Source organism: Pseudomonas sp. P4_D7, assembly GCF_056401755.1.
Genome location: NZ_JBFUIR010000021.1, coordinates 1 through 57,671 on the forward strand (window position 1 = coordinate 1; position 57,671 = coordinate 57,671).

Sequence of the window (57,671 nt, forward strand, 5' to 3'; positions counted from 1 at the left end):
CTCCTACTTTGGTTTGTGCGTTACGAGGCGATCAATTGGCGCAGGACGTAATGCAGGATCCCGCCCGACTTGAAGTACTCCACCTCATTCAACGTATCGATCCGGCACAACACCTCGATCTTCTCCTGGCGCCCGTCCTCACGGGTGATCAGCAGCGGCAGATTCATCCGCGGTGTCAGCTCGACGCCGGTCAGACCCTGGATTTCAAAGGTTTCCTTGCCGGTGAGATTGAGGCTCTTGCGGTTCTGATCAAGCTTGAACTGCAGCGGCAACACGCCCATGCCCACCAGATTGGAACGGTGAATTCGCTCGAAGCTTTCCGCGATCACCGCTTTGACCCCCAGCAGATTGGTGCCTTTGGCCGCCCAGTCACGGCTAGAGCCGGTGCCGTATTCCTGTCCGGCAACCACCACCAGCGGCGTTCCCGAAGCCTGATACTTCATCGCCGCGTCGTAGATCGCCAGTTTTTCGCCGGTCGGAATGTAGATCGTGTTGCCACCTTCTTCACCGCCGAGCATTTCGTTGCGAATACGGATGTTGGCGAAGGTGCCGCGCATCATCACTTCATGATTGCCGCGACGTGAGCCGTAGGAGTTGAAGTCCCGTGGCTCCACGCCTTTTTCGCGCAAATAACGCCCGGCCGGGCTGTCGGCCTTGATGTTGCCGGCGGGGGAGATATGGTCGGTGGTCACCGAATCACCCAGCAGGGCCAGCACCCGTGCACCTTTGACATCCTTGATTTCAGGCAACGGGCCGGAAATGTCGTCGAAAAATGGCGGATGCTGGATGTAAGTCGAATCGTCCTGCCACACATACGTCGCCGCTTGCGGCACTTCGATGGCTTGCCACTGTTCATCACCGGCGAACACTTCGGCGTATTCCTTGTGGAACATTGCCGTACTGACCTGATTGACCGCGTCGGCGATCTCTTTACTGGTCGGCCAGATATCGCGCAGGTACACCGGATTGCCTTGCTGATCTTCGCCCAGCGGTTCGCTGCTGATGTCGCTGCGCACGCTGCCGGCCAGGGCATAGGCGACCACCAGCGGCGGTGAGGCCAGCCAGTTGGTTTTCACCAATGGATGCACGCGGCCTTCGAAGTTGCGGTTGCCGGAGAGCACGGAGGCGACGGTGAGGTCAGCTTTCTGGATGGCTTTCTCGATCGGCTCCGGCAGTGGCCCGGAGTTGCCGATGCAAGTGGTGCAGCCATAGCCGACCAGGGAAAAGCCGAGCTGATCGAGGTATTGCGTCAACCCCGCAGCCTTGTAGTAGTCGGTGACCACTTTCGAACCCGGTGCCAGCGAACTCTTCACCCAAGGTTTGCGGGTCAGACCTTTTTCCACCGCTTTTTTCGCCAGCAGGCCGGCGGCCATCATCACGCTCGGGTTCGAGGTGTTGGTGCAAGACGTGATCGCGGCGATGACCACGGCGCCGTTTTTCAGGCGATAAGTGTGGCCTTCATATTCATATTCGGTTTCGCCGACCAGATCGGCATTGCCCACCGCGACACCGCCACCGCCTTCACTTTCCAGACGTCCTTCTTCTTTACTGGTGGGTTTGAATTGCAGATCCATGAAGTCGCTGAACGCTTGTGCGACATTCGGCAGCGAAACGCGATCCTGCGGGCGTTTTGGCCCTGCGAGGCTTGCTTCGACGCTGCCCATGTCCAACGCCAGGCTGTCGGTGAACACCGGCTCTTGACCGGGCAGACGCCACAGGCCTTGAGCCTTGGTGTACGCCTCGACCAGTTTCACCACTTCCGGTGGCCGCCCGGACAGGCGCAGGTATTCCAGCGTTACGTCGTCAACGGGGAAGAAACCGCACGTCGCGCCATATTCCGGGGCCATGTTGGCGATGGTCGCGCGGTCGGCCAGCGGCAGGTCGGCGAGGCCGTCACCGTAGAACTCGACGAACTTGCCGACCACACCTTTCTTGCGCAGCATTTGCGTGACGGTCAGCACCAGGTCGGTGGCCGTGATGCCTTCCTTGAGCTTGCCGGTCAGTTTGAAACCGATCACTTCCGGAATCAGCATCGACACCGGTTGCCCGAGCATCGCCGCTTCGGCTTCGATCCCGCCGACGCCCCAGCCGAGTACGCCGAGACCATTGATCATGGTGGTGTGCGAGTCGGTGCCGACCAACGTGTCGGGGAACGCGTAGGTGCGGCCGTCCTCATCCTTGGTCCACACGGTGCGGCCGAGGTATTCGAGGTTGACCTGGTGACAGATACCGGTACCCGGCGGCACCACGCTGAAATTGTCGAAAGCGCTCTGGCCCCAACGCAGGAAGGCGTAACGTTCGCCATTGCGCTGCATTTCGATGTCAACGTTCTGCTCGAACGCGCTGGCGGTGGCGAACTTGTCGACCATCACCGAGTGGTCGATCACCAGATCCACCGGCGACAACGGATTGATTCGCTGCGGATCGCCACCGGCCTTGGCCATCGCCGCACGCATGGCGGCAAGGTCGACCACGGCGGGCACGCCGGTAAAGTCCTGCATCAACACCCGGGCAGGGCGGTATTGAATCTCGCGGTCGGAGCGGCGCTCCTTGAGCCAGGCGGCAATCGCCTTGAGGTCGGCGCCGGTGACCGTTTTTTCATCTTCCCAGCGCAGCAGGTTTTCCAGCAGGACTTTCAGCGACATGGGCAGCTTGTCGAGGTCGCCCAGGCTTTTGGCGGCATCCGGCAAACTGAAATAGTGGTAGGTCTTGTCATCGATTTGCAGGGTTTTGAGCGTTTTCAGACTATCGAGGGACGGCATTACGATCACTCCTTTGAATCCGCACGGCTACGGATTGAGGGGACGAATAGAGCTTTAAACCTAGCCCTGTTTTAGGTAGCTGGCTAATAACTGGACTCTATGAGCGGAACCAAGGTTCCGACATCGGCTATCATGCGCCGGTTTTCGTGACAGGCTTTGCTGCAACGCAAGGCCTGAGCATCGCGCGGCGGCCGAATGATCGCCCGCTGCCCAGGAGTAAGAATGAACACCCTATTCATGCATTGCCGGCCAGGCTTCGAAGGCGAAGTCTGTTCGGAGATTTCCGACCTCGCCGCGCAACTCAACGTGGCCGGCTACGCCAAGGCCAAAGCGGCTACCGCCTGCGCCGAGTTTGTCTGCACCGAAGAAGACGGCGCCGAGCGCCTGATGCGCGGTCAGCGTTTCGCTGAATTGATCTTCCCGCGCCAGTGGGCGCGCGGGGTTTTCATCGATTTGCCGGAAACCGACCGCATCAGCGTGATCCTCGCGCACATGGCCGGATTCCCGGTGTGCGGCAGCCTGTGGCTGGAAGTCGTCGACACCAACGACGGCAAGGAACTGTCGAATTTCTGCAAGAAATTCGAAGGCCCGCTGCGCAAGGCCCTGACCGGCGCCGGCAAACTGGTGGATGACGCCAGCAAACCGCGTCTGCTGCTGACCTTCAAGAGCGGTCGTGAAGTGTTTCTCGGCATGGCCGATGCCGGCAATTCGGCGATGTGGCCGATGGGCATTCCGCGGCTGAAGTTCYCGCGTGAAGCACCGAGCCGTTCGACGCTGAAGCTGGAAGAGGCATGGCACCACTTTATCCCGCGTGATCAGTGGGAGGATCGTCTGCACAGCGACATGACCGGCGTTGACCTCGGCGCCGCGCCGGGCGGCTGGACCTGGCAACTGGTCAATCGCGGCATGCTGGTGACCGCGATCGACAACGGCCCGATGGCTGAAAGTCTGATGGATACCGGACTGGTTCAGCATTTGATGGCAGACGGTTTCACCTTCAAGCCCAAGCAACCGGTGGACTGGATGGTCTGCGACATCGTCGAGAAGCCGGCGCGCAATGCCGCGATGCTGGAAGAGTGGATCGGCGAGGGGCATTGCCGCGAGGCGGTGGTCAATCTGAAACTGCCGATGAAGCAGCGTTACGCCGAGGTGAAGCGTTTGCTCGAACGCATTGCCGATGGTTTCAAGGCACGCGGGATCAAGGTCGATATCGGCTGCAAACAGCTGTATCACGACCGCGAAGAAGTGACCTGCCATTTGCGCCGTCACGACACCAAGAAAGCCAAATCCCGCTGACACAACACATAACCCCTGTAGGAGTGAGCCTGCTCGCGAAAGCGCTGCGTCATTCAGCATTGATGTTGGCTGACACTACGCCATCGCGAGCAGGCTCACTCCTACAGGGGTGTGGCGTAACGCCACAGATGACCGAATACCCGGCAATGCGCGACAATGCCGGCCAGTTTCAGGAGTTAATCATGAGTGAAATGATCGATACCCCGGTCGACGGCACCCTCGACGCCACCGGTCTCAATTGCCCGGAGCCGGTGATGATGCTGCACCAGCACATTCGTGATCTGGTGCCCGGCGGCCTGCTCAAAGTGATCGCCACCGATCCCTCGACCAAGCGCGATATTCCCAAGTTCTGCGTGTTTCTCGACCATGAACTGGTGAGCCAGCACGAAGAGGCCGGTACTTATCTGTACTGGATCCGCAAAAAGTCCTGATCAAAGGCAAAAAAAAGACCTGCATCTGCAGGTCTTTTTTTATGGGCGATCAACCCGCCGAGCGACTGATCCGAATACGCTTGCGCGCACTGCGCGTCAGGCGAATCGACAGCATCAACGCCGCACAGCTCAAGCCCACGATCAAACCCTGCCACAAACCACTCGGGCCGCGTGGCTCGCCGAGCCAGTCGGTCAGACCAAGGGCGTAACCCACCGGCAAACCAATGCCCCAGTAGGCGAACAGGGTCAGGATCATGGTCACGCGCGTGTCCTGATAGCCACGCAGCGCGCCGGCGGCGGTGACCTGGATCGCGTCGGAAAACTGGAACAGCGCCGAATACACAATCAGCATCGCCGCGATGTGAATCACCGTCGGGTCAGCGGTGTAGATTGCCGCAATCGGCTCGCGCAGCAACAGCATCATGCTCGCCGACAGGCAGGCGTACGCCAGCGCGGTGCCCATGCCGACACCGGCAGCAAACCGCGCCTCGCGTGGTTCTTCGCGGCCCAGCGCCTGACCGACACGCACGGTAACGGCCATGCCCAGCGAATACGGAATCATGAACACCAACGAACTGACGTTCAGCGCAATCTGGTGCCCGGCCACTACAGTGGCGCCGAGGCTGCCGATCAGCAGGGCGATCACGGCAAAAATGCTCGACTCGGCAAACACGGCGATACCGATTGGCAGACCAATCGCCAGCAGACGCTTGATCACTGTCCATTGTGGCCAGTCGAAACGGCTGAAGATTTCGCTCGAACGATAGGCCGGTGCCCAGCGCTCATAACCGGCCAGCCCCAGCGCCATCACCCACATCACGATGGCCGTGGCCCAACCGCAACCGACGCCGCCCATCGCCGGCACACCGAAATGGCCATAGATGAAGATGTAGTTCAGCGGAATGTTCAGCGCCAGACCGCACAGGCCCAGCACCATGGCAGGACGCGTACGGCCGATGCCGTCACTGGTGCAGCGCAGTACGTGATAGAAAGCCACCGCCGGCAGACCACTGGCGATGCCGTGCAGGTATTGCATGCACGGGCCGATCAACTCGGGATCGACCTTCATCAGGTGCAGCACCGGCTCGGCGGCCACCAGCATGGCGGTGGCGATCAGTCCGACCACCAGCGCCAGCCACAACGCCTGACGGACGATAGGGCCGATTTCGCTGTGGGTACCGGCGCCGAAGCGCTGAGCGACTTTCGGCGTGGTCGCCAGCAGGGTGCCGGTCATCAGCAGGAACACCGGCACCCAGATCGAGTTGCCCAGCGCCACCGCTGCCAGATCCTTTGGCCCGACGCGGCCAGCCATCACCGCGTCGACGAAGCCCATGGCCGTAGTCGCCAGTTGCGCGATGATGATCGGCAATGCCAGGGCGAGCAGGTTCTTGAACTCCAGGCGAATCCGCGCGGGGCGAGTGAGGGAGACGGCGACAGGTTGATCAGTTACAGAATTCACGGGAAAAACGTCCACAGCTGTTGATGCGCAAGGCGCCGCATTCTACGCCGCTGACGCCTTGGTCAGGAAAAATCCTCTGTTGCGGATTTGTAAGCGCAAAGCCCGCTGGCCCGGCGACCGATCTGCACCTAAACTGCCGATCCGCCTAAGGAGCCCGCCATGCTGATTGTTGCCGACGAAAATATCCCGCTGCTCGATGCCTTTTTTGCCGGTTTCGGCGAGATCCGCCGGGTGCCGGGCCGTTCCATCGACTGTGCGACGGTCGCGCAGGCCGACGTGTTACTCGTGCGCTCGGTGACCAACGTCAACCGCACGTTGCTTGAGGGCAGCAAGGTGCGCTTTGTCGGTACCTGCACGATCGGCACTGATCATCTGGATCTCGACTACTTCAATGAGGCCGGTATCACCTGGTCGAGTGCGCCCGGCTGCAATGCCCGTGGTGTGGTCGATTATGTGCTGGGCAGTCTGATGACCCTCGCCGAAATCGAAGGTGTCGATCTCACTCAGCGGACTTATGGTGTCGTCGGCGCCGGTGAGGTGGGAGGGCGCCTGATCAAGGTGCTGAAAGAGTTGGGCTGGAATGTCAAAGTCTGCGATCCGCCGCGTCAGGCTGCCGAGGGCGGCGATTACGTGAGCCTTGAGCAAATCATTGAGCAGTGTGACGTAATCAGTCTGCACACACCGCTGACACGCAGCGGCGTTGGTGCGACTTGGCATCTGTTCGATCAGCAGCGTCTGCAGCAGCTCAAGCCAGGTGCATGGCTGATCAACGCGGCGCGTGGTCCGGTGGTGGATAACGCCGCGCTGCGCGAAGTGCTGCTGGAGCGTGAAGACCTGCAAGCCGTTCTCGATGTCTGGGAGGCCGAGCCTGAGGTTGATGTTGCATTGGCCGAGCTTTGCGTACTCGCCACTCCGCACATTGCCGGTTACAGCCTTGATGGCAAACAGCGCGGAACGGCGCAGATCTATCAGGCTTACTGCCAATTCATCGGCCAGCCAGCAAGCATTCAACTCAGTGAGCTGCTACCGGCGCCGTGGTTGTCGCAAGTGACCTTGCATGGCGACAGCGAGCCGGCCTGGGCGCTGGCGATGTTGTGCCGAGGCGTGTACGACCCGCGCCGTGATGATGCGGATTTTCGCCGCAGCCTCGTAGGTAATGTCGGCGAGCAGCGGGCGGCGTTCGACGTGCTACGCAAGCAGTATCCGGTGCGGCGCGAGATTGAAGGGCTGAAGGTGCGGATTGAAGGGGATTCGCCGGTGTTGGCGAAGATAGTCGCGGCGCTGGGGGCGGTGACGGTCTAGAAACCGAGTCGGCCGTTTCGCAAGCAGGCTCGCTCCCACATGGATCTCGCACTCACTGACGATCTCCTGTGGGAGCGAGCCTGCTCGCGAAGGTCGCGCCAAAAGTCCCCGGATCTGCAGGCAGAAAAAACCCGGCCAAAGGGGCCGGGTCAGGAAGACGGTGGCTATATCACTTTTGTTTGGCAGGCTTGACCAATCGCTTGTCCAGTTCGCGGCACGCGTCCTGGATCATGTCTTCGGTGATCGGTACTTCACGCCCATCCTTATCGATAATCGAGCAACCCAGAGGTTGGCCGGGCTTGGTGCGGATCACTTCAATCTTGTCATCGCTGCTGTGTTGCAAGGACATGGCCTGTCTCCTCATCAGGTTGTTTACCCAGATTAAAACCGCCACGTGACCAGGCTGTGACAGCGCCTTTCGATCCGTCATGAGCGGCCATTCCAGTCCAACAGAAATGACCGTTCGTCTCAACCTTGACGTTAGACCGATAGCAACTATGGCCTAGTCTTTGGGGGCATATTTAACCTGACTCATTGTGATTTACAGAGTTCCACCCCAAAGAAGGTTTACGCTAGCCCTTTCATCAACACGGATGTACACCTGAATGACCCCGAAGCTTTCTTCACGACACCGTCGCGCGCTGCGTCTGACCAGTCGATTTCTGGCCCCTTACCGCTGGCAGGTCATCGCTGCGCTGCTGGCGTTGATCGTTACGGCCGCCGTCACTTTGTCGATGGGGCAGGGGATCAAACTGTTGGTCGACCGGGGCTTCATGACTCAGTCGCCGCACCAGCTCAACCAGAGCATCGGCATCTTCATGTTGATGGTGCTGGGTCTGGCGGTGGGCACGTTTGCCCGGTTCTACTGGGTGTCGTGGATCGGCGAGCGCTGCGTGGCCGACATCCGCCGCGAGGTGTTCAACCATCTGGTCTATCTGCACCCCGGGTTCTACGAGAACAACCGCAGTTCCGAGATCCAGTCGCGGCTGACGGCCGACACGACGCTGTTGCAATCGGTGATCGGCTCGTCGTTGTCGATGTTCCTGCGCAACCTGTTGATGGTTATCGGTGGCGTCATCCTGCTGTTCGTGACCAATGCGAAACTCACCAGCATTGTGGTGATTGCCTTGCCGTTCGTGGTTGCACCGATCCTGATTTTCGGCCGGCGCGTGCGCAATCTGTCGCGGCTGAGCCAGGACCGGGTCGCCGATATCGGCAGCTATGTGTCGGAAACCCTCGGCCAGATCAAAACCGTGCAGGCCTACAACCACCAGGTCCAGGATGAGCGGCGTTTCGCGACGACGGTCGAGGACGCGTTTGACACCGCGCGAAAACGCATCTTTCAGCGTTCGTGGATGATCACCATGGTAATCGTGCTGGTGCTCGGCGCCGTGGCGGTGATGTTGTGGGTCGGAGGCATGGACGTGATCGCCGGGCGCATCACCGGGGGTGAACTGGCGGCGTTTGTCTTTTACAGCCTGATCGTCGGCAGTGCGATTGGCACGTTGAGTGAGGTGATCGGCGAACTGCAGCGCGCGGCGGGGGCCGCCGAACGTATCGCTGAACTGCTGGGTTCGGAAAACATCATCCAGCCGCCCGTCAGCGGGTTGATGACCTTGCCGGAGCGCGTGCGGGGTGAATTGCAATTGCAGGACGTGCGTTTTTCCTACCCTTCGCGTCCGGAAAGCTACGCCGTCAACGGTTTGAATCTGACCATTCGCGCTGGCGAGACACTGGCGCTGGTGGGGCCGTCCGGCGCTGGCAAGTCCACCGTGTACGACTTGCTGTTGCGTTTTTATGATCCGCTGGAAGGGCAGATCCTGATTGATGGCGTGCCGTTGACCAGCCTCGATCCGCTGGACCTGCGCCGTCACTTCGCTCTGGTATCACAATCGCCGGCGCTGTTTTTCGGCAGTGTTGAAGAGAATATTCGTTACGGCAATCCCGGGGCGACGCTGGAGCAGGTCAAGGACGCGGCAAAAATTGCTCACGCCCACGACTTTATCGAGAAAATGCCCAACGGTTACCAGACCCATCTCGGCGATGGTGGCCTCGGCCTGTCCGGCGGCCAACGTCAGCGCTTGGCGATCGCCCGGGCGTTGCTGGTCGACGCACCGATCCTGCTGCTGGACGAAGCCACCAGCGCCCTTGATGCGCAGAGCGAACACCTGATTCAGGAAGCCCTGCCGAGCCTGATGCAAAACCGCACCACGCTGGTGATCGCGCATCGACTGGCCACGGTGAAAAACGCTGACCGGATTGCGGTAATGGATCAGGGCAAGCTTGTGGCCATTGGCACCCATCAGGAACTGATTGCCAGCAATCCACTGTATGCGCGGTTGGCGGCTTTGCAGTTCAATGATGGCAAGAGTGCTTCAACGAATCCTGTCACCGATCCTGCCATTCACTAAATAGCCGCTCAGGTTGTGCCCATAAAAAATGCCCGTATCTCGCGATACGGGCATTTTTCTTTAGTCGGCGTCAGTCGGGTGATCACTGATCGTCGAAGTAGCGCTCATGCCAGTCCACCAGCGGCTGCGGCGAGTTGAGCTTCTGGCCGTAGATCACCGAGTACGACAACACGTTCTGCACATACTGACGGGTTTCGTCGAACGGAATGCTTTCCACCCACACGTCGAAGCTCAGGTGATCGGCGCCGCGCAGCCATTGGCGTACGCGACCAGGACCTGCGTTGTAGGCGGCGGAGGCGAGGACGCGGTTGCCGTTGAACTGGCTGTGCACCTGGCTCAGATACGCGGCGCCGAGCTGGATGTTCTTGTCCGGGTCCAGCACTTGCTGCGGCGAGGCCAGCGGAATGCTGAATTTGCGCGCGGTTTCCTTGGCGGTGCCGGGCATCAATTGCATCAGGCCACTGGCGCCGACGCCGGAGCGGGCGTCGTCCATGAAAGCGCTTTCCTGGCGGGTGATGGCAAACACCCAGCTTGAATGCAGGCCACGTACCTTGGCTTCACGCACGAGCGTTTCGCGGTGGGCCATCGGGAAGCGGATATCCAGATCGTCCCAGTACTGCGCCTGACTGATGGTGCGGATCGCCGGGAAATACCATTTCAAGTCGTAAGCGAGTTTCGCCTGGGCAACCATTTCATCGCGATTGAAATGGCGGCTGACGTGATACCACTCGCGACGACCGTCGACGATTTGCCCACGGGCATGGAATTCCAGCGCGCGGCGTACACCCGGCGTGTTGCGCACCTTGTTGATCAGCGCCTGGCTGAGGACCAATGGCTTGTTGTTCAGCGAGTACGGCGATTGCGAGCGGTCGGCGGCGAGGAAACCGTAGAAGTCACGTTCGCGCGCAAGGTTTTTGTACAGCGTCTGCGCTTCCGGGTTTTGCGGCTGGGCCAGTTCCAGGCTGCGTGCCTGCCAGTAGCGCCAGCGGTTGGTGGTGGCCAGATCCTGCGGCAGACGGCGGGTCAACTGGTAGGCGTCGTCCCAACGGGCCAGACGCAGGAGAAGGCGCAAGCGCCATTCCGAGACGGTGTTGTCGCGCAGCTCCGGGTCGTATTTGGTCATCACGTCCAGCGCGCGGCTGTCGAAACGACGGGCAAGGGTCAGGCCTATTTCCCGGGCAATCGCGACTTTTTCATCGCGGGAGAAATGCATGCTGCTGGCGTAACCGTCGAGCAACGCCATGGCCTTGTCCGGATCCTGACGGGCCAGTCGGCGCAAGCCGAGGCTGACCACATCGGACATCGGTTCATCGGCCGGGGTGAAGCGCGAAGGCTGATTGAGCAACTCCGGTTTTTGCGCCACATCCACCAGCAAACGACCGCGCGGGGCGAGGGTGGTCAGGCCGTTGACCAGACTGTTGGCCAGTGGATAGTTGCGTGCCTGAGCGGCAAGTTTGGTGCGCTCCCAGCGTTTCTGTTCAGTGAGCTGGCCATCGGCTGCCCAGATGCCGAACAGCGCGTCACACGCCGCAGGTTGCGATTTACCGGTCAGCCAAAGCTTGTCGGCGTTGGCGTAACCTTCGGCCTTATGGTTGCTGCTGATCTGGTACTGCGCATTCAGGCAGTCCAGTTCAGTGAAGTTGAGTTTCGGGTCGTAATACTTGACGAAGGTCGCCCAGTCGCCACGGTCGGCGAGCCAGCGCAACCAGCGCAGTTTCATCCAGTTGGCCTGGGGCAGGTCACCGTGTTCGGCGAGGAACTTCTCGATTTCCGCGTTGCTCGCGGTTTTCAGCCGCGCGGTCAGTTCGTCGTAGGCCAGATACGGTTCCAGCGGGTAATCGGCCAGCGCCTGGCTGTAACGGAAATACGGGCCGGTATCACCCTTGGCCAGGGCGCGCTTGGCTTCATCGTAATACTGGCGTTGGGTGGACAGGTCCACCGCCTGGGCGGATTGAGCGGCAGCGGCGGTAAGTAGCAAACAGGACAAGACACTGAAAAGGCGACTGCGCATGAGACATCCGGGCAGAGAAATCATGACAAGTGCCGACCTCGGTCAGCACTGAATTGTCTGTAGCTTAGCCTTTTGCCAGCAAGCGGCGAAAGCTTTGCCGGCCTCGCAGCACAAGTTCGCAACAAATGTTGTGCAGAGTGCTTCGACAGACAAATTGCCGGCCTGTTGAAGCCCTAACTCAGGTAGAATGCGCGCCCGGTTTTTGGAGAAGCTCATGACCCTGCTCAAATTCAGCGATGTGTCCCTTGCGTTCGGCGCTATGCCGTTGTTGGACAAGGTGTCCTGGCAGATCGCCCGTGGTGAGCGGGTGTGCATCATCGGCCGCAACGGCACTGGCAAGTCCAGCATGATGAAACTGGTCAAGGGCGACCAGAAGCCCGATGAAGGCTCGGTATGGCGTGCCCCCGGTCTGAAAATCGGCGAATTGCCGCAAGAATTGCCGGTGGCCGACGATCGGACGGTGTTCGACGTGGTCGCTGAAGGCCTTGATGGCGTGGGCGCGTTGCTCGCCGAATACCATCACCTTGCGCAGAACTGCGTTACTGAAGATGACCTGAACAAGCTGATGCACGTTCAGCAAGACCTCGAAGCCCGTGATGGCTGGCGCTTGCAGACTCTGGTCGAAAGCACTTTGAGCCGTCTGCAACTGCCGGCCGACAAGACCCTCGCCCAGTTGTCCGGAGGCTGGCGTCGTCGCGTGCTGCTGGCGCAGGCGCTGGTGTCCGAGCCCGATCTGCTGCTGCTCGACGAACCGACCAACCACCTGGACATCGGTGCGATTGCCTGGCTCGAAGAAGCCCTGAAAGATTTCCAGGGCGCCGTGCTGTTCATCACGCACGACCGTTCCTTCCTGCAAAACCTTGCCACGCGCATCCTCGAACTGGATCGCGGCGGCCTGATCGACTGGAACGGCGACTACGCCAGTTTCCTTGTGCACAAAGAAGCCGCGCTGGCCGCCGAAGAGACCGCCAACGCGCTGTTCGACAAGAAACTGGCCCAGGAAGAAGTCTGGATCCGCCAGGGTATCAAGGCGCGCCGCACCCGTAACGAAGGCCGCGTCCGCGCCCTGAAAGCGTTGCGCGTGGAGCGTAGCGAGCGTCGTGAGCGCACCGGCAAGGCCAACATTCAGCTGGACACTGCCGACAAGTCCGGCAAGCAGGTGATGGTCCTCGAGAACGTGAGTTTCGCTCACCCGGGCGGCCCGTTCCTGATCAAGGATTTCTCGATGGTGCTGACGCGCGGCGACCGTATCGGTCTGCTTGGCGCCAACGGCACTGGCAAGACCACGTTGCTGAAACTGATGCTCAGCGGTCTGCAACCGACCAGCGGCAAAGTGGAAGAGGGCACGCGGATCGACGTGGCGTACTTCGACCAGTTGCGTCATCAACTGGATCTGGAAAAGACCGTGATCGACAACGTCGCCGAAGGTCGCGACTTTATCGATATCGATGGTCAGAGCCGTCATGTGCTGAGCTACCTCGGCGACTTCCTGTTCAGCCCGCAGCGTGCCCGCACGCCGGTCAAGGCGCTGTCGGGTGGTGAGCGTGCGCGTCTGTTGCTGGCCAAACTGTTCAGCAAACCGGCTAACCTGCTGGTACTCGACGAACCGACCAACGACCTCGACGTGGAAACCCTCGAGCTGCTCGAAGAAGTGCTGCTGACCTTTAATGGCACTGTGCTGATGGTCAGCCACGACCGGGCATTCCTCGACAACGTGGTCACCAGTACTCTGGTCTTCGAAGGTGAAGGCAAGGTGCGTGAATATGTCGGTGGTTATCAGGACTGGATCCGTCAGGGCGGTTCGCCGCGTCTGCTGGGCGTAACCGAAAGCAAATCCGGCAAGGCTGACCTGAATTCGGCGGTGGTCACTGCCGAACCTGCTGTAGTTGCCGCGCCTGTGGCGGCTGCCCCGGCCGCCAAGAAGAAGCTCAGCTACAAGCTGCAACGCGAGCTGGAAGCGTTGCCGGGCGATATCGACGCCAAGGAACAGCAAATTGCTGCCGTGGAAGCTGAAATGGCTGAAGCCGGTTTCTATCAGCGTCCTGCGGCTGAAACGGCCAAGGTGATTGCTTCGCTGGAGCAGTTGCAGGCTGAGCTGGATGCGTTGCTGGAGCGTTGGGCCGAGCTGGACGCCTGAATGRTCCTGATGTGAAAAAGCCCGGCGCTCAGTGATGAACGCCGGGCTTTTCACATGTAAGCGCAGTCCCAATGTGGGAGCGAGCCTGCTCGCGAATGCGGTGTGTCAGGCGGCATTAATGCTGAATGTGCCGACGCCTTCGCGAGCAGGCTCGCTCCCACAATGATCAGTGTTTCAACGTTTGACCAGGTGGACGGCGAGGACGTCGCATGGTGCGCCGTGCAGCACGTCATTGGCGGTAGAGCCGAGCAACAGCGCCAGGCCGTGACGACCATGACTACCGACCACGATCAGATCGCACTGCTGTTCTTTGGCGAAGTGATGGATTTCCTGGCGTGGCTGGCCGTAGGTCAGGTGGCAGTTGGCGCCTTCGAGTTCGGAATACTTGAGTTTCAGACGCTCAAGACGCTCCTTGGCCTGATCGAACTGCTGTTGTTGCAGTTGTGACAGATCCATCGGCACGTCGCCGCCGAATGCCATCGCCATTGGTTCGACGATATGCACCAGCGACAGTTTGGCGCCATTGCTCACCGACAGCTCGCGGGCGCGGTGAATCACTGGGTCGCACTCTTCGGTCAGATCTACGGCGACCAGGATGTGGTGGTAGGGCATGAGGTGCTCCTCGTGAGGTTTCAATATTGTTAAGTATGGCTGGTTTCAAGCGCATTGGTTCCAAAGTGACACAATGCGCTCACCAAGAATTGGGAATAGAGATATGACGGTCTGGTTGGTGGTGTCAATCCTGCTGGTGGTTTTGAGTCCGTTGGCGTGGTTGCGCCCATCGCGCGCGCAAAGCGGTCGCATCGCCTTGCGCATGGAGGCGCGGCGCATGGGGCTGGCCATGCAACTGGCGCCTCAGGAGTGGCCGCACTGGCTGGCGCAAGAGGCGCCGAATCCGTGTGCGCAGTATCATCGTCCGCGCCGTGGCAAGTCGCCTGCCTGCTGGACTTACTGGCAAAAATCGCCGGGTGTGTGGGTCAATCAATGGCAGGAAGTCTGCGAAGATCGGGCGCTGCTCAATCATTTCGAAAAGTTGCCCGGCAACGTTTTCAAAGTCGAAGCAGACAAGCAGATGATCGCCTTGTACTGGGGCGAGAAGGGCGAAGCGTCGGTGTTGCAGGACATCGACACCACTCTGAAAGCACTGGCGTGACGCGCGGACTTTTCCCACTGCAACGGTGGGGAACGTCCGGCAGACGCGCAATAAAAAGCCCGACATGATTCATCGGGCGGGGTTGGCCAGGCAGGCCGGAAATCTTTTTTGATGCAGGTTCTGTCAACGCATTTCCCTGTCGTCCACCCAGCGTAGCCCTTTAAACAAGGGCTGCTGCGAATTAGGGCGACTTTTCTAACTATTGATTCTATGAATGGCTTCACATGCAGACGCGTGTTGCGGGTCTTCGTCTTACAGAAATGACCGCAAAGTCGCATTTCAACCCGTATTTTGGGCGATTGACAATTGTCGGAAATTCCGTGAAGGTGACGTACCCAAATCAAACGGGCGTATGAATTGAGCGTTTGTCTTACAGACTGCTCCTACAGAATCCCGACTATCGCGTTGGCGGGTGTGCCGGGTGGATTGGCGTTAGCATCGACGAAAAAGCGTCCTGCCGAGCCATTCGCCTGCGTCCGACGTGTACTGTTCAGCTTCCATATCGTGGAGATCAGTTGATGATTTACGAAGGTAAAGCCATCACGGTTAAAGCTCTTGAAAGTGGCATCGTCGAATTGAAATTCGACCTCAAGGGTGAGTCCGTCAACAAGTTCAACCGTCTAACCCTGAACGAACTGCGTCAGGCCGTAGACACCATCAAGGCAGATGCTTCGATCAAGGGCGTGATCGTCAGCAGTGGCAAGGACGTGTTCATCGTCGGCGCCGACATCACCGAATTTGTCGACAACTTCAAGCTGCCGGATGCCGAGCTGGTTGCTGGCAATCTCGAAGCCAACAAGATCTTCAGCGATTTCGAAGACCTCAACGTCCCAACCGTAGTGGCCATCAATGGCATCGCCCTGGGCGGCGGTCTGGAAATGTGCCTGGCGGCTGACTATCGCGTCATGTCGACCAAAGCCAAGATCGGCCTGCCGGAAGTCAAGCTGGGTATCTACCCAGGCTTCGGTGGCACCGTGCGTCTGCCGCGCTTGATTGGTGTCGATAACGCCATCGAGTGGATTGCCTCCGGTAAGGAAAACCGCCCTGAAGACGCCCTGAAAGTCAGCGCCGTCGACGCCGTGGTTGCTCCTGAAAAACTGCAGGAAGCTGCCCTTGAACTGATCAAGCGCGCCATCTCCGGCGAGTTCGATTTCAAGGCCAAGCGTCAGCCGAAACTTGAAAAACTCAAGCTGAACGCTATTGAACAGATGATGGCTTTCGAAACCGCCAAAGGTTTCGTCGCCGGCCAGGCTGGCCCGAACTACCCGGCGCCGGTTGAAGCGATCAAGACTATCCAGAAAGCCGCGAACTTCGGTCGTGACAAGGCGCTGGAAGTCGAAGCTGCCGGTTTCGTCAAACTGGCCAAGACCTCTGCCGCGCAGAGCTTGATCGGTCTGTTCCTGAACGATCAGGAGCTGAAGAAAAAGGCCAAGGCCTACGACGAAATCGCCAAAGACGTGAAGCAGGCCGCTGTACTCGGCGCCGGCATCATGGGTGGCGGTATCGCTTATCAGTCGGCCTCCAAAGGTACGCCGATCCTGATGAAGGACATCAACGAGCACGGCATCGAGCAGGGTCTGGCTGAAGCCGCCAAACTGCTGGTTGGCCGCGTTGATAAAGGTCGCATGACCGCTGCGAAAATGGCTGAAGTGCTCAACGCCATTCGTCCAACTCTGTCCTACGGCGACTTCGGTCACGTCGATCTGGTTGTCGAAGCTGTCGTCGAGAATCCTAAGGTCAAGCAAGCTGTGTTGGCTGAAGTGGAAGCTCAGGTTAAAGAGGACACCATCCTCGCGTCCAACACCTCGACCATTTCCATCAGCCTGCTGGCCAAGGCCCTCAAGCGTCCGGAAAACTTCGTCGGCATGCACTTCTTCAACCCGGTGCACATGATGCCGCTGGTGGAAGTGATCCGTGGCGAGAAGTCCAGCGAGCTGGCTGTTGCCACCACCGTTGCCTACGCCAAGAAAATGGGCAAGAACCCGATCGTCGTCAACGACTGCCCGGGCTTCCTCGTTAACCGCGTGCTGTTCCCGTACTTCGGCGGTTTCGCCAAGCTGGTCAGCGCCGGTGTCGACTTCGTCCGTATCGACAAAGTCATGGAAAAATTTGGCTGGCCGATGGGCCCGGCGTACCTGATGGACGTGGTCGGCATCGACACCGGTCACCATGGTCGTGACGTCATGGCTGAAGGTTTCCCGGATCGCATGAAGGATGACCGTCGTTCGGCCATCGACGTGCTGTACGAAGCCAAGCGCCTGGGCCAGAAGAACGGCAAGGGCTTCTACGCCTACGAGGCCGACAAGAAAGGCAAGCAGAAGAAAGTCGCCGACCCTTCGGTGCTGGAAGTGCTCAAGCCGATCGTTTACGAGCAGCGCGAAGTCACAGACGAAGACATCATCAACTGGATGATGATCCCGCTGTGCCTGGAAACCGTGCGTTGCCTGGAAGACGGCATCGTTGAAACTGCCGCCGAAGCCGACATGGGTCTGGTCTACGGTATCGGTTTCCCTCCATTCCGTGGCGGTGCGCTGCGCTACATCGATTCGATCGGTGTTGCCGAGTTCGTTGCCCTGGCTGACCAGTACGCTGATTTGGGCGCGCTGTACCACCCGACCGCGAAGCTGCGCGAAATGGCCAAAAACGGCCAGAGCTTCTTCGGTTAAGCGCCCCCAACTAGAGTGAGAGTGAACTTATGAGCTTGAATCCTAGAGACGTCGTGATTGTCGACTTCGGTCGTACTCCGATGGGCCGCTCCAAGGGCGGCATGCACCGCAACACCCGCGCCGAAGACATGTCGGCGCACCTGATCAGCAAGTTGCTGGAACGCAACGCCAAGGTCGATCCTGCAGAAGTCGAGGACGTGATCTGGGGCTGCGTCAACCAGACCCTGGAGCAGGGCTGGAACATCGCGCGCATGGCTTCGCTGATGACCCAGATCCCGCACACCTCGGCCGGTCAGACTGTCAGCCGTCTGTGCGGCTCGTCGATGAGTGCGCTGCACACCGCTGCGCAAGCAATCATGACCGGCAACGGTGACGTGTTCGTGGTTGGCGGCGTCGAGCATATGGGCCACGTGAGCATGATGCACGGTGTCGATCCGAACCCGCACATGTCGCTGTACGCGGCGAAAGCCTCGGGCATGATGGGTCTGACCGCGGAAATGCTCGGCAAAATGCACGGCATCACTCGCGAACAACAGGACGCTTTCGGCGTGCGTTCCCACCAGTTGGCCCACAAGGCTACCGTGGAAGGCAAGTTCAAAGACGAAATCATCCCGATGCAGGGCTACGACGAGAACGGTTTCCTGAAACTGTTCGACTACGACGAAACCATTCGTCCGGAAACCACCCTGGAAAGTCTGGCGGCCCTCAAGCCTGCCTTCAATCCAAAGGGCGGCACCGTGACTGCCGGTACTTCGTCGCAGATCACCGATGGTGCTTCGTGCATGATCGTGATGTCGGCGCAGCGTGCGCAGGACCTGGGTATCCAGCCAATGGCGGTGATCCGTTCGATGGCAGTGGCGGGTGTGGATCCGGCAATCATGGGCTATGGTCCAGTTCCGGCGACACAAAAAGCCCTGAAGCGTGCGGGCCTTGGCATCAACGATATCGACTTCTTCGAACTCAACGAAGCTTTCGCCGCACAGGCCCTGCCAGTGCTGAAAGATCTGAAAGTACTCGACAAGATGAACGAGAAGGTTAACCTGCACGGCGGCGCGATCGCCCTGGGTCACCCGTTCGGTTGCTCCGGTGCCCGTATTTCCGGCACTTTGCTGAACGTGATGAAGCAGAATAGCGGTACCTTCGGGGTGGCCACTATGTGCATTGGTCTCGGCCAAGGCATCTCCACCGTCTTCGAACGCGTTTAAGCGTCTCGTCGATGGAAGCCGGGGCCAAGTGCCCCGGTTTTTGTTTTTGTGGATTTATTTTGTTTTTATTTTTGAAAAAATTTGAGTGAGGGCCGAAGCATGCCGATACAACCTGGGCTCTACCAACATTACAAAGGTCCGCAGTACCGCGTATTCAGTGTTGCGCGGCATTCCGAGACCGAAGAAGAAGTGGTCTTTTACCAAGCCCTGTATGGCGATTACGGCTTTTGGGTACGCCCTCTGAGCATGTTTCTCGAGTCAGTCGAGGTTGACGGCGAGCAGGTGCCACGCTTTGCTTTGGTGCAAGCCGAACCGAGCCTTTTTTCCAAGGCATAAGGCGAGTGCGCACAGAACCCTGTGCTTGACCTCACCTTGTATCAACTATATATAGCGGTGCCGCGTCAGGCGCCAACCGCCTTTCACTTCTAGAATTCAGGAATTTTCTGATCCATGGGCAAATCGCTGGTCATTGTGGAATCCCCGGCTAAGGCCAAGACCATCAACAAGTATCTGGGTAACCAATACGTGGTGAAGTCGAGTATCGGCCATATCCGAGACCTGCCCACCAGCGGTTCGGCTAGCGCCAGCAAAGAGCCAGCCGCCAAGCGCGGCAAGGCTGCTGCGGGCGAAGGTCCGGTGCTCTCGCCGAAAGAGAAAGCGCGCAAGCAGCTGGTCTCGCGTATGGGTGTCGATCCTGATCATGGCTGGAAAGCCCAGTACGAGATCCTTCCGGGTAAAGAGAAGGTCATCGAAGAGCTGCGCCGGCTCGCCAAAGATGCTGACACCATCTATCTCGCAACCGACTTGGATCGCGAGGGGGAAGCCATTGCCTGGCACCTGCGCGAAGCCATCGGTGGTGACGACAGCCGCTACAAGCGTGTGGTGTTCAACGAAATCACCAAGAAAGCGATTCAGGAAGCTTTCTCGGAACCGGGTGAGCTGGACATTGATCGTGTCAACGCTCAACAGGCGCGTCGCTTCCTCGACCGCGTTGTCGGTTACATGGTCTCGCCGCTGCTGTGGGCGAAGATCGCTCGTGGCTTGTCCGCCGGTCGCGTGCAATCGGTTGCCGTGAAGCTGGTGGTTGAGCGTGAACGTGAAATTCGCGCGTTCAACCCGGAAGAGTACTGGGAAGTGCATGCCGATCTCGGCACCACCAAAGGCTCCACCGTGCGTTTCGAAGTGGCTCGCGAAAAAGGCGAAGCGTTCAAGCCGCTCAACGAAGCTCAGGCCATGGCCGCGCTGGAGAAACTCAAATCTTCCAGCTACAGCATCGTCAAGCGCGAAGACAAACCGACCAGCAGCAAGCCGTCGGCGCCGTTCATCACATCGACCCTGCAACAGGCAGCGAGCAATCGCCTGGGCTTCGGCGTGAAGAAAACCATGATGATGGCCCAGCGTCTGTACGAAGCCGGCTACATCACCTACATGCGTACCGACTCGACCAACCTCTCGGCTGATGCCGTGACGATGGCGCGTACTTACATCGAAGACGAGTTTGGCAAGAAGTACCTGCCGGAAACGCCGAACGTCTACAGCAGCAAGGAAGGCGCACAAGAGGCTCACGAAGCGATTCGTCCTTCTGACGCCAACACCACGCCAAGCAAGCTGGCGGGTATGGAGCGTGACGCTGAGCGTCTCTACGAGCTGATCTGGCGCCAGTTCCTCGCTTGCCAGATGCTGCCGGCGCAATACCTGTCGACCACCGTCAGCGTAGGCGCTGGTGACTTCGAGCTGCGCGCCAAGGGCCGTATCCTCAAGTTTGACGGTTACACCCGTGTCATGCCGCAGATTGCCAAACCGGGTGATGACGACGTTCTGCCTGATATGGCGCAGGGCGACGTGATGAAGCTGATCAAGCTCGATCCATCGCAGCACTTCACCAAACCGCCGGCCCGCTACTCGGAAGCCAGTCTGGTGAAAGAAATGGAAAAGCGCGGTATCGGTCGTCCTTCGACTTACGCTGCGATCATTTCGACCATTCAGGATCGCGGTTACGTGACTCTGCACAACCGTCGTTTCTACTCGGAAAAGATGGGCGACATCGTCACCGAGCGCCTGTCGGAAAGCTTCTCGAACCTCATGGACTACGGCTTCACCGCAGGCATGGAAGAGAACCTCGATGACGTGGCGCAGGGCGAGCGCGACTGGAAAAACGTACTGGACGAGTTCTACGGCGACTTCAAAAAGAAACTCGAAGTAGCCGAAAACCCGGACAGCGGTATGCGTGCCAACCAGCCGGTCATGACCGACATTCCGTGCACGACTTGTGGTCGTCCGATGCAGATTCGTACCGCGTCGACAGGCGTTTTCCTCGGTTGTTCAGGCTACAGCCTGCCGCCGAAAGAGCGCTGCAAGGCCACCGTCAACCTGGTGCCGGGCGATGAAATCGCTGCGGACGACGAGGGTGAGTCGGAATCGCTGGTACTGCGTGGCAAGCACCGCTGCCCGATCTGCAGCACGGCGATGGACGCGTACCTGCTCGACGAAAAACGCAAGCTGCACATCTGTGGTAACAACCCGGATTGCGCAGGCTACGAAATCGAAGAGGGCAGCTATCGCATCAAGGGCTACGAAGGTCCGAGCCTGGAATGCGACAAGTGCGGCAGCGAGATGCAACTCAAGACCGGACGTTTCGGCAAGTTCTTCGGTTGCACCAACCCGACCTGCAAGAACACCCGTAAACTGCTCAAGAGCGGTGACGCGGCGCCGCCGAAGATGGACCCGGTGAAGATGCCTGAGCTGAAATGCGAAAAGGTCAACGACACCTACATCCTGCGTGACGGTGCGTCCGGTCTGTTCCTGGCTGCCAGTCAGTTCCCGAAAAACCGTGAGACCCGTGCTCCGCTGGTGATCGAGATTCTCCCGCACAAGGACGAGATCGATCCGAAGTACCACTTCCTCTGCGACGCTCCACAGAAAGATCCTGATGGTCTGCCGGCGGTGATTCGCTACAGCCGCAAGACCAAGGAGCAATACGTACAGACCGAAGTCGATGGCAAGCCTACCGGTTGGAAGGCGTACTTCGATGGCGGCAAGTGGACGGTTGAAGACAAACGTACGAAGGCCAAAGCTGAGTAAGCGTTAGCCTGATACTGAAAGGCCGCATGATGACCCCTCCGGGTTTTCATGCGGCCTTTTTGTTTTGTGCTTGCGGTGGGATCGGCTGATCCACGACACTGTCCGGCCTGTGTGAAGCAAATATTTCGTTGTGGAGAGCGCCGTCATGGCTCACGAACTCTATACCCGCACTAATCAGAAGATCTATTTCGCCGGACTGTCGCTCGAAGCTCTGGCTCGCGCCGAAGAGGGGCGAGCGATGAATTCGCTGGCGTTGATTCAGGCGGGGCGTGAATCGGCGTTGTTTCACCTTTACGGCGCTTTGCTCGGTCTTTGTCACGAGATCGCTGGTTTCTATCGTCTACCGCAGGCCAATGCACCACGCGCCGAGATGCTGCTGACACGTGAGGTGCTGGAGTCGATCGCGATTCCCGAGTTGGCCGAGATGGTCGAACTCGCGGGAAACTCTGAAACCTGGCTGGCAAAACTGCTGGCTGCGCATTCGGCGCTGTTCCAGCCGCCACGGGTGCCACACAAGCCCAAAGGGGACGTGACTCAGCCGCTGATTCAGGCGATTAATCTGGATGAAGAACAAGCGCCAGAAGAGTTGAGTCGAGAGGAGCTGGAGAGCTGGCGGCAAAATCTGAAAGGCTTGGCGATTCGCTTTCGCGAAGGCTTGAACGAGTGCTGAGGGTGATTGACACGGTGGCAATCTGAAACATGCTGCTGGTCAAGATCCCGAGCGAAGCCTGAATGATGTCTATATAATCCCTGCCTTTCGTGGAGAACAGACCTATATGCCAACGTCCTTTCTAGAAATTGTCGAGTTACCAGACGGCCGAATCGAACTGCGCAGGGCTGAGGACGAGGGTTCTCTGGTGACGCTGGATTTCTCCGACGATGCCAAGGCGTTCCTTCAAGGTCAGCATGTAGAAATCGCCAAGGCGATGCTAAGCGTCGGCGTGCAGATGGCCGGTCGTATGGTCGAAGGCGAGTTTGATAAGGAAGAGGGGCCGCGGGTTCTTCATTGATCCGCGCCTTTGCTTTTTAATGTTACCGCTTCAGATCGGCTTCTCTGTCCCTGGAGAAGCCCTGCGCTTCACACAGCGCGTAGTAGCAACCCTCAACCCAAGCGAATATTCAAGCTCTGAGCTTCGCCCGTGCGTGCGGCGCTGATCAGTTGTTGCCGCGAGTGGGTGTTTAGCGGGTTGAGCCAGGTGACCACAGTGTGGCTGCGCCCCAACCGCAGAGCTTCGCACGCCAGTTGCTGGGCGCTTTGAGCACCCCGTGGTTGCAGTAGCAGAATACGTTCGCGGTTCAGGCCGGCATCCCGCAGCCAGGTTTGAGTCAGGCTGGCAGGTGGTGCGATCAATGTCAGCCAGCGTGCGTCCTGATCTTCGCTGAGTTCGCGAAGAATCGGGGCGAGCAGGTTCAGGCAGTTCCCGGCCGCACCACGCAGTGACAGCTCACTGAATACTTCGGGTTCGGCATTCCAGGGGCGTTCGACCACGTCTTTCAGGATCGGCGCCATCGGTTGCGCCAGAAACGCTTCGAATAAAGGCAGTTGTGTTTGCTGAGGGGTGTGTGGGAACTGCATAAAGCCTCCTTTAGCGGCGGATTACGCCGACACTCAAGCCTTCGATCACCAGTTCCTGATCTTTCAGGTCGACTTCGATAGGGGCGAACTCGGGGTTTTCGGCAATCAGCCAGACCTTGCTACCTTCACGCTTGAAACGTTTGACCGTCACTTCGTCGCCGATACGGGCAACGACGACCTGGCCATTACGTGCTTCGCGGGTGGTGTGCACGGCAAGAAGGTCACCGTCGAAAATACCGATGTCCTTCATGCTCATGCCGTGTACGCGCAGCAGATAGTCGGCGCGCGGATGAAAGAAGGCCGGGTTGATGTTGCAGGATTCTTCGATGTGCTGCTGGGCGAGGATCGGCGCGCCGGCAGCGACCCGGCCTATGATTGGCAGGGTAGAGTCGTCTGCCTTGGCTTCAAAGCCGGGTATGCGAATACCGCGAGAAGCGCCCGGTGTCATCTCGATGGCGCCTTTTCGGGCCAGTGCCTTGAGATGTTCTTCAGCCGCGTTCGGCGACTTGAAGCCCAGTTCCTGAGCGATTTCCGCACGGGTCGGCGGATAGCCGTTGTCTTCGAGGCAGCGTTTGATAAAGGCCAGAATCTCGGCTTGGCGTGGCGTCAGCTTTAGCATATTGATCGCTCTGTCTTTTTATACAGTGACTGGGATTATATACAGTGAAGCGTCCTTGGCAATGCCCGTTTTTTTGCAGGCCGCCAGACGGTCGGCATTCGTGCTTATTAATGAGTTGGGCTTGTGTGGTTAAATAGCTGACCGACCATTCCCAAAACGAACCGGCAGGCTTGACAAGGCACAGGCTGAAACGTATGTTTCAAACAAGTGTTTGTCAGGCGGAGTAGCCATGGCCCAGTCGGAAACCGTTGAACGCATTCTTGATGCTGCCGAGCAGTTGTTCGCGGAGAAAGGTTTCGCCGAAACCTCATTGCGTTTGATCACCAGCAAGGCCGGCGTCAACCTGGCAGCGGTGAACTATCACTTCGGCTCGAAAAAAGCGCTGATTCAAGCGGTTTTCTCGCGCTTCCTCGGGCCGTTCTGCATCAGCCTCGATAAAGAGCTGGAGCGCCGTCAGGCCAAGCCTGAAAACAAGCCGACGCTTGAAGAGCTGCTCGAAATCCTCGTCGAGCAGGCCCTTGTGGTGCAACCACGCAGCGGCAATGACCTGTCGATCTTCATGCGTCTGCTCGGCCTCGCGTTCAGCCAGAGCCAGGGCCACTTGCGCCGTTATCTGGAAGACATGTACGGCAAGGTATTCCGTCGCTACATGTTGCTGGTCAACGAAGCCGCACCACGCATTCCGCCGATCGAGCTGTTCTGGCGCGTGCACTTCATGCTCGGCGCCGCGGCGTTCAGCATGTCTGGCATCAAGGCGTTGCGCGCAATTGCCGAGACCGATTTCGGCGTCAACACCTCCATTGAGCAAGTGATGCGCCTGATGGTGCCGTTCCTCGCTGCGGGCATGCGTGCCGAAACCGGCGTCACTGACGCCGCGATGGCCACCGCGCAACTGCGTCCGCGCAGTAAATCAACGCCGGTCGCCGCCAAGGTTTAACCGCGCACGGGTGGGCGCGGCAGCTTGTATCCGCTAAGCTAGCCGCCCATGCCGACTCTCGTTCTGAACCCGAAATCCATAGAAATTGCCGACCTGCCGAGCATTGCTCAGGGTAGCGATTTGCTGCGGATCGGGTTTTTCGTTTTCAAGGAATCTCTATGACTGCTGGCCTGCAAGGCTCGTTGATGGTGGACGTCGCCGGTACCTGGCTGACGGCCGAAGATCGCCAATTGTTGCGTCAGCCCGAAGTGGGCGGCCTGATCATTTTCGCGCGCAACATCGAGCATCCGCGTCAGGTGCGTGAGCTCAGCGCGGCGATTCGGGCGATTCGTCCGGATCTGCTGCTGGCGGTGGATCAAGAGGGCGGTCGCGTGCAGCGCCTGCGTCAGGGCTTCGTGCGCCTGCCGGCCATGCGTGCCATCGCCGACAATCCGAACGCCGAATACCTCGCCGAGCAATGCGGCTGGATCATGGCCACTGAAGTGCTGGCGGTCGGTCTCGACCTGAGTTTCGCCCCGGTGCTGGATCTGGATTACCAGCGCAGCGCTGTTGTCGGCACCCGTTCATTTGAGGGCGATCCGGAGCGCGCCGCAGTGCTTGCCGGAGCGTTCATTCGCGGCATGAACAGCGCGGGCATGGCGGCCACCGGCAAGCATTTCCCCGGCCACGGCTGGGCCGAAGCCGATTCCCACGTGGCGATCCCGAACGACGAGCGCAGCCTGGACGAGATCCGCGCCAACGATCTCGTGCCCTTCGCCAGACTCAGCAAACAACTGGCCGCTGTGATGCCGGCCCACGTTATCTACCCGCAAGTCGACTCGCAGCCTGCCGGCTTCTCCCGGCGCTGGTTGCAGGACATCCTGCGCGGCGAATTGCAGTTCGACGGTGTGATCTTCAGCGACGACCTGTCGATGGCCGGCGCCCACGTGGTTGGCGATGCCGCCAGTCGTATTGAGGCCGCACTCACGGCCGGTTGCGACATGGGCCTGGTATGCAACGATCGCGCCGCTGCCGAACTGGCCCTGAGCGCCGCGCAGCGCATGAAGGTCAAGCCTTCAGACCGCATCGCGCGCATGCGCGGTCAGGCATTCGCCAGCACCGATTACCGTCAGGATCCGCGCTGGCTCACCGCCGTTGGCGCCCTCAAAGATGCTCAACTCATCGATTAAGGATTTTCGCTATGACGGTTTACGCAATCATCGGTGGCACCGGCCTGACCCAGCTCGAAGGCTTGACCATTCGCCAGTCACTGGCGGTGGACACTCCCTACGGCGCGCCATCGGCCGACGTGCAGATCGGTGAATACGCCGGCAAGGAAGTGCTGTTCCTCGCCCGTCACGGCCATCCGCATCGTTTCCCGCCGCACAAGGTCAACTACCGCGCCAACCTGTGGGCGCTGAAGCAGGCCGGTGCCGAAGCAATCATTGCCGTTAACGCGGTGGGCGGTATTCATCCAGCGATGGGCACCGGTCATTTCTGCGTGCCGCACCAGATCGTCGACTACACCAGTGGGCGCGAGCACACTTTCTTCGCCGATGATCTGGAGCACGTCACCCATATCGACTTCAGCTTCCCCTACAGCGAGCCGCTGCGTCAGCAGTTGATTGCTACGGTGGCTGCCGAAGGCTGCGAATACAGCGATCAAGGCGTGTATGCCTGCACTCAGGGCCCGCGTCTGGAAACCGTGGCGGAGATCGTGCGTCTGGAGCGCGATGGCTGTGACATCGTTGGCATGACCGGCATGCCGGAAGCGGCGCTGGCGCGTGAGCTGGATCTGGATTACGCCTGTCTGGCGCTGGTGGTGAACCCGGCGGCGGGCAAGACCACCGAAGTGATCACCATGGCCGAGATCGAGCAGGCGTTGCATGACGGCATGGGCAAGGTGAAATCGGCGTTGGCGCGGGTGTTGGCCGGCTAAGGACTGCCCATGAGCATTTTCATCGAAAGGCTAAAGTCGTTGGCCTGGACTCAGGCATTCAGTAGCAAGGCGCTGGCCAAGGCTCGGGCTTATGCCGCCGAAGATCGGGTAGAGATCATCGAGATCGATGACAGAAAGGTCGAGGCGTTCTGCGTCGGTTCGGAAGATCAGGCGTATGAACAAACCATTTACCTGTCCGAAGATCGGCTGGGTTCCGTCAACGTGCGTTGCCTGTGCAGCTGTCCTGTCACAATTGACTGCAAACACTGCGCTGCGGTGCTCTATCACCTGCAGGGCAGTGATCATAATGCGTCTGAAAGTGACGCACAGATCCCGTTGGGTCGGGCGCTGGAACATTGGCTTTCGACCATTCCCGTGCCGGCCAAGCCCACCGAAGAAGGCGCGCAAACCGCAGGCACGCGCCTGTTTTACAAGCTCAAGCCAACGTCAGTGAGCGGCAAGTGGCTGCTCGATATTTTCAAGGTCTCCCAGCTCAAGAGCGGCGAGTTGCGCGAAGTCAAACCGATGTATTCGCTGGCGGAAATGCTCATGCGTCAGCCCGGCTACCTGTCCGAGCTGGATCTGCGCGTCGCCAGGCTGCTGGTTGCCATGCACTCCCATCACGCCTATTACAGCGGCTATCCGCTGGAAGGCAGCAGCGGCGCCGAACTGCTGGAAATGCTCCTGCGCACCTCGCGGCTGTTCCTCGATTTCGAGGATCTGCAACCGTTGATGTCTGGCGCGAAACGCATCGGCCAGTTCGCCTGGGCCGAGCAGGCCGACGGCGGGTTCCGCGCGCAGTGGAGCAGTGCCGAGGCTGCGCAGGAAACCGTGCTGGCGCTGGAGCCGCTTTATTACCTGGATCGTGAACAGCGGCAGATTGGCCCTCTGTTCAATGAACTGGATGAAAAACTGGCCAGTCATTTGACTCTGGCGCCGGACATTCCGGCGCGTCAGGCCATGCAGTTCAGTCATCGCATGAGTGCGGCAACGAGAATCCCGCCGCCACACCAACTGACCGAACGAATCATTGACGACGTACTACCGCAGCCGCAACTCACCCTCGTCAGCGGTCGGGAGCGCTCGCGCTGGGAATACGTTCTTGAGCACCGCGCCGCCCTGGTGTTTACCTACAACGGCCAGCCGACGGTGGATCGCAACCCGGAAGTAATGATCCTCAACGGCACCGAAACCCAGCGCATTCAACGCCAGCCTGCGGTGGAAAAGAAACTGCGTCAGATCCTGCAAAAGTTCGGCTTCAAGAAAGCCACGCGCAAGAGCTCGCTGGATCGTCCCGGCGAGATGTTCACGTTGCCGGATGATTCCGCCTGGCTCGGGTTTATGCACGAAGGGCTTGCCACGTTGCGCGCCTCGAACTGGGAAGTCGAGATGAGTCCCGGCTTTCATTTCAATGTGCAGCCAGTCGAGCATTGGTACGCGGAGGTCGAGGAAGAGGCCGGGCATCAGTGGTTTGATTTGCAGTTGGGTATCGTCGTCAATGGTCAGCGCTACAGTTTGCTACCAATCCTTCTGCACTTGTTGCGCACCCAGCCGCGCTTGCTTGACCCGGTCAATCTGGCACAACGCAGCGATGACGAAAAACTCCTGATCGAACTCAAGCCCAGCGGTTTTGGCGACCCTTCGGGCGCCAAGGTCGCGCTGCCGCTGAGTCGGATCAAACCGCTGATGGCCACGCTGGGCGAGTTGTACCTGGGCGGTCATCAGGGCGATGCACTGCGCTTGAGTGTCCCGGATGCCGCGCGCTTGAGTATGCTCGATGGCGTGCCGCTGGATTGGCAGGGGGGCGAGCGGCTGCGCACCTTCGCCAAGCGCTTGCAGAATTCCAGTCACACCCAGGTCGCTGCGCCGGCCGGCCTTAACGCGCAACTGCGCCCCTATCAGCTCGAAGGCCTGAACTGGATGCAGACCCTGCGCGAGCTTGAGGTCGGCGGCATTCTGGGCGATGACATGGGGCTGGGCAAAACGCTGCAAACCTTGGCGCATCTGCTCACGGAAAAACACGCCGGACGCCTCGATTGCCCGGCTCTGGCGGTGATGCCGACCAGCCTGATTCCCAACTGGCTCGACGAGGCCGAGCGCTTCACCCCCCAGTTGAAAGTGTTGGCGCTGCACGGCTCGGGGCGGCAAAAGGATTTCGCTGATCTGGCTGAATACGATCTGGTACTGACCACTTACGCTTTGCTGCCGAGGGATCTCGAGGTTCTACAGCCGCAGTTGTGGAGCGTGCTGATTCTCGACGAAGCGCAGAACATCAAGAACCCGCTCAGCAAAGCCGCGCAGGCCGCACGCGATTTGCAGGCCCGCCAGCGCTTGTGCCTGAGCGGCACGCCATTGGAAAACCACTTGGGCGAGCTTTTGTCGCAGTTTCATTTCCTCATGCCCGGTTGGCTCGGCGACAGCAAGTCCTTCAATCGCGATTACCGCACGCCAATCGAGAAGCACGGCAATGTTCAGCGCATGCAGCACCTGACAGCGCGCATCAAGCCGTTTTTGCTGCGCCGCAAAAAGGATCAGGTGGCCACCGAACTGCCGCCGAAAACCGAAATTGTCCATTGGGTCGATCTCAGCGACGGCCAGCGGGATGTCTATGAAACGGTTCGCGTGGCGATGGACAAAAAAGTCCGCGACGAAATTGCCCGCAGTGGCGTGGCGCGCAGTCAGATCATCATTCTGGATGCCTTGCTCAAGCTGCGGCAGGTCTGTTGCGACCTGCGCCTGATCAACATGCCGCTGACAGCGAAGGCGCTGCGCTCCGGCAGTGGCAAGTTGATCAGCCTGATGGAGATGCTCGAAGAGTTGCTCGGCGAAGGTCGAAGAATCCTGCTGTTTTCGCAGTTCACCTCGATGCTCGCCTTGATCGAGGAAGAATTGCAGCAACGTGACATTGCCTATTCGCTGCTGACCGGGGACACCACGGATCGACGCACACCGGTGAAGGACTTTCAGGGCGGCAAGGTGCCGCTGTTTCTCATCAGTCTCAAAGCGGGCGGTACCGGGTTGAACCTGACCGCTGCGGACACGGTGATTCACTTCGACCCTTGGTGGAACCCGGCGGTGGAGAACCAGGCGACGGATCGTGCGTATCGAATCGGGCAAAACAACCCGGTGTTCGTTTACAAGCTGATCGCTCGTGGCACGGTAGAGGAAAAAATACAGGCGTTGCAGCAGGAGAAAGCGGCGTTGGCCGGAGCGGTGCTTGAGGGCGGGACGACCGGTGGCTGGAAGCTGGAGCAGAGTGACATTGAGGCGCTGTTTGCACCGTTGCCGGTTTCCAAGGATTGAGCCTGGGTTTTAAACGTTATACCGAGGTGAGCCATTCGCGAGCAGGCTCGCTCCCACATTAGATTTGTGTGATTCACAAGATCCCTGTGAACACTGGATTGGTGAATGCCACCGATCCAGTGTGGGAGYGAGCCTGCTCGCGAAAGCTATCTAACAGGCGACGCAGATATCAACGCTTGTCGGACTTATCCGGCAACGGCGCAAACAACGCCTCGATATCATCACTCTGCAACTTCCAGTCCCCAGCCTTGCGCCCATCCAGCACGCCCGCTGCCAAGTCGGATTTTTCCTTTTGCAGGTGCTGAATCTTCTCTTCCACGGTGCCCCGGGCAATCATCTTGTAGACGAACACCGGTTTCTCCTGGCCGATCCGATAGGCGCGATCCGTCGCCTGATTCTCGGTGGCCGGGTTCCACCACGGGTCGTAATGAATCACCGTGTCGGCCTCGGTCAGGTTTAAACCGACGCCGCCGGCCTTCAGGCTGATCAGAAAGATCTGACGCTTGCCGCTCTGGAATTCCTTCACCGGCGTGCGCCGATCCCGGGTCTGGCCGGTCAGTAGCGCATAGGACACGTTACGTTTTTTCAGCTCTTCCTCGATCAACGACAGCATCGAAGTGAACTGCGAAAACAGCAGAATCCGCCGGCCTTCCTCGAACAACTCCTCGAGCATTTCCATCAAACTGTCGAGTTTGCCTGACGTGCTGCCGCGAGCGGGCGGGGTGACGTCGTTGACCAGGCGCAGATCGCAGCAAACCTGACGCAGCTTGAGCAGCGCCTCAAGAATGATGATCTGGCTGCGCGCCACGCCTTTGCGGGTGATCTCGTCGCGGACCTTCTTGTCCATCGCCAGACGCATGGTTTCATATACATCGCGCTGCGCTTCGTTGAGATCGACCCAATGGATGATCTCGGTTTTCGGCGGCAACTCGGTCGCCACTTGTTCCTTGGTGCGGCGCAGCAAGAACGGTTTTATCCGACCGTTGAGGTGCTGAAGCCTGACTTCACTGCCGCGCTTTTCAATCGGCACGCGGTAATCGGCGTTGAAGCTTTTTACGTCGCCGAGCCAGCCGGGCAGCAGGAAGTGAAACAGCGACCACAGCTCGCCCAAGTGATTTTCCAGCGGCGTACCGCTGAGGCACAGGCGCTGACGCGCATTCAGCTCGCGCGCGGCTTGAGCGGCTTTGCTGTTCGGATTCTTGATGTACTGCGCTTCATCCAGCACCAGCACATGCAGCGGCTGTTTGGTCAGACGTTCGACGTCTTTCGGCAGCAGGGCGTAGGTGGTGAGGATCAGGTCGAAGTCGGCCAGATTATCGAAATGCTTTTTGCGAGTGGCGCCATACAGGGCAACCACTTTCAGTTGCGGGGTAAAGTGCGCCGCCTCATCGAGCCAGTTCGGAATCAGGCTGGTCGGCATCACCACCATGCACGGGCGATCGAGACGTCCGGCGTTTTTCTCGCTGAGAATATGCGCCAGGGTCTGTAGGGTTTTACCCAGGCCCATGTCATCCGCAAGAATCCCGCCGACTTCCAGTTGCCGCAGCGATTGCATCCAGCTTAAGCCTTCGAGCTGATAAGGCCGCAACGTCGCATTCAAGCCTTCAGGCGCCTCTGCGCTGAAATCACGAATATCGCGCAGGCGTTGGGCAAACGTGCGGATCTGCTCGCCGCCCTCCCACAGCAGCGGAAGGCCTTCCAGCGAATTCAGGCGGGTGGCGTCGGCCTTGCTCAGGCGCAGGGTGGTTTCGCCCGGCTCTTGCAAATAGAACTCGCCGAGCGTCATCAATACCGGCTTCAACCGGCCCAACGGCAAAGCCACTTGCAGCGGCCCATGCTCGCTGGTGCGTTGCGGGATGTTGACCAGAATCAGCTCGTCATCGCGACGGCGCGCCAGGCGTTCCGGATTGAGGATTTCCGCGTGCGAGCGCATCAGATTGAGCAAGATAGGCAACAGACTCAGGCGCTCACCATTGACGATGATCCCCAGTTCCAGATCAAACCAATCGCGTTCCGGCACCTGCTCGACGGTGGCGTACCAGTCATCCACAGCGGTCAGATCGAAGCCGAATTCCTCATCGATCTGCAATTCCCAGCCTTGGCTGCGCAGTTTCGGCAGGTCGTTGAGGGTGAACGTCAGCCAGGCGCTGTCATTGACCATCTCGTACAGCTCACCGGCGCTTTCCGGCAGGGCTTTGCTCTGGCGGGTGGCGATGCGAAAGCCGAGGATGCGCAACTGTTCGCGGTACGACTGCTCGATATCCGGATGGCGTTTGACGCGCAGCGTCTGGCTTTCCTGGCGAATCAGGATATCGCTGTTCTTCTGCCCGCTGACGTACTCGTCAAGGTAGCTGAACGAAAGCGCCGCGCGATGCTGAATGTAGCGCTGCATCTTGCCGTTGCGCGGTTCGAAGGCACTGAACTCGACACTGGCCAGCCATAGGCGTGGCAGTGGCTGCACATTGTCGACCAGCACTTGCGGTGGCGCCTTCGGGCTGCGATTTTCCAGCACGGCTTGCAGCTTTTCCAAGAGTTCGGCGTCTTTGGCGGCGGCCGGGTAATCGAGGGTTTCCTGCACTTTCAGCAGCACCGCTGCGCAGTGTTTGCAGTTGCTGCGAACCGGGCACGTGCAGCTGGCATCGACCAGCAGCAAGGTGTTTTTGGCGGATTCGCGCAGCTGGATGGTCTGGCGGTAAACGTTACCGCCAGAGCCTTCGCAACTGGCGGTGATGGTCGCATCGCCGACCTGGGCGATGCGTACCCGGTTTTCCAGGGCATAGCGGCGGCCACGCTCCAGGCTCTGTTCCTTGAATCGGCTGACCCAGGAGGGTGCCAACGGTTTACTCAGGGGCGGGGACATAAGGACTTCGATCAGTCCGGAATCGCTTCAGGCGCTTCCCGTGGCGCTGGCGCGGTCAGGGAAGTGATCTTGATCAGCAAGGCCAGATGGCCGTTGTCCAGGTAGTTGAGTTGGCCATTTTTGGTGTGGCTGTCCTGCTTCAGGCGCTCGCTGGCGGTGACCAGGCCATTGGCGTCGATCTGATTGACCCAGAAATCGGCGTTCACATCGGTGAAACGCCCCAGTTTCATTTCCAGCGTGCCCTCGATCGGGAATTGACCGAACTGCTCCTGACCGTCGCTGACCGCCACTTTTGCCGGTGCTTCGCCAAGGGTTTGCTGCCAGGCCTTGTGCATCAGCACGCTGTAGTCGCCGCTGGCGGTGAGTTTGCTGACAACGTCGTTCAACGCCGGTGTGCGTTTGCTGTCGTCGCTCAAACGCTGGGCCCCAGCGGCCCAGTCTTCCGGCGCGGCGCGGCTGACGATTGCCGGTACGGCGTTCTGGCGCACCAGAATCATTTCGACCTGATACAGGTCATCGGCGAAAGCCGAAGGGGCTACCAAAGCAAGTAGCAAAGTCACTGAGCGGAACAGGCGCATTGGGCGTCCTTCAAACAGATTTCGGGAGGAGGCGCTCAAACAGCGCCTCTACAGTATTAAAGCGCTCTTCCGGACGTTCCATCGGTACCTGGAATTTGAACATCGTCGCGCCTTCGAATTTGTAGCGTTTTGGCTGGCTCTGGATCAGCTTGATCAGCGTCATCGGGTCGACCGGCGTCTGCGCTTCGAACTCGATGCGCCCACCTTGCGGCCCGCCATCGACCTTCTTGATACCCAGTTGCTCAGCCTGCAATTTCAACGCCGTGATGCGCACCAGATTCTTCGTCGGTTCCGGCAACAAGCCGAAACGGTCGATCATCTCGACTTGCAGATCCTTGAGGCCTTCCTCGTCGGTGGCCGAAGCGATGCGTTTGTACAGAATCAGACGCGCGTGAACATCCGGCAGGTAGTCTTCCGGAATCAGCGCTGGCACTCGCAAGTTGACTTCCGGGCCACCGCCCAGCGGCTGATCGAGGTTCGGTTGTTCGCCCTTACGGATCGATTTCACCGCGCGTTCGAGCATCTCCATATACAGCGTGAAGCCCACGGCCTGAATCTGCCCGCTCTGGCCATCGCCGAGCAGTTCGCCGGCGCCACGGATTTCCAGGTCGTTGGTCGCCAGGACGAAACCGGCACCGAGATCCTGAGTGTTGGCGATCGCTTCCAGACGCTTTTCCGCGTCCGAGGTGATTTGCTGGCGCGGCGGTGTCAGCAGGTAGGCGTAAGCCTGGTGGTGACTACGGCCGACACGACCACGCAACTGGTGCAGTTGTGCCAGGCCGAACTTGTCGGCGCGCTCGATGATGATGGTGTTGGCGCTCGGCACATCGATGCCGGTCTCGATGATGGTTGAGGCGATCAGCACGTTGAAGCGCTTGTGATAGAAGTCGCTCATCACCTGTTCGAGTTCGCGCTCGCGCATCTGTCCGTGACCAATGCCGATGCGGGCTTCCGGCACCAGTTCGGCGAGATCGGCGGCGCACTTCTCGATGGTTTTCACATCGTTGTGCAGGTAGTAAACCTGGCCGCCGCGCAGCAGTTCACGGAGCAGGGCCTCTTTGACCGTGCTCTTGTTCTGCTCCATGACGAAGGTGCGCACCGACAGGCGTCGCGCTGGCGGCGTAGCGATGATCGACAGGTCGCGCATGCCCGACACCGCCATGTTCAGCGTGCGCGGAATCGGCGTGGCGGTCAGGGTAAGAATGTCGACTTCGCTGCGCAGGGCCTTGAGCTGTTCTTTCTGACGGACACCGAAACGGTGTTCTTCGTCGATGATCACCAGCCCGAGGTTTTTGATTTTTACATCGTCGGACAGCAGCTTGTGCGTGCCAATGACGATGTCGATTTTGCCTTCAGCCAGATCGGCGATCGCCGCGTTCACTTCCTTGGCCGATTTGAAGCGGCTCATTACTTCTACTGTCACGGGCCAGTCGGCGAAGCGGTCGCGGAAGCTGTTGTAGTGCTGCTGGGCGAGCAGGGTGGTCGGCACCAGAATCGCCACCTGACGACCGCCGTGCACGGCGATGAATGCCGCACGCATGGCCACTTCGGTCTTGCCGAAACCGACGTCGCCGCAGACCAGGCGATCCATCGGTTTCGGCGCGAGCATGTCTTCGCGCACGGCTTCGATGGTCGATTGCTGGTCCGGGGTTTCTTCGAACGGGAACCCGGCGCTGAACGTCGCGTAATCGGCTTTCGGGTCGGCGAATGCATAACCTTCGCGAGCGGCACGCCGGGCGTAAATATCGAGCAGTTCAGCGGCAACATCGCGCACCTGTTCGGCGGCTTTGCGCTTGGCCTTCTGCCAGGTTTCCGAACCAAGGCGGTGCAGCGGGGCCAGCGCATCGTCGCTACCGGTGTAACGCGCGATCAAATGCAGGTTGGCTACGGGCACGTAAAGCTTGGCGTTCTCGGCGTATTCGAGGGTGAGGAATTCGGCCGCCTGATTGTCGATTTCCAGAATCGTCAGGCCCAGATAGCGGCCGACACCGTGATCGATGTGCACCACCGGCGCGCCTTCGCGCAGCTCGGTGAGGTTCTTGATCACCGCGTCATTGCTGACGTCGCTGCGTTTCTCGCGGCGACGACGTTGCATCACACGCTGACCGAACAGCGGACTTTCCGCGACGAGTGCCAGCGCCGGCTCATCCAGCATCAGGCCTTCGTCGAGCGGGGCAATGGTGATCGCCAGACGATCCTTGCTCGCGACGAAATCAGGCCAGCTGTCGACATTTTTCGGTCGCAGCTTCAGGCGCTCAAGCAACTCCAGCAGGACTTCACGACGGCCCGCGGATTCGGCGGTGAACAGCACGCGACCGGGGAACTCATCGAGGAACGCCGACAGCGCCGCCAGCGGTTGCGTGGCTTTGGCCTCGATTGCCAGATTCGGCAGTGCTTGCGCGGGGAAGCGCTCGCGGCCGACGCCGGTTTCCACGTCTTGTTGACTGGCGATCACACGTGGCCAGCTCTTCAAACGGGCGAAACAGTCTTCCACCGGCAGGAACAATTCTGCCGGCGGCAATAAAGGACGCGAAGGGTCGACGCGGCGCTCTTCATAACGATTGCGCACGTCGTTCCAGAAATTCTCCGCAGCTTGTTCGATGCCGGGCAGCGAGAACACTTGCGTGTCTTGCGGCAGGTAATCGAACAGCGTCGAGGTTTCGTCGAAAAACAGCGGCAGGTAATACTCGATCCCGGCCGGGGTGATGCCGCTGCTCAGATCCTGAAAGATCGGGCAGCGACGGAAGTCGACGTCGAAACGCTCGCGGAAACGCGCCTTGAAGCGGGTGACTGCGTCTTTCTGCAGTGGAAACTCACGGGCCGGCAGCAGCTTGACCGAATCGACCTTGTCGATGGAGCGCTGGTTTTCCGGGTCGAAGGTACGCAGGGTTTCGATTTCGTCGTCGAACAGGTCGATGCGATAGGGCAGTTTGCTGCCCATCGGGAATAGATCGATCAGTGCGCCGCGAACGGTGAACTCGCCGTGCTCATAAACCGTGTCTACGTAGCGATAGCCACTGGCTTCGAGCCGCGCACGCATCTGTTCAACATCGAGCTTCTGGCCGACATCCAGCACCAGGCTGCTGCCGAGCAGGAACTTGGTCGGCGCCAACCGGTGCAACGCTGTGGTGATCGGCACCACCAGCACGCCATGCGCCAGCTCTGGCAGCCTATACAAGCTGGCGATGCGCTGGGAAATGATGTCCTGGTGCGGCGAGAACAGGTCGTACGGCAGGGTTTCCCAGTCAGGGAAATGCAGAACGGGCAAATCCGGGGCGAAGAAACTCAGCTCCTGTTCCAGTCGTTCAGCACTCTGGCTGTCGGCGGTCAGTAGCAGGGTGAAGCGCTTGGCAGCGCTGGCAGCCTCGGCAATCGCGAGACTGAGGGCAGCACCGGGCAGATTGCCCCAATGCTGTTTACCTGCCTCGGCAGGGAGTAGCGGTAGACGCAGAACGGGCACGGAAGGTTGAGCTCCAGGCTTTGCGACAAAGTCGGTAATTGTAGCGGCGTCCGGTGCCGCCTGTCAGTTGCAGACTACGTCTATCTTCGATGTTTGCGCGAAATGTAGTGGTAACCATAAAAACCAGCGGTTTTTTAGCGATTATGTAGTGCCGAAAGTGGCTGGTGTTACGGAGGGTTACAGACATCGTCTAACAGTCGTCGAAAAATTGACTGCGCTGAAAGCCCCGGTTTTACTGGGCTGGCGCGAGGCGTAATTTTTTTGAACGGGATTTTGTTACCGATTTCGCGACAAGCGCGCATTGCTGAATGAGGTTGTCGGCGGCATAATGTAGCCCCTTTTTTCTGCCCCTACATGTGGAAGGTTACCGTGACTCAGAAGCCCGACCAGTGTCTTGGTGAATGGATCGACCGTGAAGCACTCGCAGAAGCGATGATTCCGCTTATCGGTCAGCTCTACCGCAATAACAACGTGGTGAGCTCGATCTATGGCCGCAGCCTGATCAACCAGTCTGTCATCGCGATTCTCAAAGCTCACCGCTTTGCGCGCCACCGTTCTTCCGACGACAGCGAACTCTCCGTCCACGAAACATTCCCACTGCTCAAGGCCATGAGCGAGCTCAAGCTCGGCGCGGCTTCGGTAGATCTGGGCAAGTTGGCGTTCAAATTCCGTAACGAAGGCAATGGCCGCAGCGCCGAGCAATTCGTTCGTGAAGAAATGGCTGACGTGGTTGGCCAGCAAAACGCTTCCGCACGTAAAGGCACCGACGTTGTGCTGTACGGCTTCGGTCGTATCGGCCGTTTGCTGGCGCGCATCCTGATCGAGAAAACCGGTGGTGGCGACGGTCTGCGTCTGCGTGCCATCGTCGTGCGCAAAGGCGCCGACAACGACCTGACCAAGCGCGCCAGCCTGCTGCGTCGCGATTCGGTCCATGGTTCGTTCAACGGCACCATTACCATCGACGAAGAAAACAACACCATCACCGCCAACGGTAACCTGATCCAGGTGATCTACGCGAAGAACCCGACCGAGGTGGATTACACCCAGTACGGCATCAAAGACGCGCTGCTGGTGGACAACACCGGTGTATGGCGTGACGCCGATGGCCTCGGTCAGCACCTGGCCTGCCCGGGTGTCGCCCGCGTTGTTCTGACCGCGCCTGGCAAAGGCAAGCTGAAGAACATCGTTCACGGCATCAACCACAACGAAATCACCGCTGACGACAAGATCGTGTCCGCCGCTTCCTGCACCACCAACGCCATCGTGCCGGTGCTGAAAGCTGTGAATGACAAGTTCGGCATCATCAACGGTCACGTCGAAACCGTTCACTCGTACACCAACGACCAGAACCTGATCGACAACTTCCACAAGGGCGATCGCCGTGGCCGTAGCGCCGCGCTGAACATGGTGATCACCGAGACCGGTGCTGCCACCGCTGCTGCCAAGGCCCTGCCTGAGCTGGCCGGCAAGCTGACCGGTAACGCGATCCGCGTTCCGACGCCAAACGTGTCGATGGCCATTCTCAACCTCAACCTTGAGAAAGCCGCTACCCGTGAAGAGATGAACGAGTACCTGCGCTACATGGCGCTGCACTCCGATCTGCACAAGCAAATCGACTTCGTCAACTCGCAGGAAGTGGTTTCGACTGACTTCGTGGGCTCGCGCCACGCCGGTGTGGTCGACGCTGAAGCGACCATCGTTCAGGACAACCGCGTTGTTCTGTACGTCTGGTACGACAACGAGTTCGGCTACAGCTGCCAGGTGGTTCGCGTGATGGAAGACATGGCCGGTGTAAACCCGCCAGCGTTCCCGCGCTAAGCACTCGTTGCAAATGAAAGCGCCCCGACTTAGGTCGGGGCGTTTTTGTTTGTGTGCCGTTTAGAGCTGTGTTGTCAGTAGCGGCCTCTTCGCGAGCAGGCTCGCTCCCACATGGGGATTTGTGAACGACACAGATCCAGTGTAGGAGCGAGCCTGCTCGCGAAAGCGTTCTATCGAGCGCCGCCGGGTATGGCCGCTTGCGCGGTGCGCAGTTCATGCTTATTGCCGCGGAACAACACCAGCGTTGCAATCAATCCCAACACCGCCGCACCACTGAGCCAGATCCCCGGCGCAGCCTTGTTATCCAGCACATGAATCAGATACGTACACGCCGCCGGGGTAAACCCGCCGAACGTCGCGGTTGCCAGGCTGTAAGCCAGCGAGAAACCGGTCGTGCGCACCTCCACCGGCATGATCTCGGTCAGCGCCACCACCATCGCGCCGTTGTACGAACCGTAGAGGAACGACAGCCACAACTCGACAATCAGCAAATGGCTGAAGCTCGGGTTCGCCACCAGCCACGACAGCGCCGGGTAGGCGGTCAGGATCGCCAGAATCGTCGCCGCCAGCAGTAAGGGTTTACGGCCGATCTTGTCAGACACCGAGCCCATCACCGGCAACCAGAAGAAGTTCGACAGGCCGATGCATACCGTTACAAGCAACGCATCGAAGTCCGACAGGTGCAGCTCAGCCTTGCCGAACGTCGGGGTGTAGGCGGTGATCAGGTAAAAAGAAACCGTGGTCATCACCACCAGCGCCATGCCGGCGATGACGATGCCGAAGTTCTGACCGATCGAGCGGACGATTTCCCGCAGGGTAGGGCGGTGTTTTCTGGCCTGGAACTCCGGCGTCTCCTCCAGCGAGCGGCGAATGACGAAGATTACCGGCACAATCATGCAGCCGATCAGGAACGGCACGCGCCAGCCCCAGTCGCCCATTTGTTCCGGGCTCAGCCAGTGATTGAGGCCGACCCCGAGCAGGCCGGCGAAAACCACTGCCGCTTGCTGACTGGCGGATTGCCAACTGACAAAGAAGCCCTTGCGGCCCGGGGTGGCGATCTCTGCCAGATAGACAGATACGCCGCCCAGTTCTACGCCAGCGGAAAAGCCTTGCAGCAAACGACCGAACAGCACGATCAGTGGCGCGGCAACGCCGAGGGTCGCGTAGCCTGGCACACAGGCAATCAGCACCGTACCGGCAGCCATCAACGCCAGCGTGATGATCAGCCCTTGGCGACGGCCATGGCGGTCGATATAGGCGCCGAGGAAAATCGCCCCGAGCGGTCGCATCAGGAAGCCGGCACCAAAGGTTGCCAGTGAAAGCATCAGCGAAGCGAAGGCGCTGTCGGTGGGGAAGAAGGTCTTGGCAATGGCTGTGGCGTAAAAGCCGTAGACCATGAAATCGAACATTTCGAGGAAGTTGCCGCTGACAACGCGAAAAATCGCTTTGCCTTTGCCCGTGGTGGAGGACATGTTCAGGTACTCACTATTGGATTTTGTATAAAGATGTTGCAGATCCTTTAATTCATAATGGCCGTCGCGGTTTTACGGAGAGATGAATAATTGTTCACTGGACGGTTGCTGGGGCTTGTGATTCTGGCTGGCTTATTGGCTGGCTGCGGCAATGGCGACTCCATGGAAGGCTTTGGTGGGCCGACCATGGGCAGCACGTATTCAATCAAGTATGTGCGCCGCGCCGGCTTGCCCGAGCCGAAGCAAGTTCGCGGTGAAGTGGAGGGGATCCTCGGCGAAGTCGATCGGCAGCTATCCACCTATCGCAACGATTCGGACATCGAGCGCTTCAACGCTTTGCCCGCCAACAGCTGTCAGAAAATGCCTGCAGCGGTACTTGAACTGGTCCGCACAGGCGAACAACTGTCAGCGCAAAGCGAAGGCTCCTACGACCTGACTGTCGAACCGCTGATGAATCTCTGGGGATTCGGCCCGCAGGGGCGCGAAGAGAAAGTCCCTGGCGCCGCCGCACTCGCCGAGGTGATGTCGCGCGTCGGTTATCAGCACTTGCGCATCAATGGCGATCAGTTGTGCAAGGACGCCGCCGTCGAGGTCGATTTCAACAGCATCGCCGCCGGTTATGCCGTCGACACCATCGCGGCACGGCTCGATGCCATGGGCATCCACGATTACCTCGCTGAAGCCACGGGTGAGCTAAAGGCAAAGGGGCGAAAGCTTGACGGCTCATCGTGGCGCATCGCGCTGGAAGAGCCTCGTGACGATCAACAGGTGACCGAGCGCATTATCGATGTCGACGGCTACGGCGTTTCCACCTCCGGCGACTACCGCAACTATTTCCTGCAGAACGGCCGGCGTTATTCCCACACCTTTGATGCGCGCACCGGCGCACCGGTCCTACACGACCTGGCGTCCGTCACGGTGATTCATCCTTCAGCGCTGATGGCCGATGGCCTATCGACGCTGTTGCTGATTCTTGGCCCGGAAAGGGCGTGGGACTATGCGGAAAAACATGACATTGGTGCATTCTTTGTGATTCGTGCCGATACAGGTTTTGTCGTTCGTACCAATACGGCTTTCGAGCGCCTCACTGGCAAGAAAACTGACTGAGAACAATACGAAAGCTGGCGTTGTAGTGCAGGCAAAAGTAGCCTACGACGCGACCAAGGGTTAATGTGCGCGGCGTTGACGCTTCTATAGACTGTGTCCGGGTTCTTGATTGACCCCCAATTGTTCCTTCGCGCCGCCGTTCGGCGTGATTTAGCCGCCGGTGCTGCTGGCACCGCGGCCTGTTCTGAGGAGTACGCATGGCTGTCTACAACTACGACGTGGTGGTGCTGGGTTCCGGCCCGGCGGGAGAAGGCGCGGCAATGAACGCCGCCAAAGCAGGGCGCAAGGTCGCGATGGTCGACAGCCGTCGCCAGGTCGGCGGCAACTGCACCCACCTCGGCACCATCCCGTCCAAGGCACTGCGTCACTCGGTGCGGCAGATCATGCAGTTCAACACTAACCCGATGTTCCGGGCGATCGGCGAACCACGCTGGTTCTCCTTCCCGGACGTGTTGAAAAGCGCTGAAAAGGTTATTTCCAAACAAGTCGCTTCACGCACCGGCTACTACGCCCGTAACCGCGTCGACGTGTTCTTCGGCACCGGCAGCTTCGCCGATGAGCAAACCATCGAAGTGGTCTGCGCCAACGGCGTGGTCGAGAAACTGGTGGCCAAGCACATCATCATCGCCACCGGTTCGCGCCCGTATCGCCCGGCGGACATCGATTTCCACCACCCGCGTATCTACGATAGCGACACCATCCTCAGCCTCGGCCACACCCCGCGCAAACTGATCGTTTACGGCGCCGGCGTGATCGGTTGTGAATACGCGTCGATCTTCAGTGGTCTGGGTGTACTGGTCGAGCTGGTTGATAACCGTGGTCAGTTGCTGAGCTTCCTCGACTCGGAAATCTCCCAGGCGTTGAGCTACCACTTCAGCAACAACAACATCACCGTGCGCCACAACGAAGATTACGATCGCGTTGAAGGCGTCGACAACGGCGTGATCCTGCACCTCAAGTCCGGCAAGAAGATCAAGGCCGATGCCTTGCTCTGGTGCAACGGCCGGACCGGTAACACCGACCAGTTGGGCCTGGAAAACATCGGCGTCAAGGTCAATAGCCGTGGCCAGATCGAGGTCGACGAGGCTTACCGCACCTGCGTACCGAACATCTACGGTGCCGGTGACGTGATCGGCTGGCCGAGCCTGGCCAGTGCCGCTCACGACCAGGGTCGTTCGGCTGCTGGCAGCATCGTCGATAACGGTAGCTGGCGCTTTGTGAATGACGTGCCGACCGGCATTTACACCATTCCGGAGATCAGCTCGATCGGCAAGAACGAACAGGAACTGACCCAGGCCAAAGTGCCGTACGAAGTAGGTAAGGCGTTCTTCAAGAGCATGGCGCGTGCGCAGATCGCCGGCGAGCCGCAAGGCATGCTGAAGATCCTGTTCCACCGTGAAACCCTGGAAGTGCTGGGCGTTCACTGCTTCGGTTATCAGGCGTCGGAGATCGTCCACATCGGTCAGGCGATCATGAGCCAGCCGGGCGAACTGAATACCCTGAAGTACTTCGTCAATACCACGTTCAACTACCCGACCATGGCCGAAGCCTATCGGGTAGCGGCGTACGATGGCCTCAACCGGCTTTTTTGACGGGCTCCGGCCGGTGGCCTGAGCCGGCCGGGGAGACCGATTTCAGCAATTCTCGAGGGTGGCAGTGGCCAAACCGGGAAAGTCTGTAATCAGGCTGTCAACGCCGAAGTCGGCGAGTCTGCGCATCAGCGCAGGCTCGTTGACGGTCCACACCGACACATGCAGCCCCTGACGCTGCGCCTTCTGCAGGCGTTCCGGCGTACACAACGTCCAGTTCAACGCGAGAATCTCACAGCCATAGCTGGCCGCGACTTTCAATGGGTCGAGCCAGGCGTATTCGGCGACCAATCCGCGTGACACATCCGGCACCAGATCCAGCGCCGCTTTCAGCACTTCCCGCGAACTCGAGGTGATCGTCACCTTGTCGAGCAGGCCATGCCGTTGCGCCATTTCACGAATCGCCAGCACCGTGGTTGCGGCGCGAGTACGTGAAGCGCTTTTGACCTCCAGTTGCCAATGCTCGAAATCACACTTCTCGAACAACTCTTCCAGGGTCGGAATCGGGCACGGCTTGATCCAGCCCGGGCCACCCTTGCGCGCGTCGTAAGTGACCAGCTCGGCGGCGGTGTGTTCGACGACTTTGCCGCGCCGCTCAGTGGTGCGTTTGAGGGTCGGGTCGTGGATGACCATCAACTCGCCGTCCTTGGACAGGTGCAGATCGAGTTCGCAACGGCGCACGCCGTGCTTGAGACATTCCTGAAAGCTGCTCAGGGTGTTTTCCGGTGCTTCGCCCTTGGCGCCGCGGTGGCCGTAGATGAGGGTCACGGTTCTTCCTTAAATTAAATGCCTGATTCGTTCTGTTCGCGGGCCAGACGTCGTTCCTGGGCCTGCTTCTGCAAGATATAGCGGGCGAGCAACTGGCGCTGGGCATCGGTCAGGTGTTCGAACTCGGTACCGATGTCATAACCTTCGCCCTTGCGGTCGCAATGGGTGACGCGGGCACGCAGCAACAGGCCCAGCGCTTGCGGCATCAGCACCAGTTTCACTGACAGGTGTGCACCGGTGGCAATCGGTTTCGGGTGCTGAAAGTCGATTCCGCCCTCGGAGATGATCACCGGTTGCGGCTCGCCGATATGGCCGAGCACGGTCAGGGCGACCACCTGGCTGAGCAGGTCGATGCGCTTGTTCTGGGATTTCAGGAACGCGGCGATGGCCCGGTCGCGCTCGCTGATCTGCCGCAACAGGTGTTGCGACTCGAATTCACTCAGGTGCAGTTCGCTGAGCAGGTTGAACAGTGGGGAAGCATCCTGCAACACTTCCTGGCCTGCGGCTTCGGGAGCAGACAGGGGCCGAATTTCCAGTGCGATCGTGTCCTCGATACGGTAGTATTCGCGGCGATCTTCTTCATCTAATGTCGACATGGCGAACCCATGGTAGCGGCGGTGGTCTGAGTGTAAAGCTGGTTATCGACCCCCGCCACAAGGACGTTCCTTTTCCCTCCGAACAAGCCCCGACATGTTCAGACCTCTCTTCGTATTTATCGGCACGCGTTATACCCGTGCAAAGCGTCGCAATCATTTTGTGTCATTCATTTCCCTGACTTCGATGATCGGGCTCGCCCTTGGCGTGGTCGTGATGATCGTCGTGTTGTCGGTGATGAATGGTTTCGATCATGAGATGCGCACCCGCGTGCTGGGCATGGTGCCCCACGCGACCATTGAATCCACCGAGCCGATCAACGATTGGCAAAGCCTGGCCACCCAGGTCAAACAGAACCCGCAGGTGACGGCGGTAGCGCCGTTTACGCAGATGCAGGGCCTGCTGACCAATAACGGTCAGGTGTCCAAGGTGTTGCTCAACGCCATCGACCCTGCGCTCGAGCGCAATGTGTCGATCATCGACAACTTCATGAAACAGGGCAAACTCGACGATCTGACGCCGGGCAGTTTCGGCATCGTCATCGGCGACAAGGCTGCGACCAAGCTCGGCGTCGGCATCGGTGACAAGGTCACCTTTGTCGCGCCGGAGGTCAGCGTGACCCCGGCCGGGATGTTCCCGCGCATGAAGCGCTTCACCGTGGTCGGCATTTTCCATGTCGGCGCTGGCGAACTCGATGGCTATCTGGGCGTGACCAACCTGCAGGATCTGGCGAAGATGCACCGCTGGAAACCGGATCAGGTGCAGGGCATTCGCCTGAAGTTCGACGACCTGTTCCAGGCGCCGCGTGTGGCATGGAACATCGCCCAGCAGCTTGGCGAAGACCATTACTACGCCCGCGACTGGACCCGCACCCACGGCAATCTGTATCAGGCGATCCGTATGGAAAAAGCCATGATCGGCCTGCTGTTGTTGCTGATCGTCGCCGTCGCTGCGTTCAACATCATTTCCACGCTGGTGATGGTGGTCAACGACAAGAAGGGCGACATCGCCATTCTGCGTACGTTGGGCGCGACGCCGGGCACGATCATGCGCACGTTTATGGTGCAGGGCACGGTGATCGGTGTGGTCGGCACGGCGATTGGCGCGGTGGTCGGTATTTTCGCCGCGCTTAATGTCAGCGCGGCGATCTCGGCACTGGAAGGCCTGATCGGCCACAAATTCCTTAATGCTGACGTGTATTTCATTGATTATCTTCCGTCGCAGGTGCAGAGCCAGGATGTGGTCATGGTCTGCGCCGCTGCGTTGGTCCTGAGTTTCCTCGCCACCCTGTATCCAGCCTGGCGTGCCGCGCGCACCCAGCCGGCGGAGGCGCTACGTTATGAGTGAGTCGGGCATGAGTGAACAAGCAATCCTGAGCTGCCGCAACCTGGGCAAATCTTACGAGGAAGGCCCGGAATCGGTAGAAGTACTGGCCGGCCTGCAACTGGAGTTACACCCGGGCGAGCGCGTCGCGATCGTCGGCACCTCGGGTTCGGGCAAAAGTACCTTGCTCAACCTGCTCGGCGGCCTCGATACGCCGACCAAGGGCAGCGTCTGGCTCGACGGTGAAGAACTGTCGGCGCTGAGCGAGAAGAAGCGTGGCCTGCTGCGTAACCGTGCGCTCGGTTTCGTTTACCAGTTCCACCACTTGCTGCCGGAATTCACCGCACTGGAAAACGTCTGCATGCCGCTGCTGATCGGCAAGACGCCGATCCCGGAAGCGCGTCAGCGCGCCACGGCGTTGCTGGAGCGCGTCGGCCTCGGTCATCGCCTGGAGCACAAACCGGCGGAACTGTCCGGCGGTGAACGTCAGCGTGTGGCCATCGCCCGCGCCCTGGTGAACAAGCCGGGCCTGGTGATGCTCGACGAGCCAACCGGCAACCTCGACTCCCACACCGCCCAAGGCATTCAGGATTTGATGCTGGAACTCAGCACCTCCATGCGCACGGCGTTCCTGGTGGTGACTCACGACATGAACCTGGCCCGCCAGATGGATCGCGTACTGCACCTGCAAGAAGGTTGCCTCACGCCTATCTGACTGGCTGAAACCCGACGTCTGTAAAGGCGTCGGGTCTTTTATTTTTATACGGTGCCCCAGCGAATGTTCAGACCGTTATCGATCTTTATCGGCACGCGCTATACCCGCGCCAAGCGCCGCAATCGCTTTGTTTCGTTCATTTCGATGACCTCGATGATCGGCCTCGCCCTCGGCGTGCTGGCGATGATCGTGGTGTTGTCGGTGATGAATGGCTTCCAGCGCGAAATGAGCTCGCGCATCCTCGGCATGGTGCCCCACGCGACCATCGTTGGCGTCAAGCCGATCGATGACTGGCAGCCGGTGGCCGCCGCCGCGATGAAAAATCCTGAAGTGACTGCCGCCGTGCCGTTCACTGAGATGGAAGGCATGCTCTCCTACAAGGGCTTGATGCAGCCGATCCAGATCAGCGGCGTCGATCCTGCGCAGGAAGGCAAGGTGTCGATTGTTGCCCAGCACATCGTCCAGGGGCGTCTGGGTGCCTTGAAACCCGGCGAGTTCGGCGTGGTGATTGGCGAAATCACCGCCCGCCGTTTCCGTCTCAATGTTGGCGACAAGATCACCCTGATCGTCCCGGAAGTCAGCACTGCGCCGGGTGGCATCACCCCGCGCATGCAGCGTTTGAACGTTGTTGGCGTGTTCAAGGTTGGCGCCGAACTGGACGGCTCGATGGGCCTGATCCATGTGGCTGACGCCGCGACCATGCAGCATTGGCAGCCGAATCAGGTGCAGAGCGTGCGTCTGGCGGTGAAAGACCTGTACGCCGCGCCGAAAGTCTCTTCGGACATCGCCGCCGGCTTGGGCGCCGAGTTCAAGGCTGACGACTGGACCCACACCCAGGGCAGCCTGTTCAGTGCGATGAAGATGGAAAAAACCATGATCGGCCTGCTGTTGCTGATGATCGTCGCGGTGGCGGCGTTCAACATCATTGCGACCCTGATCATGGTGGTGAACGACAAGGGCGCGGACATCGCGATCCTGCGCACCATCGGTGCCACGCCACGGCAGATCATGGCGATCTTCATGGTCCAGGGCACCGTGATCGGTATTGTCGGCACCATTATTGGCGGCGTGCTGGGCGTGATCGCCGCGCTGAATGTCAGTCAGATCGTGGGCTGGATCGAGCGAGTCAGCGGGCAGCATATCTTCAGTTCGGATGTGTATTTCGTCAGCAATTTGCCGTCGGAATTGCAGGGTGGGGACGTGCTGTTGATCTGCTCGGCGGGCTTTATTCTGAGCTTTCTGGCTACGGTGTATCCGGCCTGGCGGGCGGCGAAGATCGAGCCGGCTCACGCCCTGAGATATTCGTAAGCAGACAGGCCGCTTTCGCGAGCAGGCTCGCTCCCACAGGGGATTTGTGAACGACGCAGATCCAATGTGGGAGCGAGCTTGCTCGCGAAGGGGCCGGAACTGCTGGCCTCAATCTCCCTTGGGCAACTCAATCACAAACCGCGTCCATCCTGCTTCAGATTCGCAATGAATCTGCCCACCATGGGCGCGGACGATCGACTGAGTAATCGCCAGCCCCAATCCCGCATGCTCACTGCTGCCTTCCTGCCGCGCCGGATCGGCCCGATAAAACCGGTCGAACAAGCGTGGCAGCAGCTCCGCAGAAATCCCCTCGCCACTGTTCTCTATTGAAACGCGCACAGCGTTCGGTTGCTCAACGATCCGCAAGCTCACATAGCCCTCAGCCGGGGTAAACCGCAGTGCGTTATCCAGCAAATTCGACAGCGCCCGGCGTAACATGCTGCGATCACCCTCGATCCGCGCACGGCCCTCGCGCGTCAGCTTGACCCCGGCGTCCTCCGCCAGCGGCGCAAAAAACTCCAAAAGCACATCCGTTTCATCCGCCAGTTCCAGCGCTTCGCGCTTGGGCATCAGCAAACCGTGGTCAGCCTTGGCCAGGTACAACATGTCGTTGACCAGTTGCGCCATCCATTGCAGCTCTTCGAGGTTGCTGTGCAGTACTTCGCGGTAATCCTCGATCGGCCGAGGGCGGGTGAGGGTGACTTGAGTGTGGGTTAGCAGGTTCGACAATGGCGTGCGCAACTCATGAGCGATGTCGGCGGAAAACGCCGAAAGCCGCTGAAACGAGTCGTCGAGGCGTGCGAGCATGGCGTTGAAGCTGTGGGCCATTTCCGCAAGCTCGGGCGGCATTTGCGCTTCCGGCAGTCGGGCATTCAGCGATTGGGCGGAAATCCCACGGGCGACCGCGCTCATGCGCCGCAATGGACGCAAGCCGCTGCGGGCCGCCCAGGCGCCGAGCAAGGCAGTGGCCAGCGCCGAGAGACCGACGGTCAGCCAAATCAGGTGCTGCATGCGTTGCAGGAAGTGTTGGTGATGGGTGATGTCCAGCAACAAGGACAATTGCGGTGAATCGGCTTTGTCCGGGTAGAGCGGGGCGTTGAGTACGCGATAGTCGCTGCCGTCGTTGCTAACTGTCGACAGGCCGGATTGTTGCGGTAAATCCTTGGGGATTTGCGTCGAACTGTCGTACCAGCGTTGGCCGTCGCCGCCAGTGATGCGCATCGATAGATCAGCCTGGCGACTCAGCTCATCCGCCAGCCGTGCTTCACGTTGGCCGGGTTGAAGATCCTGCAAGGCGCGGCGCAGGCCGATCAGTTTGCCGTCCAGTTGTTGCTGGTCGAGTTCAATGAAGTGCGCTTCGCTGGCACGGTTGAACAACACCCCGGCGAACAGCGAAACCACTGCCGTGCAGGCGGCAAACAACAGGGCCAGGCGTGAACTCAGGGACAAACGACGCATCAGGCGCCACGCTCTTCGAGCACGTAACCCATGCCGCGCACGGTGTGGATCAGTTTGTTGGGGAATTCGTCATCGATTTTCAGACGCAAACGGCGGATCGCCACTTCGATGACATTGGTGTCGCTGTCGAAATTCATGTCCCAGACCTGTGAGGCGATCAGCGATTTCGGCAGCACCTCACCCTGACGACGCAGAAGCATTTCCAATAGCGCGAATTCCTTGGCGGTGAGATCAATGCGTTGGCCACTGCGTTCGACCCGACGGCGAATCAGGTCCAGACGCAGATCGGCCAATTGCAGGCTGGTTTCTTGCGGTGTAGCACTGCCGCGACGCAACAGGCTGCGCACCCGCGCCAGAAGTTCGGAGAAGGCGAACGGTTTGACCAGATAGTCGTCGGCGCCCAGTTCCAGGCCATGCACCCTGTCTTCCACGGCGTCTTTGGCCGTCAGAAAAAGTACCGGCGTATCCAGCCCGGCGCTGCGCACCGCTTGCAGAATCTGCCAGCCGTTGCGGCCCGGCAGCATCACGTCGAGGATCAGCAGCGCATAATCACCGCTCAGTGCCAGTTGCTGACCGCTGTTGCCATCGGCCACCAGCTCCGTATTGAACCCGGCCTCGGTCAGGCCCTGGCGCAGGTATTGGCCGGTTTTCGCTTGGTCTTCGACGATCAACAGTTTCATGGGCAACTCGGGTTGTAGTAACTAAGGCTTTATATCGTGAGCGCGTGCGGTAAGCGCCAACCTGACAAAGTTGTAATCTGCCTGTCAGGTAGATGCCAGCGCAGGCCGGCTAGAGTTTCCCACAGGCTGAACCTTATCTTGTTGGAGAACGACCATGTTTTTACGCCAATCCCTGACGTTGGCTGCCTGTCTGTTGGCGCTGAGTTCGCCAGTGTGGGCCGCGCCAGCTCACACCTACGATTTTGGCCAGCCAGCACCTGCCGCCAACGCCACGCGCAGCATTGAAGTGGTGTTGAACGACATGTCGTTCGACCCCAAGGCGATTCAGATCAAGGCCGGTGAGACCGTTCGTTTTGTGCTGGTGAATAAAGGCCAGTTGTTGCACGAATTCAACCTCGGTGACGCAGCGATGCACGCCAAACACCAGCAGGAAATGTTGCAGATGCAGCAAAGCGGCATGCTTACGCCTACCGGTATGAAGGAAATGTCCCACGATATGGCTGGCATGGATCACGCAGCGATGGGCCACGGCATGAAGCACGATGACCCCAATAGCGTGTTGGTCGAGCCGGGCAAAACTGCCGAGCTGACCTGGACCTTCAGCAAGGCCACGAGCCTGGAATTCGCCTGCAATATTCCCGGGCATTATCAGGCGGGCATGGTCGGCAAACTGACGGTCAGTCAGTAAGCACTCAAAGGCGCGGGCAAAGACTGGTAGAATCCGCTGATTCTTCAGTCAGGTTTCCGCCATGCATCCCGCAGCCGAACATTCGCCGCTGGGCAAATCCAGCGAATACATCGCCACATACACGCCGTCCCTGCTGTTCCCGATTCCGCGCACCGCGAAATGGGCCGAACTGGGCCTGACCGCCGAAACCCTGCCGTATAAAGGTGTGGATTTCTGGAACTGCTTCGAGCTGTCGTGGCTGCTGCCGTCGGGCAAGCCGGTGGTGGCGATCGGCGAGTTCAGCATTCCGGCGGATTCGCCGAATATCATTGAGTCGAAGTCGTTCAAGTTGTACCTGAACTCGCTGAACCAGACGGCGTTTGCCGACGTTGCGAGCCTGGAGGCGACGCTGGTCAAGGATTTGTCGGCCGCCGCCGGTAAACCGGTGGGCGTTCGGGTCCGCAGCCTGAAGGACGTTGAAGCGGAAGGCGTCGTGGCATTGCCCGGCGTGTGCATTGATGATCTGGATATCAGCGTCAGCAACTATGAGCATCCGCGCCCGGAATTGCTGCGCTGCGATGATTCGCGGATTGTTGAAGAGACGGTCTATAGCCACCTGCTCAAATCCAATTGCCCGGTGACCAGTCAGCCGGACTGGGGCACGGTGGTGGTGGAATATCGTGGCTCGGCACTGGATCATGCGAGTCTGCTGGAATACATCGTCAGCTTCCGCCAGCATTCGGACTTCCATGAGCAGTGTGTGGAGCGGATTTTCCTCGATCTGCAGCGCTTGTTGAAACCCGAGAAATTAACGGTATTTGCACGTTACGTGCGTCGTGGTGGTCTGGATATCAATCCGTATCGCAGCACCGAAAGCGTACAGCTGCCGAACCACCGGCTCGTACGTCAATAAAGATCCAGAATGTGCGATATCCCATGAGGGAGCGAGCTTGCTCGCGAAGGCGTCGTGTCAGTCGACATCATCGTTGAATGACTCACCGCATTCGCGAGCAAGCTCGCTCCCACAGGGAAGTGTGTTTCAAGTCCGTGTCTAGTCCTGAAATAGGTTTACACCTATTCACCCCAACGCCCGATGCACCGCATCGGGCGTTTTGTATTTTAAGGAAAGGTGCGGCCGCTCTTGGTTGTAGATCGTAATAGCCTCCCGCACCATCTGTTCAGCCTGTTCTAGATTTTCTGGCCTGTAGAGCAGCAGCTCTGTTTTCAGAATGCCGTTAACCCGCTCTGCGAGAGCGTTTTGGTAGCAATCGTAGCCATCGGTCATTGAGCAAATGACGCCATGTTTGGCGTGCAGCTTCTGGTAGAGATCAGAGCAGTACTGTGCGCCGCGATCCGAGTGATGCACCAGTCGTTGGCTTGTTCGGCGCTCTTTTAGCGCCTTTCGGAAGGCTTGAGCCACGGATTTGGCGTGCAGGCTGTCATGCACGTGAAAGCCGACAATTTTTCTCGAGTAGGCATCGGTCACCAAACTTAAGTAAACAGATCCTTCTCGGGTGGGGATGTAGGTGATATCTGCTACCCAGACCTGTTCTGGGCCGGTCGCAATCACTTGTTGCGGGCCAGGTTTCAGGAGGTTGGGATGGCAGCGAAAGCGATGATGGCTGTYAGTCGTCTTGTGATAGGCCCGTTTTCTTCGTACCAGTTGGCGATGATCGCGCAAAACATCGAATAGACGATCCCTTCCAACATGCAGTTCTTGTCTCTCGCGTTTGGCATGCATCATCGAATGTAACTTACGAGTACCGATGCAGGGCTGACGTAAGCGGATCTCATGCACAAACTTGACGAGCTTCTGGTCTTGCTCAAGCCTGGATCGGTAGGCCCGATCTCGCTTGTAATAGGCTTGGCGACTTATTCCCATAAACTGGCAAGCCCTGCTGACACTCAGGGTTTGGGTTTGCGCAACGACTTGCCTGGCCGCTTTTTTACAACGGATACGCCATAGTCATTCTTCAGAACATCGACCACGTCTTCAAAAAACTTGGCTTTCTGATTGGCCAGCGCCAATTGTTCTTCAAGCTCTTTGATTCTCTGCTCAGGCGTTAGCGGCAAAGTTGGCTCGTCCATCGGTCGAGTCCTCTGAGAGCGAATGGAGGCGCCTTGGCTCCAATCCTGCCGACCATGCTTGCGTAACCAAACCAGAACCGTCGACCGGCCTTGAATCCCATAGCGCCGTTGAGCCTCTTTATAACTCAACTCGCCTTTTTCGACCTGATCGACAACCGACAATTTAAAAGTCAGCGTGTAATCGCGCTGACTGCGCTTTTCGCCCGTCTCCATTGCACCCTCCTGATAAGAAGCCAGAAGGTGTAAACCTTATTCAGGACGAGACACCGGAAATGAAAAAGCCCTGCCAGTGATGGCAGGGCTTTTTGCGTTTCGGGGGGAATCAGATCCCCATGCTGCCCAGCGCGTTGACGATATTGCGCAAGGTGCCAGCTATGGTTGGATGGTCAACTTCAAAGCGTTCAACGGCGAGGTTCACGCCGTCGGCAATGTTCGAATCGTTGGTCTTGGTTTCGAGTTCAAGTTCCAGTTCAATCTGCGCCATCAGCGCGTGCAAATCTTCCCGTTCAGCTTCCGACAGCGGCGGATTCTGCTCCAGCTGCTCGCGCAGGGTCTCGAGCTGTTTTTGCAGTTCTTGGGCGGGCATGGTGTTTTCCTTTTATCAATAGGCACTGGCATTGACCGCAGCCGCGCGCCAAAGGTCTATGGCTGACCTTTAGATTAATCCACTCCCGGCAAACCTGCATGACCCCGATCAGGGCTTTTCGCCTTTGAGGCGGCGCAGGCGGATGTCCGCCAGGCAAGTGTCGAGTTCACCCAGGTGATCGATTACCGAATGCACGCCCAGCCCGAATAACTGCACGGTGGCCTTGCCACGCAAGTGTTCGCGTTCTTTCTGGCTCAAGGCTTGCCATTCCTGAGGTGCCAGGCCGCAGAGCGAGCCGCAGGAGGCGAGGCCGATGGTCCACAGGCCGGCATTCAGTCCAGCTTCCAGCAGGCGCGGTTCGCCACTGACCAGCACGCAACCGTCCAGGCTGCCGACGTTCAGCGTCATCAATGCTTGCCAACAGGCGTTCGGGGCGGGCCATGGATTGATTGTTGCCGAATGTTGCGCAGGTTTGATCCACGCTGGCAATGAGACCGACAACGCTTGCGCGAGGGGCGGGGGCAATTCATCTAGCCAGGCGCAGGGAATCTGCTGGCGCTGCAGGCTGTGCAGGCTGTCGAGTGCGCCGGGTGTGGGCTCGGCATGCTCGGGCAGGGCGATCGTCTGTTGCCGGGCGCGAGCACCGAAATCCACCAGACAACCGCTGAGTCCGAACAGTACGGCCGTCAGGCTGGGGGCGGCGACGGGCAAGGTTTCGGCGTGTGTCATGGCAACGTCCCTGAAATAACGATCAGGCTAGGGCGTCTCAGTGACAGTTGGATGACAGAGGTGTGAAGGCGACGCGCGAAGCGTCCTACAGACTGCTTCATTGCGCAGACTGTCCAAACGGGCTTTTGCGCTTATACTAGCGACCTGAATACCCGGACCCAGAGGTCCGCGACAGTACCATTCCAAGGAGTTTTTCTATGCGCTGGAGCAATCCGCTCGCTCAGCTTTGTGTATGTGCCGGCCTGTTGCTGGCCCCGTTTGCCTCTCAGGCGGCAACGGAAGAAGACCCTTGGGAAAGCGTCAACCGTCCGATCTTCCAGTTCAACGACTTCGTTGACACCTACGCGCTGAAACCATTGGCGCAGGGCTATGAGTTCGTTACACCGCAGTTTCTCGAAGACGGCATTCACAACATGTTCCGCAACGTCGGTGACGTCACCAACCTTGCCAACAACATTCTGCAGGCCAAACCGGCTGCCGCTGGCGTCGACACTGCACGTCTGATCTTCAACACCACGTTCGGTCTGCTCGGCTTCTTTGATGTCGGCACCAAAATGGGCCTGAACCGCAGCGATGAAGACTTTGGTCAGACCCTCGGTTACTGGGGCGTCGGCAGCGGTCCGTACGTAATGCTGCCATTGCTCGGCCCAAGCACCCTGCGTGATGCACCGTCGAAATACGTCGACAGCTACACCGGTATGTACCGCTACATCGACGACGTGCCGGCGCGTAATTCGATCTTCGGCCTGAACATCGTCGACACCCGCGCGAGCCTGCTGTCGAGCGAGAAGCTGATCAGCGGCGACAAGTACACCTTCATCCGCAACGCTTACTTGCAGAACCGCGAGTTCAAAGTGAAGGATGGCCAGGTCGAAGACGATTTTTAATCTCGACCGGTAAAAAGAAAGGCGACCTCAGGGTCGCCTTTTTTGTGTGTAGCTATTTCATCTTCAGGATGGTCAGACCGAGTTTCTGGCCGCCGTCATCCTGTGCTCGAATCCAGACCACTTCGGTCTCGGCCTCAAGGCCGCTGAGTGCGGCGTGATCGGAGTCGATGCGCACGCTCAAACGATCACCGACCGCGAACTGGCGCGGTGCTTCGATCTGCATGCCGGTGCTGGAGAGGTCGATGCACACCCCTGAAACTTCATCACCTTCATGAATCAACACGACATCGGCATCGACCCGCATGCGGATGAAATCGCGCTTTTCGCTGTAGTCCCGACTGGTTTGACTCATAGGTTCGTCCTTCCATTGGGTTACGGTTTGAGCTGTTCTTATAACTCTCGGTGATTTGACAAGTAAAGTCGTCAAGCGACCATCGGCGCATGCTTGAAACGCTCTGCGGATGGGAGTACCGTCTGCGCCTTAGAAGGGCACCTCTGGTGCAACCGCGTTTGCAGTCAATGCTCGAAAGCGGTGCAGCAGAGAGGCTAGAAAGCGAATCCAGTAGTCTGCGCAGGGCCAGATGCCCCGCCAACTACGCCAACCTAATTCTGGCGCCGTTTGCCCACATGCCAAAAACCAGTGCCACGCTGCTGATAATCGATGATGACGAAGTAGTGCGCGCGAGCCTCGCGGCCTATTTGGAAGACAGTGGTTTCAGCGTCCTGCAGGCCAGCAACGGCCAACAGGGTCTTCAGGTATTCGAGCAAGACACGCCCGACCTGGTCATCTGCGATCTGCGCATGCCGCAGATGGGCGGTCTCGAACTGATCCGTCAGGTCACCGAGCGATCGCCGCAAACGCCGGTGATCGTGGTGTCGGGTGCCGGCGTGATGAACGACGCGGTCGAGGCCCTGCGCCTGGGCGCGGCGGATTACCTGATCAAGCCTCTCGAAGATCTGGCTGTGCTCGAGCACTCTGTGCGCCGGGCCCTCGATCGTGCGCGCCTGCTGCTGGAAAACCAGCGCTATCGCGAGAAGCTGGAGAAGGCCAACCGCGAGCTCGAGGCCAGCCTGAACCTGCTCCAGGAAGACCAGAACGCCGGTCGCCAGGTGCAGATGAACATGCTGCCGGAAAGCCCGTGGAGCATCGACGAGTTCAAGTTCGCGCACCAGATCATCCCGTCGTTGTACCTGTCGGGTGATTTTGTCGACTATTTCCGTGTCGACGAGCGCCGGGTCGCGTTTTACCTGGCCGATGTATCCGGGCATGGCGCTTCTTCAGCCTTCGTCACCGTGCTGCTGAAGTTCATGACCACGCGCTTGCTGTTCGAATCCAAGCGCAACGGCACATTGCCGGAATTCAAACCTTCTGAAGTCCTTGGTCATATCAACCGGGGGCTGATCAGTTGTAAGCTGGGTAAACACGTCACAATGGTCGGTGGAGTCATCGACGAGGAGACCGGTTTGTTGACCTATAGCATCGGCGGCCATCTGCCGTTGCCTGTGTTGTACACGCCTGACAGTGTTCGTTATCTCGAAGGGCGTGGTCTGCCGGTGGGCCTCTTCAATGAAGCCACCTACGAAGACCACGTGCTTGAGCTGCCGCCGACATTCAGCCTGACGCTGATGTCGGATGGCATTCTGGATCTTTTGCCAGAACCTACGCTCAAAGAAAAAGAAGCCGCTTTGCCTCAACGGGTGAAGTCGGCGGGCGGCAGCCTGGATGGTCTGCGGCAAGTGTTTGGATTGGCCACGCTAGGGGAGATGCCGGATGATATCGCCCTGTTGGTGTTGAGCAGGAATCTTTAATGAGTACCGGTAGAATCCAGTTCGCCGAGCAGGACGGCACCTTCGTCCTGAAGTTCGTCGGTGAAGTTCGCCTGACCCTGTGTTCGGCGTTGGATGCGACTATTGAGAAAATCTTCACCGCGCTGAATTTCAACGCGATCGTGATCGATTTGACCGAAACCCGCAGCATCGACAGCACGACGTTGGGCCTGTTGGCCAAACTGTCGATCCTGTCGCGGCAGAAGGTCGGCCTGCTGCCGACCGTCGTTACCACCCACGAAGACATCACCCGTCTGCTGCAATCGATGGGTTTCGAGCAGGTGTTCAACATCGTCAACCACCCGGTGCCATGCCCGGAGTGCCTGGACGACCTGCCTGATCAGGACCAGTCGGAAGAAGTGGTGCGGATCAAGGTGCTTGAAGCGCACAAGATCCTCATGGGCCTGAACGATTCCAACCGGGAAGCGTTTCATGACCTGGTGAATGCCCTCGAGCGGCATTGATCTCATGACGTGATGTTGTCTGGGCCGGCCTCTTCGCGAGCAAGCTCGCTCCCACACTGGATCAGTGTCGATCACCAATCCCCTTGTGGGAGCGAGCTTGCTCGCGAAGGCTTAAGTTCAGTCAACGCGGCTCCCAATGCAGAATAAAAAAGGGCGAACCTGTGAAGGTTCGCCCTTTTGCATTTCACCCACTCAAATCACAGCTTGGCCTGCAACAGCGCCTCAAGCTTCTCCTGGTCGCGAGCAAACTGACGGATGCCCTCAGCCAGTTTCTCGGTAGCCATCGCGTCTTCGTTGGACAACCAGCGGAACTGCGCTTCATTGAGGCTCAGACGGGCTTCACCGGCGTTGCCCGGTGCCAGTTTGCGCTCCAGCTTGCCGGTATCGGCCGCCAGCTTGTCGATCAGGTCCGGGCTGATGGTCAGG

Annotated in this window: 47 protein-coding genes (1 of these 47 running past the window's edge); 27 read left to right on the top strand and 20 right to left on the bottom strand. The window is 59.1% G+C overall.

All coding sequences use genetic code 11. The features are described from left to right. Window positions 1–20: 20 nt before the first annotated feature. The gene (acnA, locus tag AC1DVF_RS15385; protein ID WP_460091634.1) at window positions 21–2,762 is read right to left on the bottom strand and encodes an aconitate hydratase AcnA; all 2,742 of its coding nucleotides are present in this window, start codon (window positions 2,760–2,762) and stop codon (window positions 21–23) included. 222 nt (window positions 2,763–2,984) lie between these two features. On the opposite strand from acnA, the gene rlmM reads away from it, so the two are divergent. Both rlmM and tusA read left to right on the top strand, forming a co-directional pair. Beyond that, window positions 2,985–4,058, top strand: a complete 1,074-nt coding sequence (gene rlmM, locus AC1DVF_RS15390) for a 23S rRNA (cytidine(2498)-2'-O)-methyltransferase RlmM (RefSeq protein WP_477782721.1) — start codon at window positions 2,985–2,987, stop codon at window positions 4,056–4,058. 182 nt (window positions 4,059–4,240) lie between these two features. Continuing rightward, entirely contained in the window at window positions 4,241–4,489 is a 249-nt protein-coding gene (gene tusA / locus AC1DVF_RS15395; RefSeq protein WP_016775503.1) for a sulfurtransferase TusA, read from the top strand. A 49-nt stretch (window positions 4,490–4,538) separates the two neighbouring features. Here the strand turns inward: tusA and AC1DVF_RS15400 are convergent, their stop codons facing one another. Next, window positions 4,539–5,948: an MATE family efflux transporter gene (locus tag AC1DVF_RS15400; RefSeq protein ID WP_099756799.1), complete on the bottom strand. Its 1,410-nt coding sequence runs from the start codon at window positions 5,946–5,948 to the stop codon at window positions 4,539–4,541. Between the two features lie 159 nt (window positions 5,949–6,107). On the opposite strand from AC1DVF_RS15400, the gene pdxB reads away from it, so the two are divergent. Further along, window positions 6,108–7,250 (top strand): 4-phosphoerythronate dehydrogenase PdxB, encoded by a 1,143-nt coding sequence (gene pdxB / locus AC1DVF_RS15405; RefSeq protein ID WP_477782722.1) that lies wholly within the window; start codon window positions 6,108–6,110, stop codon window positions 7,248–7,250. Between the two features lie 169 nt (window positions 7,251–7,419). Here the strand turns inward: pdxB and AC1DVF_RS15410 are convergent, their stop codons facing one another. Further along, the gene (locus tag AC1DVF_RS15410) at window positions 7,420–7,599 is read right to left on the bottom strand and encodes a PA1571 family protein (protein ID WP_093433652.1); all 180 of its coding nucleotides are present in this window, start codon (window positions 7,597–7,599) and stop codon (window positions 7,420–7,422) included. A gap of 256 nt (window positions 7,600–7,855) precedes the next feature. Here AC1DVF_RS15410 and AC1DVF_RS15415 point away from each other — a divergent pair, with 256 nt between their 5' ends. Continuing rightward, a complete protein-coding gene (locus tag AC1DVF_RS15415; protein ID WP_186624467.1) occupies window positions 7,856–9,661 on the top strand; it encodes an ABC transporter transmembrane domain-containing protein in 1,806 nt (601 codons plus the stop codon). 82 nt (window positions 9,662–9,743) lie between these two features. On the opposite strand, the gene AC1DVF_RS15420 is transcribed toward AC1DVF_RS15415, so the two are convergent. Then, window positions 9,744–11,672, bottom strand: coding sequence for a transglycosylase SLT domain-containing protein (locus AC1DVF_RS15420; RefSeq protein ID WP_093433658.1), 1,929 nt, complete (start codon window positions 11,670–11,672; stop codon window positions 9,744–9,746). A 214-nt stretch (window positions 11,673–11,886) separates the two neighbouring features. Here AC1DVF_RS15420 and AC1DVF_RS15425 point away from each other — a divergent pair, with 214 nt between their 5' ends. Further along, window positions 11,887–13,809, top strand: coding sequence for an ATP-binding cassette domain-containing protein (locus tag AC1DVF_RS15425; RefSeq protein ID WP_093433660.1), 1,923 nt, complete (start codon window positions 11,887–11,889; stop codon window positions 13,807–13,809). Between the two features lie 174 nt (window positions 13,810–13,983). On the opposite strand, the gene AC1DVF_RS15430 is transcribed toward AC1DVF_RS15425, so the two are convergent. Further along, on the bottom strand, window positions 13,984–14,421 hold the full coding sequence (locus AC1DVF_RS15430) for a universal stress protein (protein ID WP_093433662.1): 438 nt from the start codon (window positions 14,419–14,421) through the stop codon (window positions 13,984–13,986). A 103-nt stretch (window positions 14,422–14,524) separates the two neighbouring features. On the opposite strand from AC1DVF_RS15430, the gene AC1DVF_RS15435 reads away from it, so the two are divergent. The 7 genes from AC1DVF_RS15435 to AC1DVF_RS15465 all read left to right on the top strand — a co-directional run bounded on the left by AC1DVF_RS15435 (window position 14,525) and on the right by AC1DVF_RS15465 (window position 22,924). Then, the gene (locus AC1DVF_RS15435; RefSeq protein WP_460129611.1) at window positions 14,525–14,962 is read left to right on the top strand and encodes a hypothetical protein; all 438 of its coding nucleotides are present in this window, start codon (window positions 14,525–14,527) and stop codon (window positions 14,960–14,962) included. Between the two features lie 518 nt (window positions 14,963–15,480). Beyond that, entirely contained in the window at window positions 15,481–17,628 is a 2,148-nt protein-coding gene (fadB, locus tag AC1DVF_RS15440) for a fatty acid oxidation complex subunit alpha FadB (RefSeq protein ID WP_122607489.1), read from the top strand. Window positions 17,629–17,657: 29 nt separating this feature from the next. After that, window positions 17,658–18,833 (top strand): acetyl-CoA C-acyltransferase FadA, encoded by a 1,176-nt coding sequence (fadA, locus tag AC1DVF_RS15445; RefSeq protein ID WP_007910465.1) that lies wholly within the window; start codon window positions 17,658–17,660, stop codon window positions 18,831–18,833. Between the two features lie 99 nt (window positions 18,834–18,932). Further along, window positions 18,933–19,169 carry a DUF1653 domain-containing protein gene (locus AC1DVF_RS15450; protein ID WP_007910467.1) on the top strand — a complete coding sequence of 79 codons (237 nt, stop codon included), beginning with the start codon at window positions 18,933–18,935 and terminating at the stop codon, window positions 19,167–19,169. Between the two features lie 114 nt (window positions 19,170–19,283). Continuing rightward, window positions 19,284–21,914 carry a type I DNA topoisomerase gene (topA, locus tag AC1DVF_RS15455; protein WP_093433668.1) on the top strand — a complete coding sequence of 877 codons (2,631 nt, stop codon included), beginning with the start codon at window positions 19,284–19,286 and terminating at the stop codon, window positions 21,912–21,914. A 145-nt stretch (window positions 21,915–22,059) separates the two neighbouring features. Next, the gene (locus AC1DVF_RS15460; protein WP_099756794.1) at window positions 22,060–22,584 is read left to right on the top strand and encodes a DUF6586 family protein; all 525 of its coding nucleotides are present in this window, start codon (window positions 22,060–22,062) and stop codon (window positions 22,582–22,584) included. A 106-nt stretch (window positions 22,585–22,690) separates the two neighbouring features. Beyond that, window positions 22,691–22,924 (top strand): hypothetical protein, encoded by a 234-nt coding sequence (locus AC1DVF_RS15465; protein ID WP_007910471.1) that lies wholly within the window; start codon window positions 22,691–22,693, stop codon window positions 22,922–22,924. 92 nt (window positions 22,925–23,016) lie between these two features. On the opposite strand, the gene sulA is transcribed toward AC1DVF_RS15465, so the two are convergent. Beyond that, a complete protein-coding gene (gene sulA / locus AC1DVF_RS15470; protein WP_095050467.1) occupies window positions 23,017–23,490 on the bottom strand; it encodes an SOS-induced cell division inhibitor SulA in 474 nt (157 codons plus the stop codon). A 10-nt stretch (window positions 23,491–23,500) separates the two neighbouring features. Further along, window positions 23,501–24,109 (bottom strand): transcriptional repressor LexA, encoded by a 609-nt coding sequence (lexA, locus tag AC1DVF_RS15475; protein WP_003226590.1) that lies wholly within the window; start codon window positions 24,107–24,109, stop codon window positions 23,501–23,503. A gap of 229 nt (window positions 24,110–24,338) precedes the next feature. On the opposite strand from lexA, the gene AC1DVF_RS15480 reads away from it, so the two are divergent. From AC1DVF_RS15480 to AC1DVF_RS15495, 4 genes are all read left to right on the top strand, one after another. Beyond that, window positions 24,339–25,046, top strand: coding sequence for a TetR/AcrR family transcriptional regulator (locus AC1DVF_RS15480; RefSeq protein WP_007910473.1), 708 nt, complete (start codon window positions 24,339–24,341; stop codon window positions 25,044–25,046). A gap of 158 nt (window positions 25,047–25,204) precedes the next feature. Continuing rightward, entirely contained in the window at window positions 25,205–26,215 is a 1,011-nt protein-coding gene (gene nagZ, locus AC1DVF_RS15485) for a beta-N-acetylhexosaminidase (RefSeq protein ID WP_093433674.1), read from the top strand. An 11-nt stretch (window positions 26,216–26,226) separates the two neighbouring features. Continuing rightward, entirely contained in the window at window positions 26,227–26,964 is a 738-nt protein-coding gene (locus AC1DVF_RS15490; protein ID WP_460091627.1) for an S-methyl-5'-thioinosine phosphorylase, read from the top strand. 9 nt (window positions 26,965–26,973) lie between these two features. Further along, the gene (locus tag AC1DVF_RS15495; protein ID WP_477782723.1) at window positions 26,974–30,267 is read left to right on the top strand and encodes a DEAD/DEAH box helicase; all 3,294 of its coding nucleotides are present in this window, start codon (window positions 26,974–26,976) and stop codon (window positions 30,265–30,267) included. 169 nt (window positions 30,268–30,436) lie between these two features. Here AC1DVF_RS15495 and AC1DVF_RS15500 read toward each other — a convergent pair whose 3' ends face one another. From AC1DVF_RS15500 to mfd, 3 genes are read right to left on the bottom strand one after another with little or no spacing between them, the layout of a single operon-like run. Further along, window positions 30,437–33,127, bottom strand: a complete 2,691-nt coding sequence (locus AC1DVF_RS15500) for an SNF2-related protein (RefSeq protein ID WP_477782724.1) — start codon at window positions 33,125–33,127, stop codon at window positions 30,437–30,439. An 11-nt stretch (window positions 33,128–33,138) separates the two neighbouring features. Continuing rightward, complete coding sequence (locus tag AC1DVF_RS15505) at window positions 33,139–33,705, bottom strand: CsiV family protein (protein WP_093433687.1); 567 nt, start codon at window positions 33,703–33,705, stop codon at window positions 33,139–33,141. A gap of 10 nt (window positions 33,706–33,715) precedes the next feature. Further along, window positions 33,716–37,165, bottom strand: a complete 3,450-nt coding sequence (gene mfd / locus AC1DVF_RS15510) for a transcription-repair coupling factor (protein WP_460091623.1) — start codon at window positions 37,163–37,165, stop codon at window positions 33,716–33,718. Between the two features lie 354 nt (window positions 37,166–37,519). On the opposite strand from mfd, the gene AC1DVF_RS15515 reads away from it, so the two are divergent. Next, complete coding sequence (locus tag AC1DVF_RS15515) at window positions 37,520–38,983, top strand: glyceraldehyde-3-phosphate dehydrogenase (protein ID WP_477782725.1); 1,464 nt, start codon at window positions 37,520–37,522, stop codon at window positions 38,981–38,983. 170 nt (window positions 38,984–39,153) lie between these two features. Here the strand turns inward: AC1DVF_RS15515 and tcuC are convergent, their stop codons facing one another. Then, on the bottom strand, window positions 39,154–40,455 hold the full coding sequence (gene tcuC, locus AC1DVF_RS15520) for an MFS transporter (RefSeq protein WP_016986740.1): 1,302 nt from the start codon (window positions 40,453–40,455) through the stop codon (window positions 39,154–39,156). Between the two features lie 90 nt (window positions 40,456–40,545). Between tcuC and AC1DVF_RS15525 the strand changes: the two genes are divergently transcribed. Together AC1DVF_RS15525 and sthA are read left to right on the top strand one after the other, a co-directional pair. After that, a complete protein-coding gene (locus AC1DVF_RS15525) occupies window positions 40,546–41,562 on the top strand; it encodes an FAD:protein FMN transferase (protein ID WP_477782726.1) in 1,017 nt (338 codons plus the stop codon). A 197-nt stretch (window positions 41,563–41,759) separates the two neighbouring features. Then, the gene (gene sthA / locus AC1DVF_RS15530; RefSeq protein WP_064117858.1) at window positions 41,760–43,154 is read left to right on the top strand and encodes a Si-specific NAD(P)(+) transhydrogenase; all 1,395 of its coding nucleotides are present in this window, start codon (window positions 41,760–41,762) and stop codon (window positions 43,152–43,154) included. 42 nt (window positions 43,155–43,196) lie between these two features. Here the strand turns inward: sthA and AC1DVF_RS15535 are convergent, their stop codons facing one another. Further along, window positions 43,197–43,919 (bottom strand): glycerophosphodiester phosphodiesterase, encoded by a 723-nt coding sequence (locus AC1DVF_RS15535; RefSeq protein WP_007910500.1) that lies wholly within the window; start codon window positions 43,917–43,919, stop codon window positions 43,197–43,199. 14 nt (window positions 43,920–43,933) lie between these two features. Continuing rightward, complete coding sequence (locus AC1DVF_RS15540) at window positions 43,934–44,515, bottom strand: PilZ domain-containing protein (RefSeq protein ID WP_477782727.1); 582 nt, start codon at window positions 44,513–44,515, stop codon at window positions 43,934–43,936. 94 nt (window positions 44,516–44,609) lie between these two features. On the opposite strand from AC1DVF_RS15540, the gene AC1DVF_RS15545 reads away from it, so the two are divergent. The 3 genes from AC1DVF_RS15545 (at window position 44,610) to AC1DVF_RS15555 (ending at window position 47,859) form a co-directional block, all read left to right on the top strand. After that, a complete protein-coding gene (locus AC1DVF_RS15545; protein ID WP_034156426.1) occupies window positions 44,610–45,860 on the top strand; it encodes a lipoprotein-releasing ABC transporter permease subunit in 1,251 nt (416 codons plus the stop codon). After that, window positions 45,853–46,551: a lipoprotein-releasing ABC transporter ATP-binding protein LolD gene (gene lolD / locus AC1DVF_RS15550; protein WP_007910506.1), complete on the top strand. Its 699-nt coding sequence runs from the start codon at window positions 45,853–45,855 to the stop codon at window positions 46,549–46,551. Before AC1DVF_RS15545 ends, lolD begins: the two co-directional genes overlap by 8 nt. 63 nt (window positions 46,552–46,614) lie before the next feature. Further along, on the top strand, window positions 46,615–47,859 hold the full coding sequence (locus tag AC1DVF_RS15555; RefSeq protein ID WP_477782728.1) for a lipoprotein-releasing ABC transporter permease subunit: 1,245 nt from the start codon (window positions 46,615–46,617) through the stop codon (window positions 47,857–47,859). Between the two features lie 108 nt (window positions 47,860–47,967). Here AC1DVF_RS15555 and AC1DVF_RS15560 read toward each other — a convergent pair whose 3' ends face one another. Continuing rightward, window positions 47,968–49,317 carry a heavy metal sensor histidine kinase gene (locus tag AC1DVF_RS15560; RefSeq protein ID WP_477782729.1) on the bottom strand — a complete coding sequence of 450 codons (1,350 nt, stop codon included), beginning with the start codon at window positions 49,315–49,317 and terminating at the stop codon, window positions 47,968–47,970. After that, on the bottom strand, window positions 49,317–49,997 hold the full coding sequence (locus tag AC1DVF_RS15565) for a heavy metal response regulator transcription factor (protein ID WP_116256588.1): 681 nt from the start codon (window positions 49,995–49,997) through the stop codon (window positions 49,317–49,319). The genes AC1DVF_RS15560 and AC1DVF_RS15565 overlap by 1 nt, the downstream gene beginning before the upstream one ends. A gap of 154 nt (window positions 49,998–50,151) precedes the next feature. On the opposite strand from AC1DVF_RS15565, the gene copI reads away from it, so the two are divergent. After that, window positions 50,152–50,685 (top strand): copper-resistant cuproprotein CopI, encoded by a 534-nt coding sequence (gene copI / locus AC1DVF_RS15570; protein WP_186624457.1) that lies wholly within the window; start codon window positions 50,152–50,154, stop codon window positions 50,683–50,685. Between the two features lie 61 nt (window positions 50,686–50,746). Beyond that, the gene (gene queF / locus AC1DVF_RS15575; protein WP_460091617.1) at window positions 50,747–51,577 is read left to right on the top strand and encodes an NADPH-dependent 7-cyano-7-deazaguanine reductase QueF; all 831 of its coding nucleotides are present in this window, start codon (window positions 50,747–50,749) and stop codon (window positions 51,575–51,577) included. 165 nt (window positions 51,578–51,742) lie between these two features. Here queF and AC1DVF_RS15580 read toward each other — a convergent pair. The 3 genes from AC1DVF_RS15580 to AC1DVF_RS15590 form a co-directional block, all read right to left on the bottom strand. Beyond that, a protein-coding gene (locus AC1DVF_RS15580) for an IS3 family transposase (RefSeq protein WP_477782730.1) occupies window positions 51,743–52,965 on the bottom strand; the annotation gives its coding sequence in 2 pieces (ribosomal slippage) (window positions 51,743–52,614 and window positions 52,614–52,965; 1,224 coding nt in all). Between the two features lie 109 nt (window positions 52,966–53,074). Further along, on the bottom strand, window positions 53,075–53,338 hold the full coding sequence (locus AC1DVF_RS15585) for a DUF4404 family protein (protein WP_116256590.1): 264 nt from the start codon (window positions 53,336–53,338) through the stop codon (window positions 53,075–53,077). A gap of 108 nt (window positions 53,339–53,446) precedes the next feature. Then, entirely contained in the window at window positions 53,447–54,067 is a 621-nt protein-coding gene (locus AC1DVF_RS15590) for an HAD superfamily inactivated hydrolase PcrP (RefSeq protein WP_186624454.1), read from the bottom strand. Between the two features lie 197 nt (window positions 54,068–54,264). Between AC1DVF_RS15590 and AC1DVF_RS15595 the strand changes: the two genes are divergently transcribed. Continuing rightward, window positions 54,265–54,954: an MlaA family lipoprotein gene (locus AC1DVF_RS15595; protein WP_093433716.1), complete on the top strand. Its 690-nt coding sequence runs from the start codon at window positions 54,265–54,267 to the stop codon at window positions 54,952–54,954. 52 nt (window positions 54,955–55,006) lie between these two features. Here the strand turns inward: AC1DVF_RS15595 and AC1DVF_RS15600 are convergent, their stop codons facing one another. Beyond that, window positions 55,007–55,306, bottom strand: a complete 300-nt coding sequence (locus tag AC1DVF_RS15600) for a PilZ domain-containing protein (protein WP_093433719.1) — start codon at window positions 55,304–55,306, stop codon at window positions 55,007–55,009. Window positions 55,307–55,581: 275 nt separating this feature from the next. Here AC1DVF_RS15600 and rssB point away from each other — a divergent pair, with 275 nt between their 5' ends. Together rssB and rssC are read left to right on the top strand one after the other, a co-directional pair. Continuing rightward, window positions 55,582–56,763, top strand: a complete 1,182-nt coding sequence (gene rssB / locus AC1DVF_RS15605; protein WP_016986724.1) for a two-component system response regulator RssB — start codon at window positions 55,582–55,584, stop codon at window positions 56,761–56,763. Further along, a complete protein-coding gene (rssC, locus tag AC1DVF_RS15610) occupies window positions 56,763–57,245 on the top strand; it encodes an anti-sigma factor antagonist RssC (protein WP_003226553.1) in 483 nt (160 codons plus the stop codon). The genes rssB and rssC overlap by 1 nt, the downstream gene beginning before the upstream one ends. Window positions 57,246–57,442: 197 nt before the next feature. Here the strand turns inward: rssC and tal are convergent, their stop codons facing one another. Then, window positions 57,443–57,671 carry the 3' portion of a transaldolase gene (gene tal, locus AC1DVF_RS15615; protein WP_016986723.1) on the bottom strand. It continues 698 nt past the right edge of the window, so only the last 229 of its 927 coding nucleotides appear in the window; the start codon falls outside the window, past its right edge — the gene reads right to left on this strand; its stop codon occupies window positions 57,443–57,445.

Bases quoted from the DNA above. Each gene is read 5' to 3' on its own strand.
- AC1DVF_RS15425 (WP_093433660.1), top strand. From the start codon at position 11,887: ATGACCCTGCTCAAATTCAGCGATGTGTCCCTTGCGTTCGGCGCTATG.
- fadA (WP_007910465.1), top strand. From the start codon at position 17,658: ATGAGCTTGAATCCTAGAGACGTCGTGATTGTCGACTTCGGTCGTACT.
- AC1DVF_RS15555 (WP_477782728.1), top strand. From the start codon at position 46,615: ATGTTCAGACCGTTATCGATCTTTATCGGCACGCGCTATACCCGCGCC.
- lolD (WP_007910506.1), top strand. From the start codon at position 45,853: ATGAGTGAGTCGGGCATGAGTGAACAAGCAATCCTGAGCTGCCGCAAC.
- acnA (WP_460091634.1), bottom strand. From the start codon at position 2,762: ATGCCGTCCCTCGATAGTCTGAAAACGCTCAAAACCCTGCAAATCGAT.
- topA (WP_093433668.1), top strand. From the start codon at position 19,284: ATGGGCAAATCGCTGGTCATTGTGGAATCCCCGGCTAAGGCCAAGACC.
- AC1DVF_RS15515 (WP_477782725.1), top strand. From the start codon at position 37,520: ATGTGGAAGGTTACCGTGACTCAGAAGCCCGACCAGTGTCTTGGTGAA.
- fadB (WP_122607489.1), top strand. From the start codon at position 15,481: ATGATTTACGAAGGTAAAGCCATCACGGTTAAAGCTCTTGAAAGTGGC.
- AC1DVF_RS15465 (WP_007910471.1), top strand. From the start codon at position 22,691: ATGCCAACGTCCTTTCTAGAAATTGTCGAGTTACCAGACGGCCGAATC.
- AC1DVF_RS15600 (WP_093433719.1), bottom strand. From the start codon at position 55,306: ATGAGTCAAACCAGTCGGGACTACAGCGAAAAGCGCGATTTCATCCGC.
- AC1DVF_RS15585 (WP_116256590.1), bottom strand. From the start codon at position 53,338: ATGCCCGCCCAAGAACTGCAAAAACAGCTCGAGACCCTGCGCGAGCAG.
- sulA (WP_095050467.1), bottom strand. From the start codon at position 23,490: ATGCAGTTCCCACACACCCCTCAGCAAACACAACTGCCTTTATTCGAA.
- AC1DVF_RS15460 (WP_099756794.1), top strand. From the start codon at position 22,060: ATGGCTCACGAACTCTATACCCGCACTAATCAGAAGATCTATTTCGCC.
- AC1DVF_RS15430 (WP_093433662.1), bottom strand. From the start codon at position 14,421: ATGCCCTACCACCACATCCTGGTCGCCGTAGATCTGACCGAAGAGTGC.
- AC1DVF_RS15590 (WP_186624454.1), bottom strand. From the start codon at position 54,067: ATGACACACGCCGAAACCTTGCCCGTCGCCGCCCCCAGCCTGACGGCC.
- nagZ (WP_093433674.1), top strand. From the start codon at position 25,205: ATGACTGCTGGCCTGCAAGGCTCGTTGATGGTGGACGTCGCCGGTACC.
- AC1DVF_RS15505 (WP_093433687.1), bottom strand. From the start codon at position 33,705: ATGCGCCTGTTCCGCTCAGTGACTTTGCTACTTGCTTTGGTAGCCCCT.
- AC1DVF_RS15490 (WP_460091627.1), top strand. From the start codon at position 26,227: ATGACGGTTTACGCAATCATCGGTGGCACCGGCCTGACCCAGCTCGAA.
- lexA (WP_003226590.1), bottom strand. From the start codon at position 24,109: ATGCTAAAGCTGACGCCACGCCAAGCCGAGATTCTGGCCTTTATCAAA.
- tusA (WP_016775503.1), top strand. From the start codon at position 4,241: ATGAGTGAAATGATCGATACCCCGGTCGACGGCACCCTCGACGCCACC.
- rssC (WP_003226553.1), top strand. From the start codon at position 56,763: ATGAGTACCGGTAGAATCCAGTTCGCCGAGCAGGACGGCACCTTCGTC.
- pdxB (WP_477782722.1), top strand. From the start codon at position 6,108: ATGCTGATTGTTGCCGACGAAAATATCCCGCTGCTCGATGCCTTTTTT.
- AC1DVF_RS15595 (WP_093433716.1), top strand. From the start codon at position 54,265: ATGCGCTGGAGCAATCCGCTCGCTCAGCTTTGTGTATGTGCCGGCCTG.
- copI (WP_186624457.1), top strand. From the start codon at position 50,152: ATGTTTTTACGCCAATCCCTGACGTTGGCTGCCTGTCTGTTGGCGCTG.
- AC1DVF_RS15500 (WP_477782724.1), bottom strand. From the start codon at position 33,127: ATGTCCCCGCCCCTGAGTAAACCGTTGGCACCCTCCTGGGTCAGCCGA.
- sthA (WP_064117858.1), top strand. From the start codon at position 41,760: ATGGCTGTCTACAACTACGACGTGGTGGTGCTGGGTTCCGGCCCGGCG.
- AC1DVF_RS15545 (WP_034156426.1), top strand. From the start codon at position 44,610: ATGTTCAGACCTCTCTTCGTATTTATCGGCACGCGTTATACCCGTGCA.
- AC1DVF_RS15420 (WP_093433658.1), bottom strand. From the start codon at position 11,672: ATGCGCAGTCGCCTTTTCAGTGTCTTGTCCTGTTTGCTACTTACCGCC.
- AC1DVF_RS15450 (WP_007910467.1), top strand. From the start codon at position 18,933: ATGCCGATACAACCTGGGCTCTACCAACATTACAAAGGTCCGCAGTAC.
- AC1DVF_RS15480 (WP_007910473.1), top strand. From the start codon at position 24,339: ATGGCCCAGTCGGAAACCGTTGAACGCATTCTTGATGCTGCCGAGCAG.
- AC1DVF_RS15560 (WP_477782729.1), bottom strand. From the start codon at position 49,317: ATGCGTCGTTTGTCCCTGAGTTCACGCCTGGCCCTGTTGTTTGCCGCC.
- AC1DVF_RS15540 (WP_477782727.1), bottom strand. From the start codon at position 44,515: ATGTCGACATTAGATGAAGAAGATCGCCGCGAATACTACCGTATCGAG.
- AC1DVF_RS15410 (WP_093433652.1), bottom strand. From the start codon at position 7,599: ATGTCCTTGCAACACAGCAGCGATGACAAGATTGAAGTGATCCGCACC.
- AC1DVF_RS15415 (WP_186624467.1), top strand. From the start codon at position 7,856: ATGACCCCGAAGCTTTCTTCACGACACCGTCGCGCGCTGCGTCTGACC.
- tcuC (WP_016986740.1), bottom strand. From the start codon at position 40,455: ATGTCCTCCACCACGGGCAAAGGCAAAGCGATTTTTCGCGTTGTCAGC.
- AC1DVF_RS15565 (WP_116256588.1), bottom strand. From the start codon at position 49,997: ATGAAACTGTTGATCGTCGAAGACCAAGCGAAAACCGGCCAATACCTG.
- rssB (WP_016986724.1), top strand. From the start codon at position 55,582: ATGCCAAAAACCAGTGCCACGCTGCTGATAATCGATGATGACGAAGTA.
- AC1DVF_RS15435 (WP_460129611.1), top strand. From the start codon at position 14,525: ATGACGGTCTGGTTGGTGGTGTCAATCCTGCTGGTGGTTTTGAGTCCG.
- AC1DVF_RS15495 (WP_477782723.1), top strand. From the start codon at position 26,974: ATGAGCATTTTCATCGAAAGGCTAAAGTCGTTGGCCTGGACTCAGGCA.
- queF (WP_460091617.1), top strand. From the start codon at position 50,747: ATGCATCCCGCAGCCGAACATTCGCCGCTGGGCAAATCCAGCGAATAC.